We start from the raw sequence: 57,007 nt of genomic DNA on the forward strand, positions 1-57,007 counted from the left end.
ATCCGTGTTTCCAGTGGGATGTAACTGTACATTTCTATTTGGGTTTTGTTATCTGTTCCTCTCATGATTGCTTTATTATTTGCCTTGACTGTTTTGGCAATTATTTTCTATACTTTAATTGAGTTTTTCAGGAAACTGTTAAACAGCAGAACCGCTGCAAAGCTCCGCCGGGAGGCGTGCTCCGCACCCGTATGGCCGACGATGTCCGGTGGATGGCCGGTGGATGGCCATCGGTTGTTTCCATTTCCACCGCCGAAGTGAGCTCCTCCACCGATGCCGCCTGGTTCTGTGAATTGTCGGAGAAATAGACCTGTTGAAAATTTCAGTGATCCGGGGTTTCCCCCCGCCAAAGCGAAACAGTCAGTCCGGCGGATGATTTTACGGTCCACCCGCTATTCGTCGATTTCCTCAACCACCGCATCAGGCGCGTTCCTCTTGACCGACTCCACACCGTTCAGGCAGGCCTGTTTGGAATAATACGCCTCCCCCGTCGCGATAATCTCACCGTTCGAGGCCTTCAGCCTGAAACGATACTTCTCGCTGGCGTCCCTGTACACTTCGAATTTTCCCGCCATGGCTCCCTCCGGTTAAAGGATTATGACAGTCAATGCGCCACGGGATTCTCTACGTGGTTTCATATCCGATCCCGTCCGTATGCGTATACCGCCCGGATAAACGCGCGTCGGTATGTCCTCATATTTCTTCCCATGGCCGCAATAGCCGTCATGCGCCAAGTTAATTAAAAAACACCGGTAAAGTCAATAAAATGGGCAGCCGCGGGATTACAAACCCGCTGGTGCGCATGGCGCGATTGCTCCCCCAATCATGATTTTAAATATTGTTCAGGAAAATCCTTGAAATGACTTGATTTTATGCCGATTTTTACTAAAATCGCTCATTATACAGGAATCATATGGATTTTGATTCCCTTCGGCGGCAAAGGGCAAAGAGGAAGAATGGCACCCACGCAATTTAAAGTAGAAAACTACATGGCAAAGTCCTTTATCACCGTAGAGGGAAAAAAAGATTCGGGAAATTTTTACATCATCAGGGAGGGCAAAGTCCGGGTGATGCGGGAAAATCCGGTCGCCGGCATTGAGCCTTTCTCGGTCCTCGGCCCCGGTGATTTCTTCGGCGTTGTGTCCTGCATGAGCGGCCATGCGCGCACGGAGACCTCGGTCAGCCTTTCAGGCGTATCGCTCATTTCCGTCGAGCGCGACCAGTTCGGAATCCTCATTCAGAAAAACCCTGCAATCGCGATGAAAATCATCCGGTTTTTCAGCAAGCAGCTCAGGGAGTTCGACCAGGCGATTACCCATCTCACTTTCAAGGGAACGGCCGAGGAAGACCCCGAACACCTGTACAATATCGGCGAATATTATCTCAAAAAACGCGCCCTGAACCACGCCGCATACGCATTTCAGCGTTATGTTCAATACTGTCCCGCCGGGCCCAACCGGGATAAAACCATCGAGCGCCTGAAAACGCTCAAGGCGCCCCTCAAGGTGCCCGACAATCCGCAGGGCGGCACCATGACCCGCAATTACCGCGACAGTACCATGATTTTCTGCGAAAACGAGCCCGGCAACGAGCTCTATATCATACAGACGGGCAAGGTCAAGATCACCAAGATCGTCGACGAGGAGGTGCTTCTTGCCGTGCTCAAGTCCGGTGACATTTTCGGCGAAATGGCTCTCCTCGAGAACCGTCCGCGCAGCGCGTCGGCGATTACCTTCGGGGACGTTACCCTTCTTGCCATCAACAAGTCCAACTTCGAAAACATGGTGCAGGCCCAGCCCCAGCTTGCGACGCGGCTCATCCAACTGTTGAGCGAACGAATATGGACCGCGTATCGCCAGCTTGAAAACCTCATGATACGCGACCATCTCGGAAGAATCTACGATACGCTGCTTATCCAGATTGAAAAACAAAAAATAAAGATCGCCCCTAAGCAGTCGCATAATTTCGAATTCGGCTTCCGCGAGCTTTTCAACATGGTCGGACTCCCCGCCGAGAAAACCGATATGCTCTCCGTTCAGGTCCTCGAAGACAAACATTTCAAGCTTGAGGAAGGAAAGCTGATCTGCACAGACCTCGATGAACTCGAGAAGAACGTGCATTTCTATCGGAAGAAGTCCATCATGGAAAGAAAACGTGAAGCGCAAAAAAGTTCTTAAAATCACGATCGTCATACTCCTGCTGCTTATGCTCGCACTCGCCGGTGGCGTGGTGCTTCTGTACAATTTTTACCCTAAAGACAGCGTACTGACCATTCTCTCCGCACAGGCGGGCAAGGAGCTTAAACGCACTATCGTCATCGAAACCCTCGATTACAGCCTGCGGGGCATTGTGCTGCATAAGCTCAAGCTGCACAACGGGGCCAAAGACTGCCCCGGAGTGTTTGCGTCCGCGGATGACGCCATAGTCAGGTTTTCCCTCCTCAAGCTCATTTTCAAGAGGGAGTTCGATATCAATTTCGTCAACATCGTCGGCCTGAATTTAAATATCTGCTACAGGGACGGCGCGTCAAACCTTGAAAATCTTATAGCCGACCTCAGTACCGACGATTCAACTTCCTTTGCCGCCCGGCTCGACACCATCAGGCTTTCCCGGGCCAGGATAAGCCTGCGCAACCCCCCATCGTATCTTAAACCGCTCGAGGGCGAATATCTGGTGGACGGCATCATCGACTTCACCGGGGAAAAATCCCTGACGTTTTCAGACGCCGCCATCACTCTTCCCGAGAAACGGGGCACCCTTTTCCCCGATCTGCGCATTATTCTACTGAAAAACGATTTCGAGATATCCGGGACTGTTTCGCTCGAACGGTGCGCGCTTGGATGGGTTTACCGTTGGGGGACCGATCTCACACTGCCCTATCAGGATTTTTCCGGGAAGGTTACGAACCTTAAAATAAGCCGAAGATCCGTGGAGGGCTCGCCCAGGGGAACATCCATTCTGCCGGGCAACAGACCGCTTATGGTCAACGGTTTCTGTCGTGTAAATATCGATGGTGAACGTGTTTTCATTTCCAATACCCAGGGATCGGTGCTGTCATCCTCCTTTCTCATCGAGGATTTCCTCTTTGACTTCCACGGAAATATCAGAAAGTTCTCTATCAAAAACATCGACGCTCGAATCGACGACATTCGTCCCGTACTCCCATTCCTTCCGGAAGAGCTTAACGGAACGGCCAAAGGCTCCCTGGCGCTCACGGAATCGGGTTACAACGGAACGCTGCAGATAAACGCCGGTTACGGACAGGGTGACGCTATCGTCAAAAACGCCCACGCCACCGTTACGATCAGCGCCAATCGGATCCAATGGACCCCGGCCAAAGCCTTGCTTTTCAACCAGCCTTTCGACATTACCTTCAGTTCCACGGATGGTGCATTCCGCAAGTTCCAGATAAACGCATCGGGTGCCGAATTCATACTGCCGCAAAACCTGAAAAAAACCATCACCCAAAAGCCGCCCGATACGCAAAAAACAATGACGGAATTACCCTTCGACGTATCCGGCACCGTTTCGGTCGGGACGCTTACGATCGACCAGTTTTCGTTCGGACGCACCTCCGCCGTCTATTCGCTCTCGCGCAAGCGTCTTAGCTTTGGACCGGTGCAATCCGAATTCATGGGGGGCGAAGTACGCGTTAAAGGCTCGGTCGATCTCGCCCATCCCAATACAATGGTGGATTGTTCGGTCAACTTCGACCGTCTGCGGGTGCAGAATTTAAGCCGGTTGAGTGAACGTTTTAAGGACCGTATATTCGGGCTCGCGAGCGGTAATGCGGAATTGAATTTTTCGCTTTCCGAAAACATCGAATTTCATAAATCGCTTCGTGGAAAGATGGAATTCACCATCGACCGGGGCAAACTGGTGGATACCGGCATTCAGAACGGTCTCGGGATACTGCTTTCCGATTTAAAATACAAGCTCAAAGACCTGGAGTTCAGTAAGATATATGGCAATTTCACGATTTCTGGAAACGAGTATCAGATCAATTCGTTCCTGTTTTCCGCGCCGGACGTACGGCTTAAGCTCGACGGATACATCAACACCGAGCTCGAAGGCGATCTAAAAATCGATCTGGAGTTCACCCGCCAGTTCATCCAGGACCTGCCGAACCCTGTGCTTCTCCAGTTAAACAAGTATAAAAGAGACCGCTGGTTCGTTATTCCATTTCAGTCCAAAGGAAAGGACGTTTCCGACAGCAAAAATATCATACGCCTTCAGTGATTACCGCCGGCCAGTTCGCTTTTCACCTTGTTCATCAGACCTCCCTTCGCGATAAGATCCTGCATAAATGGAGGAAACGGCTTCGCCGTGTACTCGCGGTTCTGCGTGTGGTTTATAATTTTACCCGTATCGAAATCCACCTCTACGATATCCCCCTGCGCAATTCCCTTCGCCGCCTCCGCCGACTCGACAATGGGCAGACCGATGTTGATGCTGTTGCGGTAAAAAATACGGGCGAATGAATCCGCAATTACGCATGAGATGCGCGCCGCCTTGATAGCGATTGGAGCGTGCTCGCGCGAAGACCCGCAGCCGAAATTCTTTCCGGCCACGATGATGTCCCCCGGCGCGATCTTCATCATGAATTCGGGATCGGCGTCCTCCATGCAGTGTTTTGCCAGCTCGTCCGCATCGAATGTGTTGAGGTATCGGGCGGGGATTATCTCGTCAGTATTGACATCATCGCCGAAGCGCCACGCCTTGCCCTTTGCCTTCACTTTGTCCTCCTGGAACCATTATTATTTCAATTCGTCGGGATGGGCGATCCTGCCCAGTACCGCCGAGGCTGCGGCGACCGCCGGTCCGGCGAGATAAACCTCGCTTTTCGGGTGCCCCATCCTGCCGACGAAGTTCCTGTTGGTCGTGGCGAGGCAGCGTTCTCCCTCCGCGAGGATGCCCATGTGCCCGCCGAGGCAGGGGCCGCAGGTCGGGGCGGATACGGCAGCTTCGGCCTGAACAAAAATATCGAGCAGCCCCTCGGACATGGCCCGGCGGTATATTTCCTGCGTCGCTGGAATTATAATCAGCCGTATGTTTTTGTGGACCTTTCGATTTTTGAGCAGTGCGGCCGCCTCGCGAAGGTCCTCGATCCTGCCGTTGGTGCACGAACCTATCACCACCTGGTCTAACCCGACACCCGACTCCCGGGCAGGCCTGACGTTTTCGGGAAGATGCGGGTACGCAACGAGCGGTTCAATACGGGAAACGTCATACTCCCGCACAGCGGCATAACGCGCGTCAAAATCGCTTTTATAAACGGTGTACGGACGCGAGCTTCTCTTTTTCACGTATTCAATGGTCTTAGTGTCCGGCGCGAATATCCCGTTTTTAGCGCCGGCCTCGACGGCCATGTTGGCCATGGTGAGCCTTCCCTCCAGGGAGAGCCCGTCGATCGCTTCGCCTGTGAATTCCATCGCCATATAAAGCGCGCCGTCAACGCCGATATCGCCTATTGTATGAAGAATGAGGTCTTTGCCGTTCACATATGGATTGAGTCTACCCCTGTAGACGAATTTCATCGATTCCGGGATTTTAAACCATGCCTTGCCGGTTGCCATCGCGGCGGCCATGTCCGTTGACCCCACGCCTGTGGAGAAGGCCCCCATCGCCCCGTAGGTACAGGTATGCGAGTCGGCCCCGATGATGAGCATACCCGGGCGCGTAAGCCCGAGCTCCGGGAGGAGCGCGTGCTCCACGCCGACTCTTCCCACATCATAAAAGTGGACGATTCCGTATTCCCGCGCGAAATCCCTGAGTATCTTGACCTGCTCGGCCGATTTAATATCCTTATTCGGGGTGAAATGATCGGGGATGAGCGCGATGCACTCCCGGTCAAAAACATCCTTAATTCCCAGATCTCGAAATTCCTTGATCGCAATCGGCGCGGTAATATCATTACCCAGCACCAGGTCAACGCGCGCCTCGATCAGATCACCCGGCTCGACCGACTCCCTGCCGGAATGTGCCGCGAGTATTTTTTCCGAAATAGTCATTCCCATTGAAAACTCCCGTACGCAGTCTCACTTTAATCTTGTTTCACCGTTTAACGAAGCGAAAAAAATCGGAGAACAAAAGTAGCCATGAGGGTTTCAAATTGCAAGCGCCTTTTGAGGTTTATTCTCCGGTCGCAAGCACTTCATTGACAGCCTGAAAGAGCTCCTGAAGATCGAAGGGTTTAATGAGTACCTTTTCCACAAAACGTGTCTCCGATGCGTCCATCACGAGGAAGTTGCCCGATATTATAATTATCCTGGGGCGGTTTTTCCTCGTCTTGAAATGCTTGACGACGTCCCATCCGTTGAGATCGGGCATCTGTATATCGAGGAGCATGAGGTCAACAGGTTCTTTTTCAACGTAGTCGATCGCGCGGACACCGGAATATTCCGATCTCGCGTCCGCGTTTTTTGACGCGAGCGCCCGGACCAGCAGATTGTTCAGCTCGACCTCGTCGTCGACAACCAGTATTTTTTTCCCGTTGAAATCGAACTCGGTGTAATTCTGAGAGACCTCCCTGTCAAGGGCCTCCACGGTGCTTATGGGGATTTTGATGAGGAAAGTCGAGCCTTTCCCGGATTCGCTTTCGACTTCGATCGTGCCGCTGTGTTCCTTTACTACTCCGGCCGCAACGGAAAGCCCGAGCCCGGTTCCTGGAATAGAGCTGGACCCCAGCGGGCCCTTGGTCGTGAAAAAGGGGTCGAATATTCTGTCCTGCATCTCGTGAGGTATGCCGGCCCCCCTGTCCTGGATTCGGATAAAACCATGGCCGTCGTCTTTGCCCGTCTCGATGGTTATCTTTTTATCCTCGCTGTCGATCATCGCGTCACGGGCATTTATCATAATATTCATTATGGCCAGGCTTATCTTGGTCGCGTCCAGAAACATATCATCGAGTATGCTCTTGTGCATGATTTCGATGCTGATCCCCTGGCTCGAAAAGTCCGGACGCAGTATCTTCACACAGCCGTCCACTATATTCTCGAGATTGACCAGCACTCGTTTGGACGGTTTCTTGTTCGCGAAAATTAAAAGCTGGTCTATCAGGTGGCTGGCGCGCCGTATTATTTTAAGGATGGTGCTCATATCCTGCGCGGTCTCGCCCGACAGATTGCTCTGCGACAGCACCAGTTCCACCAGGCCGTAAATGCCGGCGTTCATGTTGTTGAATTCGTGGGCAATCCCAGCGGTCAGCGTAGTTATTGTAAGGTTTTTTTCGAGCTCCACGAGCTTCTCGCGGGCCATAAGGTCCCTGTCAAGGATAATATGAAGGAATACATGTCCCTTTTCGCCGTTTTCAATCTCCGCCGGGATGATCCGGCATCGAACATCCTCCTCGTACTCTCTTATCCGTATCTTCTGGCGTACTTTCAGCATCCCCGTGGGAATGACGAAGTCCATGTGGTCGATTGGGCATGCCGTACCGCGCCGGGCGCATGCGCTGAAGACTTGCGAACAGTTTTTACCCAGCAAGTCCGTGTTTCTGTACAGACGCCTCGCGAAATTATTCACCCCGACGACCGCCCTGTTCCTGTCGATTACAATGACGGCGTTCGGAATGGCGTTTATGACGCTCTGATAATCGAATTTTATCTTTGTGGACATTAGTGGTTAGTTCGGTCGCACTTATCACCTATATGTAACATATACTCCACAATCAAGGCGGCATCCAATATTTTATTTCATAATTCTTGTTATTATTGCGTCCGCTGCGATCTCGATGAATTATTGCCCGGCAAACAATAAATCGGCATCTCCGCGCACATGATTCCCCCGGTATCACGGGAAAAACCACCGATTTTTTGGATATTCGTATGTCTTATAACATCAGGCTCGAATGCGCAAGTATAAATGGCAGGCTGTTTGAATTACGATCCGTTTCATTTACGGCCAGGGTTCCCAGTCACCCCAGTTCGCAAGGTATTTGGCGAACGCCGGTGTCCGGGCTACATTGTCCTTAAGGAATTCCTTCGTCTTCCGTACGATCTCCTGCTCCCTGTCACGCGAAATTTCCCCCGTCATGACCCGGCTTCTCAGGAAAACAAAATAGGTATCGAGCACATCATGCGTGCAGTAATCATTGATCTGCCCCGATTTCCCCTCAAGAAACAATGAATAAACCTCGTCTCCTGTCGTACCTATTTTACCCGGCTTTCCGAGCACCTTGGCCAGCAGGTTCAATCCGCCCTGCATCTTTATCGCATTGAAATTGGAAAGCCAGTCGTGAAGATCGATGTGGCGTGTGCCGAACCGATATCGTGCACCGAACTTGTCTTTAAGGTGTCGCTTGAGTGGAACCGCGTATCTGTATGCCATCAGTTCGAGTAGAGGTATATCGAAACCCCGTCCGTTGAAGCTTACAAGCGATGCCTCTGAATAATTATTTTCCACCCCGTCCCAGAAAAGCCGTGTCATCTCGGCCGGCCTGAATTTTGGAAAATCGAGCGAAACCATTTCGCCCATCGTGAAATCCTCGGCGATCTTCGCCACGCATATCGAGACGGGGTACTGAAAGGTGACCGGGATAAATGACGAGACACCCTGGGAATTTACCAGCATTTCGTCCTGGAAATTCTTGATCACCCGAGCATCGTCTATGTCCTGTCCGGGATACTTGACCATGCGTATCAGCCGCGCGTCGGGAACGGACTCTATGTCGAACACGAGGTATTTAACGGCCTTTTTATCCAATTTCCGGCTCCTGTCATGACTTTGAAAAGGCATGCGGCTTATCCTGTCGCCGCATGCCCCTGCAGGATGCGCATGGTGCGGGTATATGGCGTTTTAGACCTCTGACGCTACTTCTTTTTCATCTTCGCTTCCATTTTATCAATATAATCTCTGATGTACGGATCTGTTTCTTTTTCCCTGGCGGCCCTAAGGGCATCGATGGATTTCGTTGAGCCTATCCTCGATATCGCAAGAATTGCGGCGTATCGAACATCGGCGCTAGAGTCGTTAAGCAACGCCTCGTTGAGCGCATGAATACCACTCTCATCCCCTATCAGTCCAAGCGCCACGCAGGCGTGCATCCTGGCTTTTGCGCTCGAGTTATTTTTAATAACCAGAGCGATGGACGGAACGGCCTGCTTTTCTCCGTCATCTCCAAGCTTATCCGCGGCGGCCACTACGGCGGCCTCATCTTTACTCGACAGATCTGCGATATACTCCTGCGTTGATTTTTGTTTGGCCTTTCCGGAGTCCTGCGCGAACGACACCGACGCCATAAGCGCCACGGCAAGCCCAGCGATAAGATATTTATTCATTTTAAGCTCCCCTTTTGTATAGTAAAACAGCGTTATAACCGTCTGGATTCTTCATAAATTCTACACCCGTAATTTCACACTTCCATTTAAGAATGTCAATTATTTTATACCGCCAACTTCATGTTTTCACCGGCACCGAATAAACCATGATCAAATCGAGAAACACCATATGGAGTTGCAGACTGCCATGATTATTCAAACAACAAACATCATTGATACTCCTGGAAAAATTAGGGCATAATAGCAAAATTATGATTTGACAGGAACAAGGGGACATAAAGCATACAGGCATTAAAACAGCACCGGGAAAGGCCATGGACGACGACAGGATGGAACAGGAAAGCTTCTCCGCGCTTCTCGAGGAATCACTCAAAGGCAACGACAATTTTTTGATCGGTGACGAAGTTACGGGCAGAGTTGTATTCATCACCGCAGACAGCGTTTTCATCGACATGGCGGGCAAGAGCGAAGCTATAATCGACAGAAAAGAGTTCCTCGACTCCCGGGGAAACCTCGGCGTCAAGATCGGTGATATAATACGCGCGTACGTCGTTTCTCTCAGTCGCGGGGAAATATCCCTTTCGACAAGGATCGGAAGTGGTCCCGTATCGCCCGAGCTTATCGAGATAGCGCGCAGCCACGGCATACCCGTTGAAGGCACTGTTGCTTCGACCACCAACGGCGGCTACCGTATATCGATCTCCGGCATCGAATGCTTCTGCCCGTTTTCCCAGATCGACATCAGGTCTCCCGCAAAACCAGAAAGCCTTATCGGCAAAACCATGTCGTTTAAAGTCACCCAGGTGACCGAAAAAGGACGCAACATTGTCCTGTCCAGGCGTTCACTTCTGGAGGAGGTGCGCCAGATCAGGGAGGGCGAGCTTCGTAAAACATTGAAAGTCGGCGACCTGGTTACCGGCATAATTTCGTCCCGGCAGGATTTCGGGCTTTTCGTCGATCTCGGCGGTGTCGAGGCGCTGGTACCGAGGGTGGAGGTTTCGTGGAGTCGTTCCAGCGGCATGGACGGTTTCGCCGTCGGCGACGAGGTCAGGGCGGTTGTCCTCTCAATCGACTGGGACAATCGCCGGCACAGCCTGAGCATCAGGCAGGCACTGCCGCACCCCTGGGGCAATATCGGCAAATACTCTCCCGGCTCGGATATTAACGGCACGGTCACCAACATCATTAAAAGTGGGGCCTTCGTGGAACTGGAGCCGGGCATAGAGGGCTTTTTGCCCATCTCGAAGATGAGCCATACCCGCCGTGTCGACAGGCCCGAGGACGCCGTTTCGATCGGATCCCCGGTCAACGTGAGGATCATCGATATCGATACCAACGAAAAAAAGATATCGCTCGAGCTTCTCACCGGCGAAGCCGATCCCTGGCAGGCCGACGCGGCATCGCTCATGGATTCCTTTTTCGACGCGAGCGTCGAGTCCGTTCGCTCCAACGGCGTTACCGCCCGGCTCTCCAACGGCATGCTCGGGTTTATTCCCCGTGAAGAATGCGCACAGCCTCGCGGGACCGATCTTCAGAACGCATATCCCGCCGGAAAAGACGTTAAAGTGGTCATCAAATCTCTCGATAAAACCGGCAGAAGACTTACGTTGAGCGAATCGGGCGCCATTAAAAAAGAAGAGCGCCAGGAATATGAAAAGTTCATGAAGAGTTCTGCTTCGACTGATGAGAGCTCTTCATTCGGACGCCTTTTCAAACAGAAATTCGATGAAATCCAAAAAAAGGGGGATTGATCCGCATCGATAATGATCAAACTCAAGAACGGTTTCGAAGTGCCCTACAACCGTGACATCGACGCGTTTCTGAACTTCCTGGCCCGGTCTATAATCCGCGAATCGATCCATTCATCGTTGATACCCCGGGATACCTCCGAGGATATCAGGAATGAAGCGGTGCTCAGGGAGATTATGGATAACTGCATTTATGTAACACACCAGGTATTCGAACTCTTCAAAACAGATGAAACCGCCGGAAAGCTGCTCGCCACCGGCTTCTTATTCAACTTCGTTATTCTTTTATTTCAAACCATGGAAGGCTCCGGAACATCCTCATCCGGGCCCCCGGCATCTGACTCAGAATATCCCGAAACGACTCATTGAACGGCGGCATCCCCTATTGAAATGCAGAACCTTCCCATTCGCGATGAGAATACCAGCCTGTTTGCAAAGGGGCTTTCTGTGTCGACGTTCGCTTTTTCAGGGGGATGGATGCGTGTCGTTTCACCGCAACCCGTTAGCGCGTTCCCCGCGATTATGTTCGCCATTTCGCCCATGAAATCGTAGTCTAATTCCCCCTGTTCCCCTGAAACCGCGCCCATGCGCTCCTTGAGGGAATCGAGCATCCGTCTCTCCATATAAAAAGAGAATATTTTGTCCCCGTGATACGACATTCGCATGTCAACTCCCACCAGGTCGTCCGCGATGATGTCGCTCTCCTTTTTCAAATAGAGCCTGCTTCCGAAGAAGAGTTTGAACACCTTCCTTGCGGAACGTACTATTTCGTGGTCCAGTTTTTCCATTGACACTCCCCCGCATTTGAATAATCTGACTTTTCGTAAAATACGGAATCTTTGCGAAATTGCCGGCCATGGCCGGAGTAACCCGTTTCCACTTTTTCCGCGAAGAATCCGTCGATACATATGCTATATTAATCGGTGATATCGTCCCTACTTGATAAGCTTTTTACATCACGCGATATTCAATATGGGTTTATAGTATGGTTATTGTATATTAGGGTAATACTGCGGGAATCCGCCAGCCTGCGGCGGGAAAAATTCAATATTTTCTAACTTGCGGCAATTTTTCTGTTATAAACGATATATCCTTGGACGCGGGAGAGAATGAATGATTAAAGCCGTGCTGTTTGATATCGACGGAACCATACTCAACTGCCACGGGGCCGGGCGCCTTTCGCTCGAACGGGCCTGTGCTGATGTATTCGAGACCATCGGCCGTATGGCCGATATCAATTTCCAGGGCAAGACCGATCCTCTGATAATTTATGAATCTCTTATACCCGTCGGATTTTCGCGCGAAAATATCGACGCCCGCCTTGGCGAGCTCAGGGCGCGCTATACCGGATATCTTTCATCCCTGATAAACGAGCACGAGGTCGTACTCCTTCCGGGGATCGTTCCGCTGCTCATGGAGCTCACTTCAATCGAGAACGTTATTATCGGCCTGTTGACGGGTAATTTTGAGAAGGGGGCGTCGATAAAGCTTTCGCGGGTTGATCTCGGCGGGTATTTTTCTTTCGGCGTGTTCGGTGACGATACCGCCGACCGCAATGAAATGCCGCCCATCGCGCGCGAAAAGATCCACCTGCTTTATGATCACATCATCGAGTTCAGCGACATGGTTGTCATCGGCGACACGGTCCACGACGTGGAATGCGGCAAGAGGTCCGGGACCCGCACCATTGCCGTGGGTACCGGATGGGCCTCGCGCGAGGAACTGCTGCTCCGTGGCCCGGATTACTACTTCGCAGACCTTGGAGATACGCGCGACGTGCTCGCCGCGCTCACGGACGCGCTCGGCCTCGAGACCGTTAACTGAACATGCCGGAGAAGTGACGATAAATCTCACCGGCGTGGTTCTCGTCCCTGCCCTCAACGATAATTCTGAAAATCGGCTCGGTGTTTGATGAGCGCAGGTGTACCCACCCCCCCCGAAAAGGTCCGTCTTTTACGAAATCTATCCGCAGTCCGTCTATATTGCTGATGCGCTCTTTCCCGAACTTATTCCTGATGCCCGAAAGGATCGAAGGGGTATCGGCGCCGGGCGGAAGGGCGACCTTCCCCTTCTTCATGATATAGCGCGGGAGGTCCGCGACGATCCTCGACACGTTCTCGCCACGTTCGGCCATCATCTCGAGCACGTACGAGATGCCGGCCAGGCTGTCCCTGCCAAGATGAACGTCCGGAGCGATCACCCCACCGTTACCTTCGCCCCCTATCCGGGCCCCCAACTTGCGCATCCGTTCGACCACGTTTATCTCGCCCACCCTGGTACGTGTGAAGGGCGATCCATGGCGTTTTGCTATGTCCTCGATCGCGCGCGTCGTCGAAAGGTTGACTACAACCCTGCCAGGCTTCTTCGAAAGCAAATGTTCCGCTACAAGGGCCAAAGTGTATTCCTCGCCGATCGGGATTCCCCGTTCGTCAACGATCGCGAGCCTGTCGGCATCCGGGTCCTGCGCGAAACCTATGTCCGCGCCGGATTCCTTCACGATCGCGCAGAGATCCTTGAGGTTTTCGGCGACCGGTTCCGCGCCGCGCGGAAACGTGCCTGTTATTTCGCAATGCACCGGTATGATATCGCACCCCAGGCGCGAGAGGAGGTCTTGTGTAATTAGTGAACCGGCACCGTTTACTGAATCCAGCGCCACCCCGAAACGTCGTCGTGCGATTTTTTCGACATCAACGGTTTTAAGCACTCGTTCTATATGAATGTTCGCGGTATCGGTGAGCGATAATATCCTGCCCGTTGAATTCCATTTTTTAGACGGGTGATTGCGCTCCATAAGCGCGAAAAATTTGTCCATTTCCCTCTGCCCCAGGAAGGTACCGGATTTACCGATCAGCTTGAACGCGTTCCATTCGATCGGGTTGTGTGACGCCGAGACGACAATGCCTCCGGACGCACCAAGATGTTCCACCATCACCTGAACCGTCGGAGTGGGAACTATTCCAAGGTCCACCACATCGCATCCGTAGAGCGCGAGCGCCGATTCGGTCATGCCGGCTATCGCCTCGCCGGTTATCCTGCTGTCACGCCCCACAACGACAGTTCCGTAGCGGCAATAACGCGCGAAGGCCGCGGCCACTTTAAGTATAAGCTCCGGCGTGAGGCTTTCTCCGACGATTCCGCGAATCCCGGAGACGCTCTTCATCAGTCCGTCCTGCATGATCAGTTCCGTCGGCTCCGGCGCGTCTTCTTGCGTTTCACTCCGCCCGTAACCGGAGCCATGTCGGCGTCGTCTTTCCGCCTCGGCTGCGCCGGCTGCGGCGCAAGCGGGATGCCACCTTCGCCGAACTGGCCTATCTCGTGACGAAATTCCTCCCCTATTTTTTTGAATTCGACCTCTTCCTCTATTTTCTCTCTTATTTGCACCTTCATGAGAAACTCGACGATATCCTGTCGCATACGCTCGAGCATCATGTTGAAGGACTCGAAAGCGCGAAGTTTATATTCTACCAGCGGATTACGCTCGCTATAGCCTACCGCCCATATCCCGTCACGCAGTTCGTCCATCGCGAGAAGGTGCTCACGCCATTTCGTGTCTATTACCTGCAGCGATATCATCCTTTCAACGGCCCGCATGGGACCGGGCCCGACTTCTTCTTCTTTCTTACGGTATTCACCGAGCATCTTCTCCTGGAGCGCAGCTACGAAGTCCTTGTACGAAAGCTTGTGCGGATCCACCTCGTTATAATCAAGACCAACCAGAAAGGTGCTCTTTAGCCATAACTTAAAAGCGTCGAGGTCCCAGTCTTCAGGGTGCTTTTTACCATCTGAATAAATTTCCACCCCGATCTCGCATGCACTCCGTATATAATTTCGTATGTTTTCCGATATATCCTCTCCCTCAAGGAGATCGGCGCGCTCGCGATAGATGTATTCGCGCTGGGAGTTCATCACGTCATCGTACTCGAGCAGGTGTTTTCGTATTTCGAAATTGCGGCCCTCAACGCGTTTCTGAGCGTTTGCAATCGCCTTGGAGACCATGGTGCTTTCAATTTCCTGGCCTTCCTCCATGCCCAGCCGCTGCATAACAGCGGATATGCGCTCAGAACCAAAAATACGCATCAGGTCGTCTTCGAGCGATAGATAGAACCTCGAGGAGCCCGGGTCACCCTGACGACCGGACCGCCCGCGGAGCTGGTTGTCGATGCGGCGAGATTCATGCCGCTCGGTGCCGAGTATATGAAGTCCACCCGCATCGACCACTTTATTGTGGTTGTCTATCCATTCACCCGCTGAACGAATAACATGCTCGGCCTTGTTTTTATCCTGCCCTATCATTCCGTTGACAAGAGAACGCATTTTGTCAATCCTTCCGGCGAGAGTATCGAGTTTGAACTCGCTCCAGACCGTCGCGTCGTGCACGGGGACATGGCTTTCCAGCTCATCCATATAAGAGCGCCTGCCGCCCAGCACTATATCCGTGCCGCGGCCGGCCATGTTGGTTGCGATCGTCACGGCCGCGGGCCTTCCGGCCTCCGCCACAATCCGGGCCTCGTGCTCGTGATATTTCGCGTTGAGAACATTATGCGGTATGCCCCGCTGGCGAAGCATATTGGAGAGCTTCTCCGATTTTTCGATGGAGATGGTTCCCACCAGAACGGGCTGTGACTTTGCCCTGAGTTCATCTATTTCAACGACGATCGCGTTGAATTTTTCACGTTCGGTACGGTATACGCGGTCGGGATAATCCCTGCGAATCATCGGCTCGTTGGTTGGTACGACCACCACGTCCAGTCCGTATATCTTTCTGAACTCCACCGCCTCGGTATCGGCCGTACCGGTCATGCCGGCCAGTTTCTTGTACATCCTGAAAAAGTTCTGGAACGTGACCGTGGCGAGCGTCTGGCTTTCGCGGGCGATCGTGACGTTTTCCTTCGCCTCCAGCGCCTGGTGAAGGCCGTCGGAGTAGCGCCGCCCCGGCATCAGCCGTCCGGTGAACTCGTCCACGATGACAACCTGCCCTTCCTTGACGATATAATCGACGTCCCTCTGGAACAGGGTATGGGCTTTTAACGCCTGATTGACATGGTGCACCAGCTCAATGTTTACGTTGTCGTAGAGGTTGTCGATTTTCAGCAGACGCTCAACGTGTTTTACCCCCTGCTCGGTAAGGAGCGCGTTACGGTCCTTCTCGTTTACCTCGTAATCTTCGCCTTCGATCAGGCTGGGAATGATTCTGTTTACCAGATAATACTTTTTGGTCGATTCGTCAGTCGAGCCCGAAATGATAAGCGGCGTACGCGCCTCGTCGATAAGAATCGAGTCAACCTCGTCCACGATACAGTAATTAAGCACGCGCTGCACCTTGAGACTTTGATGCTCAACCATGTTGTCCCGCAGGTAATCGAAGCCGAATTCGTTGTTGGTGCCGTAGGTTATATCGCAGCCATAGGAACGCTGGCGCTCCCCGTGATCCATATCGTGTTGAATAACACCGACGCTAAGCCCGAGGAATCGGTAGATCGGACCCATCCATTCGGCGTCGCGACGAGCAAGGTAATCATTGACGGTTACAATATGGGCCCCCAGGCCCCCGAGGGCATTTAGGTAAACTGGAAGTGTCGCCACGAGCGTTTTCCCCTCGCCCGTCTTCATTTCCGAGATTTTACCCTGGTGCAGGACGGCGCCGCCCATCATCTGAACGTCGAAATGGCGCATGCCCAGCGTACGGATCGAGGCTTCTCGGACAAGCGCGAAGGCTTCCGGTAGAATTTCGTCAAGGGATTCGCCCTTTTCAATCCGCCCTCTGAACTCCGTGGTCTTTGCCCTCATCTCGTCGGCAGTGAGCGCTTTAATCCCCGGCTCGAGGTCGTTGATGCGGGCAATCAGCGGTCGGAGCTTTTTAATATCCCGCTCATGCTTCGTTCCGAAAAATATACTGAGAATCTTATCAACCATTAGGACGCTCCTGGAAATGTTCGGTTCGGCGACTTTAAACTGCCGCCTGTAAATCGCCATGACGCAAACGCCCGACCTCAGGCATGAATGCCGGAGTCCAGCGGACGTTTTTCAGCTTGATAGCGGCGTCTTTTCAATTCGCGACGGCTTTACCAACTATAGGGTCGTGCTCGATCGCGAAGTTACATGGCGATTAACAGCTTGACGCTATTATTGCAACCATAATCCCTATATCACATCGTAGATTATCATATCATCACGGTTGATGACTTCCTTGTAATAGGTCCCGCTCAATATTCCGCGAATTTCTCGGGTCTTTTTCCCCTTGATCAGGCCCAACTCGGCCGCGCTGTAATTGCTTATCCCCTTGCCGATAGCGGTCCCGTTTGCGTCCATAACGTCGACCGCGTCTCCCTGATTGAACTTTCCGGTAACGTCGATGACCCCCGAGGCAAGGAGCGATTTATTACTTCCAACGAGGGCGCTGACCGCTCCACCATCGATGGTTATAACCCCGGAAGATTTCATATTGAAGGCAATCCATCGCTTGCGGCTCCGCATGTGGTTTTTACCACCCGTGAAGAGGGTCCCGATTCGCTCCCCTCGCAAAAGCGCCGGGAGCACACCGGGTCTTCTACCGTTTGCGATAAGCATAAGCTCCCCGGATTTCATGATTATTTCGGCCGCCTTTATTTTAGTCGCCATGCCCCCCGTGCCGTGCGCGCTCCCCGTTCCTCCGGCACGACGCCGGACATCCTCGTCAATTATTCGAACCTCCTCGAGTGGAATTTCATCGGTCAATTCCCTGTAAAAGCCCTCAACGTCGGACAGGATGATCAGAAGACCGGCCTCGACTATGTTCGCAACATGCGCCGAAAGCGTGTCATTATCGCCGAACCTGATCTCCTTGACCGCGACCGAATCGTTTTCGTTTACTACCGGCACAACTCCCATTTCAATGAGCGCGTTGAAGGTGTGACGCGCGTTAAGAAAACGCCGCCGGTGCTTTACATCGTCCTCGGTCAAAAGAATCTGCCCAATCGTACGGCCATGCTTATGGAAACATTTGCGGTACTCGTCCATAAGGATACTCTGGCCTACGGCGGCCATTGCCTGCTTTTCCGGGATACTGAGGTTTTCGCGCTTTTTCTCAAGGGCTCCGGCACCCGCGCTTATGGCCCCGGAGGTTACCACCACCACCTGGTATTTTTGCTCGATCAGTGCCGCGATATCGCCGACAAGACGTTCGATGCATCGCCGGGATATCTTTCCTTCTTCGGTTATCAGGGACGTGCCGATCTTGACGACTATCCGCTTGACGCCTTTGAGTATCCCCTTGCGCGGCATACGCTACTCCATAAGTTCTTCTATAACGTTGATCAGCCTGTCGAGATTCAGCCCGCTTATCGACGAAACCGGAATAACCCTTTCGTCTTTAAACAGTGACTCCATCCGCAGTACATCACTCTCATCCGCCAGGTCGACCTTGCTCAGGAGGACCGCGGAGGGACGAGACAGCATTTCCGGATTATAGGTTTCAAGCTCCGATCGCAGTAATTGCAGCGCATATACGGGATCTTCGGCGGTGATGTCGATCAGAAACAGTATGACCCTGACGCGCTCGATATGCCGCAGGAAAGAAAGGCCGAGCCCCAGACCCCTGTGAGCGCCCTCTATTATTCCCGGAATATCGGCAAGCCGTATACTTGTGCCGTCGGCTCTTTGCACGACCCCCAGGTTTGGGATAAGGGTTGTAAACGGATAATCCGCGATTTTTGGTTTGGCGTTTGTGAGTTTTGACAGCAGCGTGGATTTTCCCGCATTGGGCAGCCCGACAAGGCCGACATCGGCTATGAGCTTGAGGTTAAGCCGTACGCGTTTCTCTTCTCCAGGCATACCAGGCTGCGCGAAACGCGGCGTTTGGTTTGTGGGAGATTTAAAAAAGGCGTTCCCCTTGCCGCCGATTCCTCCCGCCGCAAGCAGCATCGCGGGCCCTTCCTCCGTAAGGTCGAAGAGTATCTCCCCCGATTCATCGTCGAATACTTCCGTACCGGGCGGAACTTTAATCACAAGATCGGCACCGCGCCTGCCGCTCTTGTTGTTTCCCATTCCAGGCTGTCCGTTTTCGGCTTTGTAAATCCTGTCCTTGAAAAAGTGGGATAGATTGTAATATGAATTCCGGGTCTCAATGTATACGTCACCGCCTTTGCCGCCATCGCCTCCGTCCGGTCCGCCTTTTGGAACGCATTTTTCCCTGAAAAATGATACCGCTCCCGCACCGCCTTTACCGGCGCGAACATTTATAGAGATAGAATCGGTGAATTTGGCCACATTATTTCCCGCTGTCGATAAAATGATAAATCGCGTGCCGCGGGGACGCTCAATACTGCGTCTCTACGACACGCGATCCTTCCCTGTGTTATGATCGGGCAAACTCACGCCCTGAGCGGCCCCGTGCGTCCGGAACTCCGTCAGGAAGCCGGATATACGGAAACCCTTTTCCTCGTTTTGTTGACAAACTCGAACTTTATTACCCCGTCGATTGTCGCGAAGAGCGTATCATCGCCGCCTTTGCCGACATTATTGCCCGGATGTATTTTCGTACCGCGCTGTCGCACGATTATCGTTCCGCTTTTCACGAGCTGACCGCCGAATCTTTTGACACCCAGCCGCTTCGACTGCGAGTCTCTTCCGTTTCTTGTCGAACCGCCGCCTTTCTTATGAGCCATCTCGTACCTCTTTCACTGTTGTATAAAACCACCGCTTTAAGTCGCGGCATCATGTCTATCGTATACTTATTTCGAGACTTCCGGGGTATTCTCTTTCAATCTCCCTCAATCCCGCAAACATCGTTTCGACAATAATTACAAGCGCCTTCTTTCGGGACTCGGGAACGCCAACAAGCGCTATCCTCGTTTCAAGTAAACCCTCATCCTGTACGACGTCCTGTTGTATCCCGGCAACCTTCGTTATTCCTACAACCGCGGCCTGCACAATCGCCGAAATACCCGCGCAAACAACGTCCGTTCCCTTCGAGCCAAGCCCCGCGTGTCCTTCTATTCTGATTCCCAGCTCATCGATGCCAGCCGCGTCGTGCCATGAAACGGCGCCGCGGCTATCCAGAATAACCCGAACCACATCCTTACTTGATAACGAGGTCCTGTATCTTTACCTGAAGATAACGCGGGCGAAAACCAAGGGTGCGGGTATAATTCTTTCTTCTTTTAAACTTGATCCCGCGGACCTTTTTCCCGTTTATCTCTTTAAGAATCGCGGCCGAAACCTTCACATTGCTCAGATACGGCCGACCGACCATGATTCTCTCTCCATCTACGATCATGAGCACCTTCTCGATGGCGAGCTTGTCGGTTTTGCCCTGGAGCGTCCGGTCGACATTTAAAACCATGTCTTTTTCGACCTTGTATTGCTTTCCGCCTATTTCAACTATCGCATACATTGTTTTCTAACCCTGTTATCCTTAAAATCGCGTTTGCTGTGCCCGCATAACAACAAGGGGAGCTCCACTCCCCCATACGTGGGCCCACAAGGATTCGAACCTTGGACCCCCTGATTATGAGTCAGATGCTCTAACCGACTGAGCTATGGGCCCCGAAGAGGTGACACGGTACAACAATACGGCATTTTTCGTCAACCAAATAATTATGTCCTTTCACGCATTCCAAGGCGGTCAGCATCAGGGATTGTGTAAATCTCACCGTTTTCGTCACATGAGAAGGTCTAACTGCGCCAGGCCAGCGTAAAAACGCGATAATCAGTCGCCGCGCCGGTTCTCCACCACTGCAACATATGGAGAATGGGACCGCCCGAAACCGTAGTAAAACCGTTTTTCGTTGATTTCGATGGCGTCATTGTATGCCTCGACCATCCCGACTACATGTATTATGGCCGCGACGACAAAGAGCAGACCCGATACAATCAACATGGATTTCCTTTCCGTACCCGATGAATCTCCAAGGAGCGCCGCGTATAAATAATAGCCCGACGCGGAATAGCCGACCACCGAAAGCAGGCAGAATGATATGCCTTTGAGATCTTCTTTTAGATAAATATGACCGCCTCCCGGTATTATCAGGGAAAGCATGCAGGCCAGTCGCGGATCCTTCTCCTGATAAACAGCCTTAGCGTCTCTGCGCTCCTGCGCCTTGGTCCCCAGTTCATCATAATACTGGGGGGCCGGGCGCTCCCGCTTTCCGGCCGCTTCCTCTACCGTAACTGCGTACAGTGAAGGAACAAGGTGAAAGTGCGCCATAAACATCCCCATGACGAAGAGGGTGATTCCTCGTTTCCATCCCCCGCGCGGGAAGGTGGAAAAGCCGGCGTTTGTGTGTTCTGCCTTCATTGCCCGCTCCAGTATATCGTATAAACGGCCCCTCGGTACGTTAATATCCTTTGCAGGCGAATCCTACATCCTTTACCGGAGTAATTGCAAGTACTTTTCCACACCCTCTATAAAAACGAGACCCTGTTCCTTCCGGTTGCCTTCGATAGATACAACGCCTTATCCGCCCGTTCGATGAAGCTTTTATTATCTTTATCGACGGAAGGCTTGAATTCTGCAATGCCGAGCGAAATCGTAACACCCAGTGTTTCGCCATCGCATTGCACCTCTGACTTCTCCACATTTATGCGTATTCGCTCCGCGACTATTATGGCGACGTCACGCGTTGTGCCGGGAAGCACCACCGAGAATTCCTCGCCGCCGTAGCGGGCGGCAAGGTCTATTTGCCGCACGTTCTGCATGACTATATTCGCTACATTTTTAAGGACCTCGTCACCGCAGGTATGACCGTGCTCGTCGTTGAATTTTTTAAAATGGTCTATATCTATCATAATTAGCGACAGCGGCGTCTTCTGGCGGACCGCCCGCTCCCGCTCCTCTATGAGCGCGGCCTGGAAATAATGGTGTATCTTCAGCCTGGTCATCATATCCGTGGTAGCCATTTCATACAGGTATGAGTTTTGTATGGCGATCCCCGCAAGGGTGGATATATTGAGCATGTATTCCTTTTCAGATTCCGTAAACGTTTGTTCGTTGATCCTCTCACCGAGAACGATGATACCATTCAGCTTTCCTTTGGACTGCAGCGGCACGACCAGTATGGGCATGATCACGTTCATGGTGTCCATGACCGGATCATCGCCGAAAATCGCGGCAAGTTCGTTCATCGTGAAGCAGCGGAGCTTCTGTTCAAGAAACGCTATGAGTTTTGAATCGACAGGTATTTCATATTCGACGGTGTGGTCGAGTTCAAAACCTTTATAATTCCGGTGGAGGACGTACGCGTCGGAGCCGATGGTCTTTTTTAGAAAAATGCCGGCCTTGAACAGCTGCATCTGCCCCATGCAGGTAAGCAGGATCGATTCGATGAGCTTGTTGTAGTCCAGGGTCGAGTTGAGGCCTTTCCCTATTTCTATGAGCTGCTTGAGATCATAAATTTTCCGCTCGTACTGTTCTATTTCGATCGGCAGCTTGATTTCAACGTCATACTTTTTTTCATCGTTCATCAAAGCGGCACCAGGCACATCTTGATCGGTCCGGACAGGTCCGGTCCGTTGCGCAGGGCGCGCGCATCAACCCATCGCCAGCGCTTCCGCGGCGTTAACGCGCCCGTCGTAAATCGCCTTACCTACAATGCAGCCCTTCAGTCCACGCGGGACAAGGGCCGCAAGACGCTCTATATCCTCTATCGACGATACACCGCCCGACGCGATCAGCGAAATACGGCCCACCTCATCGAGTATGTTTTCCATCGCCTGTATGTTCGGTCCGCCAAGCATCCCGTCGGTGGAAATATCCGTATAAATGAACTCCACAAGGCCCATTTTTTTCAACTCTTTAATCAGGTCAACCGCCGCCACGCTGGTAATGTTTTTCCAGCCCCGGGTCGCCACCATGGAGTTTTTCGCATCAACTCCGGCGACGATAAAACTTCCATACCGCTCTACGATCGCCTTCGGGTCTCCCTCCAGCACGGCCGTCCCGAGTATGATTCGCGTAATTCCGGCGTTGAGGTATGTCCGCACCGCCTCTAAATCGCGAATCCCCCCGCCGATTTCGATTGGAATGGTGAGCGATTTTTGAATCGACATAACAATATCGATGTTGACCGGCCTACCCTCGAAGGCGCCGTCCAGGTCTACGACATGAATAAGCTTGGCCCCCATTCGCTGGAATTCAAGCGCCATCGCGACGGGATCGTTCGAATATATCGTTTCTTTTTCCGGATCACCCTGTTCAAGGCGGACGCATTTGCCGTTTTTAATATCGATTGCGGGTATTACGAGCATACCGCCCTCACAAAATTTTCGACTATCCTCAGGCCTGTCCGGTGACTTTTCTCGGGATGAAACTGCGTTGCGACCAGGTTTCCCCTCCCGACGATGCAGGGGAAACGTACGCCATATTCCACCTCGCCGAGAATCCACTCGGTGTCATCGACGGTCGGATAATAGCTGTGAATAAAATAAAAGTAACTGCCCTGGTCTATCCCCGCCAGAAATTGAGAGCTTCCGCTCAACTCGACGCTGTTCCAGCCCATGTGGGGCACCTTCAGCCGGGTGGATTCAAATCGTACCACCCTGCCTGGAATGACACCAAGACCGCGATTATGACCGAATTCCGCGCTCGATTCGAACAGAAGCTGGTATCCCAAACATATTCCCAAGAAGTATCCACCGGCTGCAATAAACTCTCTGAGCGGCGAAACCCACCCCTTCTCCACAAGGTGCTGCATCGCCATTCCGAACGCCCCGTCACCGGGCATAACGAGCCCGTCCGACGAGCGTATCGATTCAGGATCGCTTGAAACACGCACGTCCGTGGTGTACTTTTCGACGGCTTTTACCACGGAGCGTAGATTTCCCATCCCATAATCAACGACCGTGATCATGAAATGGTCCCCTTTGTCGAGGGGACGACATCCCCATAGTCCGGCTGGATGGTACATGCCCGCCGCAACGCCACGCCCAGCGATTTGAAGACCGCCTCGTGGATGTGGTGACGATTGTCGCCGTAATACAGCAAAACGTGCAGGTTGATCTCCGCGTTCGCCGAGAATGACCTGAGAAATTCCATCGTCAGTTCTTCACTGTACCGGTTGATGTATCCGCTCAGTTCAGGACCCGTGTATTTAAAATAAGAGCGCCCCGACAGATCCACTACACTCATCGCCAGCGCATCATCCATGGGAATCACGGCCTGCCCGAAGCGTTCGATTCCGGCCTTTTCGCCGAGTGCCTTCCTGAGCGCCTTGCCGAAGCATATCCCCGTATCCTCGACGGTGTGATGATCGTCCAGCTTATAATCCCCGGTGCAGGCTATTTCGAGAAAGATATGGCCGTGACGCGCCGTGGCATCGAGCATATGATCGAAAAAGGGCACGCCCGTACTGATACTCGATTTTTCAGCGGAGTCGAGCACCAGCCGTATGGCTACATCGGTCTCCGACGTCTTCCGTTTTATTTCCGCTTTTCTCATAATGTTATCATTCCACCCGGTGCGCGCGGGGTTATTTCGCTTCCGGTCCTGTGCGGTATATCCGGTATTCGAAGCCGTGGTTGAAGGTTATCTGCCAGTCGCCGAGGGTCTTATAATAATACGGCCATGCATAGTCAAGCTTTAAAATGATGATCCGATAAATCGTAAACCCGGATCTGTATCCAAATCATCGAACTCCCCTGTCTCGGGGTCGATACCATTGAAAGAGTCATCCCCGGTAAAGCCGAAATCGAAAAAAAAACGTCTTTATCGACCTTAGTCCACCGAAAAGGGTAGAGCCGGCAGGCAACGATAGCCGTTATGAAAAAAGTCCCCGGCGGCAGGCATATCGGGTTAAATCGCTCAATCGCAATGCACCTGTAAAAGGTACACTCCCCAATAAAAAACCTAAAGATTTCGTTTTTTGGTTGCTTATTGAGACACTGTACCCTATCAAGTAACAAGTGCCTGCGGTGCCCGTGATAGGAACCTTATATTTTTGAACCAACACCAAGCGAAAGGGGTCCCCACATCCGCAGGTGGAAATCAGGCTGCCCGAAAGGGGAGTAGGTTGAAGCAGGCGTGCGGGAACCCACCTGTGATAACAGGTTCAAAATTTCGCTTCCTACACGGCATTCGCGGGTGTTATAAAAAGAGAACCGCCCATGGACACCATATTCGGAATCAGATGGAGAATCGCGGACTACACCGAGATTCTGCTGGCATTCATCATTATACTCGTGATACTTACGTTTTTCGGTTTGCTTCGCTACAACCAGCGCCTTAAAAACGAAAAGATCCAGGCCGAGCAGCTCTTTCTATTCAAAATCAAACAGCTCGGCCTCAGCAATTTTCAGGTGAAAATTCTGGACGGGCTGGTGCACACGCTCCGCCTGCCCGACGCGAGCATGATTCTCGAAAACCAGGGCCTTTTCGAATCCGCCATCGGAAGTTTCCTGGCATACCTCAAATCGCGCGGTGAAAAAGAGGATTCTCTCACATCCATTTGCCGCGATCTTATCATCACCTACGAGAAACTCTACAACCAGTCCACCTTTAGAACGCCTCTCCAGATGATAACCGAAATGGAAATCGGCCTGCTTCTTTTCATCACGACGAAAAGCGGGACCATCTTCATCGGCAAAATCACTCAAATCGAACCCGGACAACTTACGCTCGCCACATTCCGAAGCACTCGCGAAATCAACATCCTGGAGGGAACCGATGCGGACGCGTTTGTCTGGAGAGCGGGAGACGCTGAATATTCTTTTAAAACCAGGACTCTTTCCATCGCCGACAAATCCGTCTCGATACTGCTGCCGGAAGAATTCAACAGGGGAAAGGAAGTTCGACATCCCTTCATCGACACCATCATCCCCTGCACCATCACCAAGATCGCCGCGGCCCAGCTGGATTCCATAAAAAACGATACCGCTCCACTCAGTGCCGTCATCCATAAGATCCACCAGGACGAGCTTATCGTACGCACATCCAGAAAACTCGATTACCGCCAGTCATACACCATAGACTTCATACTTTCCGATTTCAAGATGCGCATTACCGCCATCGTCATCGCCGACAGGACCATCCAGGAGGAAAATGTCTTTTACCTCACGTTCAGATATACCGAAATATCCGAAGCCGCCAGGAGCCTTTTAAAGAAATACATCCAGGAACACCTGTAAGGACTGAGATCGATACAAATAAACAGGGAGGGTGTCCAAAAGGGTATCCTCATTTCATATTGTTAGGTGGGATAATTCTTCAAGAGGACCATCCGTCCCGGTTGAATAAATGCGAGGAGCTGGAGCGGATATGCAATGATGCGATGGGGGTTGATTTCCCCGGCCTGCAATTTCCTGAAAATGAATAGAGCACCGGCCTGAAAAAGGCCAAAGAACGCAACCAGGGCCGACCCTGTTTTGAGTCGGCCCCCGGTATCACAGAGTACCTTTACCCGGATCAGATCCTGATCTCGTCAAGCCAGCCAAATTTGTCCTCGGCCTCGCCGGTGCGTATTTTCGAAAGGCGGTCGTAGAGCTTCGTGAGCACCGGTCCCGGCTGGTCGCCGTTTCCGAAGGTCAAGTCCTTGCCACGGAAATGGATCGTGTTGACGGGAGTAATGACCGCCGCCGTACCCACCGCTCCGACCTCGTCGAAGCTCTCGACTTCCGCGATGTCTACCGGGCGGCGCTCCACCTTCATTCCCATGTCCTCGGCTATCTGCGCAAGGCTCTTGTTCGTAATGCTTGGGAGGATGGATTCCGAATCCGGTGTTATATAGCTGTTCCCCTTGATCGCGATGAAGTTCGATGTGCTGAACTCGTCGACAAAGCGCTTTTCCTTTGGATCGAGGTAGAGCACCACCGGATACCCTTTATTCTTTCCGTATGTCTCCCCGCGCAGACCGGCCGCATAGTTGCCGCCGACCTTGCAGTCACCGACCCCCTGGGGGGCCGCACGGTCATATTCCTCCACGACCAGCGCCTTAACCGCCTTGAAGCCTCCCTTGTAATAGGGACCGACGGGCGTAACGAAGACCAGGAAGATGTATTCCTCCGCGGGTCCGAGGCCCACCCGGGCGCCGGTGCCGATGATGAGCGGCCGCGCGTACATGCTGGCCCCCTTGCCATAGGGCGGAACGAAGCGGGCGTTGGCCTTCACCACCTTGTGTACGGCTTCCCGGAACATCTCGATGGGAACGATAGGCGTGAAAATGCGTTCGGAGCTTTTCTGTAGACGTTTGGCGTTTTCCTCTGTACGGAAGGCTACGATACGTCCGTCAACCATCTCGAATATCTTGAGTCCTTCGAACGCTTCCTGGCCGTAGTGCAGGCAGGGGGCCGCCATATGCATTGGAATAAACTCATCGGCGGTCACATCCGCTTCCGACCATTTTCCTTCTCTGAAATAATACCGAACATTGTAATCCGTTTTGACATACCCGAAGGGCAGCTCACCCCAGTCCAGATCCGCTTTTTGAATCTTCATTGATTTATCCGCTTTCATCGTCTTCACCCGTGCCTTTCAACACTTTGCCTAAACCCCGGCTTCTGGCGCAATCCGCAAGATCTCATTCCATATTTCGGGAAAATCCGTGCGCCCAAACCGCGCCATGCGTCCGGATGCAAAGTGTGCACGCTACAGCGGAGAAATAAAATTGTCAACAAGAAACCGCCGCGGCGCGGCTTTTCATTTGTTTTCTTTAGCGTGCGAGGAAAATGAAGCGCGGAAAGCGCCCGCGTGCATTCAGGGTGTCCGCCTGTTGTTGATAATGCGGCTTATGGTTTCGAATTCTTCGCCGGTTTCGAGCAGGAATTCGACACCGTACTCGCCGGAGACCTTCCAGACCACCCTCGATTTAAGGGCCCGGCCCGCGCCGCTTTCGAGATAGAGTGAGATGATATCGCCCGTCCCGAGACTTCCGCCGGATACAATGCAGGCCCCCGTGACGGATACGTTTTTGAGCGTACACATCACCCTTCGCGACATCTGCTCCGAAAGACAGTAGAAGTCTCGGCCCGCTTCCATCCTCCGGCTTTTTCTTCTTTCTCCGGGCATCTCATTTCCCCACGATGATTAAACCCTGACACAGCATGTCACAATCCGGGCAGAGGAGCAAGCGGGAAACCGTGGGTGGGGCGAAAGGAATTTTATCCGCGCGAATGACGGCCGGGCATTCCATACCGGCGTCAATAGATGTCGATCGGACCCTCGATTTGGCCCTCGATAAACTGGCGGGCGAACAGGTCTTCTTTCGAGAAAAAGCTTTCGGTATCGCCGTGGTACACGATCCGGCCGCCGTATAAGAGCGCCACCTCGCGTGCCACCTTCTCGACCAGTTTCAGGTCGTGGGTTACGACGACCGATGTTGCCGAGGAACCTTCCGATATGTCGAGGATGAGGTTGGCGATCGAATCCGAGAGAATTGGGTCGAGCCCTGCAGTGGGATCGTCGTACAGGATTATCTCCGGATCGAGACAAATAGCGCGCGCGAGCCCCACCCTCTTCTGCATGCCGCCCGAGAGCTCCGAGGGGAGCTTCAGCTCGCTGCCCGCGAGCCCGACCCTGGCGAGCGCCCCGGTAACGAGTTCTTCGACCCGATCCTCGTGCACACCCCTTCGCCTGAGTCCAAAGGCGACATTATCGAACACGTTCATCGAATCGAAAAGACCGCCCTTCTGGAAAACGTACGCTATCGACACACCAGAACCCGTCGCGCCCGCCATTCCGCGCGGATCCCGGCCATCTATGGTAATACCCCCCTCGTATCCGGCTATAAGTCCGGCAAAACATTTAAGAAGCACCGATTTGCCGCAGCCGTTCTTTCCCATAAGGGCCGTGCGTCCGCCCGTGGGGACATGCATGTCGATGCCCTCGAGAACCATCCGGTCGCCGAAACCAAGGCGCACGCCCGTCGCGTTGATCACTGGTATTTCCTCTCGTGTGACTCCCTGAGCGACTGGAGTATGTTAAGGTACGAAATGTACCGGTCTTCGTGTATCCGGCCCGCATCCACCATCCGCTTCACCCCGCAGTCCGGTTCGTGATCGTGGCTGCACGGACGAAAGGCGCATTCCTCCGCGAAATCGCCGAACTCGTAAAAATAATCCCCCGCCGTCTCCGGCTCGATGTCGACCAGCCCGAACTCACGCAGTCCCGGAGTATCAATAATCCTGGTCCCATCAACGGAATAAATCATCTCGACATTGGTCGTTGTATGCCGGCCCTTTCCTGTGCTTTCGGATATCTCCGAAACGCGCAGATCGAGGTCGGGGTGCAGCCGGTTCAGTATGCTGGTCTTGCCGACTCCTGAATACCCCACGAAAAGCGATGCGTTCTGCGCAATAAACCGGCCGAAATCTTCAATTCCCTCTCCAGTTTTGGCGCTGACCAGCGCAAGATCGATGGGCGCATTATCGTAGTACTCCATTATATGGGTCACGTCGCCCTTTTCGGCAAGATCGCGCTTGTTTATGCAAAGCAGCATCGGAATGCCGTCCTTGCACGCCCGTACCGACAGGCGGTCGACGAAACGAAGGTTGAGCCTGGGATTGTCGAATGATTGCATGATAACGATGCGATCGAGGTTGCTTGCGATAACGTCTTCTTTCCTGTTGCGCCCCTTTTCCTTGCGGGAAAACGCGTTTTTCCGCGGGAGAATCTCCGAGATGACCCCTGTCCCCTCTCGGTCAAGCTCGATCCGGGCAAGGTCGCCGACCGCCACGGGATCGGAGTATTTTCGCACACTCTTTTCCCGGCGCATCCTTCCGCGCAAAACACAGTTTATCCTTCGACCTTCATAGAGAACGGTAGAATACATGCCGAAGACCTTTACGACCGTACCGATTCCCTTCTCCATGACTCAGGCCGCATCGTGCGGTATTCCGCAGCGAAAGACGTAAATCAAAGAGGCGGGGCCGCTACACCCCGCCTCCTGTAGTAAACATGTAGTTATGCTCATAAGAACGACAGAGCGCTTATTTTTTGGGAACGACCTTAAAGGTTACGCGTCGCTGCTGCGCGTCCTTGGGATCAACGCCGGGAAGCAGTTCCGACGATCCGACGCCCGTGTAGGTCATCTTGGGAGAGGTCACCCCTTTCGCCTTTAGCGCGTCGAAAACGGCCTTCGCGCGGTCAGCGGAAATTTTGATATTTCCGGGCTTCGCGCCCACGGGGCCTTCGGGTCCGCGTGCGTCGGTGTGTCCGGTTACCTGAAGCACATAGCCCTCGGGAAGCTTGTCGATGACGCCCCTTACAACCGGGGCCGCGGCAGTCGCCCATTTGTCCCATTTCTGGGCCGGAACTTTCGAGCTCTTGTAGTCGAAGCCCTCTACGGGTATGCGTGCGAGCTGTTCGTTCTGGGCCCCGACGATGGTGCCCGACGGTGACGCGTCCTGTTTGACTTCAGGCGTCGTTTTGCATGCGAACGCGAACGCTATTAGGCTGATGAAAGCGACAATAGTTAATTTCTTCATTCCGTTTATACCCCTTACCTGTACCTGATTTTAAGGCCATTGGCCCTGCCCCGAACCTATCAGAATATAAAGGACTGTCAAGACAAAAAGTAAAAAATTCAGGAGTCCCGCCGAAACGCTCAAGTTTTTGGAGTTACATGCCGATATTGTCATAACAGGGTTCAATATGGCAATTCCCTCCCGATTATTGTTATATTGAGGCTCCTGGCACTGCGCGTAAAAGTCGTTTATGAAAGGCAGAATAGCCGCCCAGCTATTCTGCCTTTTGTTTTTTTCATTTGCCCTCGGGGAGCCGCAACAGCGCCAGCGGGACGAAATTCTTGAGGTCCCCGATCATGATCCCCATTTCCCCGACGTCGTTTACCGTGAAGGTCACCAGGTACTCCATTCCATTATGAAGGTTATGAAATGCGCTCCGTTTCTTTTTATCTTTTATCAAGGCCTCCACGTCAAACTCGATATCGATGTTTTTGCTGTCGTAAAACACAAGCTTATTGAATACGGTATCGAGGTATTTCAACCGGAGGCGGAGCGTAAGCGTTTTACCCTTGTATGAAGAAATATTTTCCTCGATATCAGCTAAATTAATATCTTCATATTCCTGCGCCGGAAGCGCGCCGGATATCGTTAGCACCACGCATAACGTAAAAAAAATCCCGGCGCGAATCATGCAGGCTCCCTCCTGAATGGATGATTTTCAGTTTAACCCCGGACTTTAAAGCGCGGCAGTAAAGATGGCAAGCAATTAACCGCTGTCTTTAGGAGAATGTGCGCGCGTCGTCAGGGGAAAATGTTGTTACAATGCCACGGGCTTTCAGCGCGCTAAAAATGCAAACGTCCATTTCGAAGCGCTGCATGAAAACTCATTATGAATCTTTATATACTGCTGCAGACCACCCTTGTCTGAAACCCGGCATTTAATAGCGTTAATTGCCGATAAAAAGACCAATAGAAACTGTCCGCCGCCGGGGAATAAAAATCCCCGGCAGGCGACCGGATGTTCAGATTTTTAACGCCCTCTTTATGGTGGAAATCAGATGAGATGGCGAGACCGGTTTCTGGAAAACGCCGTCAAAACCGAGCCTGTCGATTTCGATATTTGACGCCGTCGCCAAACCTATGCTGCTGAGGAGGTATACGGGAGCGCCCTTCCCCTGTTTTTTAATCTCCTCGGCCACTTTGGCGCCCGTGTCGATTCGCTCCATCATCATGTCACACAGTATCAGCGCGGGGTTAGACCTCGAGCTTTTTTCGACACCTTCGTCCCCGCTCATCGCCGTCTCGACCGCAAAGCCTTCCGTGGCAAGGATCGCGGAAATCGATTCGAGGATATCGGGATCGTCATCGATTATCAGTATGAGTTTCCTGTCGTCCATGGTATGTCTCCTGACTAATGTTGAACATCACGCTTACCGGCATTCCCGGTGGTTTGCAACCTTTCCATCGCCTCAACGGATGATTCACCGATAACGCGCACAATAAAGGACAACGCCCTCTCCAGGCCTCTACTCGCTTCAATCGAGAGCCCCTCGCGAAGGTCCCATTCGTACCCGCGGATCGCCAGCATAAACGCCACCGGGGAACGTCCGTTTATCTCCTCGCACAGCGCGAGAACCGATTCCGCATCCAGGGAGTGCGTGGTGAAGCTTATATTCCGCGAAGGCAGAATCCGGGTGAATTCAAAAGGGGGATTCGATTTCATGGACGCGTCAACGAATACGACCACATCCGCACCGGCTATATCGTACGCGTCCTCAATATTGAGCTGGTAGTTCGCCTCGCAGCGGACAACATCCGGCTTTTCGCACTCCACGCGGCGTACCAGTTCTATGCCAAGACCGTCGTCGCTGCGCCCGGGATTTCCGATCCCCCATACGAACACCCTGAGCCGATCTCCAACGGTCATTTTCTCAAGACGTCGAGGGTCACGCCCTGTTCGTCGACGAGCTTCACCTCCAGCGGCATCCTCCCCAGCGCATGGGTCGCACAGCTAAGACACGGGTCATAGCACCGGATGGCCACTTCGACGGCGTTGAGCATGCCCTCGGTTATCTCTTTCTGTCCGTTGAGTTTTTCCTTCGCGACGTAATTGACGGCCCTGTTCATGGGCTCGTTGTTGTTCGTCGTCGAAACGATGAGGTTCGCCATGGCGATCTGATCGTTTTCGTCGACCCTGTAGTGATGGAACAGGGTTCCCCGCGGCGCTTCGATGAGGCCCACGCCCTCGCTCTTTCTGGCTCCCTTCACGACGAGGTCGTTTTTTAGCAGATCCTTATCGTTAAGAAGTTCCTGAATAACCTCGCCCGCGTGCAAAAGCTCGATCAAGCGCGCCCAGTGCATATGCATGGACATGTGATTCGGCTTGCCCTTGGTGTAGGCCTTGTATATCTCGAACTCTTTCTGTGCGAGCGGAGAAGGAATGAAGTCGCAGGTGTTCAGTCGGCCAAGCGGGCCGACGGTGTACCACCCGTCCGATTTCCCGATCGACCTGAGGTACGGGAACTTCATATAGCTCCACGAGCGCACCTCTTCCCCGATGTACTTGAGGTAATCCTGGTAGTCGACATCATCGAGGATCTTTTTCCCGTCTTTGTCGACCGCCCGCAGCACTCCGTGGTAAAAGTCGAGCGCTCCGTCCCTGCGGACGAGGCTCAGGTGGCTCGACGGGAATACCGCGAAATTGTCGATGAACGCCGCGTTCTTTTTATGGTATCCTATAAAGAAATCGATTGCTCCCTGTGCCCACTCGATCATTTTCCTGATATTGAGCGGATCAGCCCCTTTAATAAATTCATCTCTCTCTTCAGGGCTGAGGCACTTGTTGATGCCGCCCGGTATCGCCCCGGTACCGTGAATTTTCTTGCCGGCGGTCGCGCGGATGATCTCCTGCCCGAACTTGCGCATCATGACGCCCTGCACCGCGAGGTCCTTGTGGTGGATGGCGACCCCGATTACGTTGCGGATCGCCGGATCCGCGTCAATCCCGAAGAGCAGATCGGGCGATACAAGATGGAAGAAGTGTAGCGCGTGCGACTGAAACATCTGCCCATAGTGCATGAGCCTGCGCATCTTCTCCGCTGTCGGGGTAAGCCCGTCTCCAGTACCGGCCCCTACGATGACGTCCATCGCCTTCGCCGCGGCGAGGTGATGGCTGACCGGGCAGATACCGCACAGGCGCTGTACCAGCACGGGCGCCTCCCAGTACGGCCGTCCCTGTACAAAACGTTCAAAACCCCTGAATTCCACTATATGGAACCGGGTGTCCGTCACCCGGCCCTGCGGGTCGAGCTGAATGGTCACCTTGCCGTGCCCCTCGACGCGTGTTACCGGTTCTATCGTGATTTTTCTTCCCATTGTCTCTCTCCGTATCAGTCAAACTTCACGACTTCATAAGGCAGGTCTAAGGGCTTGCCCTCCAGAAGCGCCACGAGCGCGTTCCAGATGAGGTCCGCCATCGGCGGGCACCCCGGCAGGTAGTAGTCGATCTTCACGATCTCGTGCAGGGGATACACCCGGTCCAGGATCATCGGAAGCTCGTCGTCGTTGGGTATGATCCCGTCGTCCACGGTGGGACAGTTCAAATATGCCTCCTCCAGGCATTCCTTTACCGGGATGCCGTTGCGCATGGCCGGCAACCCTCCCATGATCGCACATTCCCCGAGTGCAATCAGTATTTTACAGTGTTTGCGGAAAAGCCGCAGGTTCTCGACGTTCTCGCTGTTGCAGCATCCTCCCTCGATGATGCCGATATCGCACTGTTTCGTGAAGGTCTTTATATCGTCGATAGGCGACTTGTTGAACTCCACGAGGTCTATGAGGGTAAGTATACGCTCGTCGATGTCGAGCACCGACATGTGGCATCCAAAACATCCGGCAAGCGACGCCGTCGCGACAACCGGCTTGCTCATATCGTTTCCTCCATTATTGTCTCGAATTGTCTAGGCGCGTTCGAGCTCGCCGCCGATCGGCGTGCCGTCGTATTTACGCTTTCCGATGGGCACCGCGTACCCCACCCCCTTCCTGATCAGAGATCCCACCGGACACAGTTCCATGGCTCGCTTCGCCTGTTCTTCGCCAAGCGATGCCGCGAGCTCGGGATCGTGGCCGATGCGCACCCTGCCGCCGCGATCGACAAGGCCGAAGACCTTTCTTCCATCGGCGGCGGTAATGCCCCTGACGCACCGCAGACACTGGATACAGCGGTTGCCGTCCTTGTATAGCTTCGGAATCGACGCGTCAACACTCCGCCTGGGCCATAGATACGGGAAGCGCGGGGCGAGCATGAGATACCGATAGGCGAGCGCCTGCAATTCGCAGTTGCCGCTCTTTTCGCACACCGGGCACATGTGATTGCCCTCGACGAACAGCATTTCGATGATTGATTTGCGCATGTCGTTGATCTCGGGAGTATTGTTTTCCACCATCATCCCGCTGGCGACCGGAGTGGTACAGGCCGCCATGTTCCTCCCGGCGACACTCACCGTGCATATTCTACAGGCGCCCGCGGGTTTGAGCCCGTCGTAATTGCAGAGCGTCGGAATATATACACCGCTGGAACTCGCGGCCTCGACGATGGTCTGCCCGGCCCTGGCCGTGCATTCTTTTCCGTCTATGGTGAATTTAATCTCGCTCATCTCAGTGCTCCTCGTGGACGTTTGGTATTCTTCCGGCCGCTTCACAGGAGGCCTTCACGGCCCGGGAGAGATCGAACTCGGTCGCATAGTCTACGTCCTTACGGACTTTCGCCTCGTATATCTCCCTGAAATTCTTGAGCGTCGTTTGGATGGGATTGGGTGATGTCTGGCCCAGGCCGCACCTGCTCATGGACTTGACCGTCAGACACCACGACTCGAGCTCTTTTATATCGGCCATCGTGCCGTGGCCGTCCATTACCTTTTCCAGCTTGTTGAGCAGCAGGACGTTGCCCGCCCGACAGGGCACGCACCATCCGCACGACTCCTCGACGAAGAATTCCATGAAGTTCTTCACGATTTGAAGCAGGTCCCTGTCGGGGCCGATAACGATCACCGACCCGCCGGTGGAGAGATCCTCGTACCCGATCCTGTGCCCAAAATCCTTCTTGCCCACGCAGGCCCCGGATGGACCGCCGATCTGAACCGCCTTCGCCGTCCTGCCCTCCACCATCTCGAGCAGCGTCTGGACGGTCGTTCCGAACTCGATCTCGTATATCCCGGGCTTTTTACAGTCGCCGGAAACGCTCAGCAGCTTGGTGCCGGCGGACTGGTTGGTGCCGAACTTGCGGAACCATTCCCCGCCCTCGATGATGATGCGCGCGGCCGCGCAGTAGGTCTCCACGTTGTTCACCGTGGTGGGTTGATTGAGATACCCGGCCTCGACGGGAAATGGCGGCCTGTTTCGGGGCTCGCCTCGCCTGCCTTCCGCGGACTCAATAAGCGCGGATTCCTCGCCGCATATATAGGCCCCGGCACCTATTTTTATCGTAATGTCGAAATTGAAGCCGCTTTTCCCGCCGGCGTTCTTTCCCAGAACATTCTTCTCCCTGAGTTTCCCGAGCACGTCCTGGAGGTACTCTCTAAGGTAGAGATACTCAGCGCGAAGATAGAGAATTCCTTCTTCCGCCCCGACGGCATATCCTCCGACGGCCATGCCTTCGAACAGCAGGTGCGGCAGCTCGGTAAGAATCACCCTGTCCTTGAAGGTCCCGGGCTCTCCCTCATCGGCATTGCATACCACGTAGCGTTTGCCGGCCTTCGCCTTGCCGCAAAACTCCCACTTCATCCCTGTCGGGAAACCGGCGCCGCCGCGTCCCCGGATATTGGATATCTTCATCTGTTCGATTACGTCCACCGGCTTCATCGCAACCGCTTTTTTGATCGAATCGCCGGAGGTAAAATCCCCGAACAGCACGGGACCCTTTCTCCGGATATTGTTGCGGACCATTGACCTGATGAGATCCGACTGGTTCGCACCGTCGCCGAACTCTTCAACCAGTTCCGCGACCTTTTTGCCTGCCTTCATCCCGGCGACGAGCGATTTCGCCCTGTCCGGCGTCAACCGGGTAAACACGATACCGTTGATCAGCGCCGCAGGTTCCTGGTCGTTCATTCCGATACAGGAGGTATCGAAAAGGCCTATCGACCCATCGGCGGTCGTGCCGCCAAAGGCCGTCCCGGCCGCCTCCGCGAATGCCTTCGCTACCGCTGCGCGGCCATTCATAACGGCCGTCACACCGTTGTTGAGATAAACTGAATACTTGCCGACTGGAGTCTTTGAAAAGAAATGGTAAAACGTCACCACCCCGTCCACATCGACCCGCGAAAGATTCATCATGCCGGCGATTTCGGACACGGACTCGTCGGAGACGCATCTCAGCTCTTCCTGGACATCCCTGATGATGTCGAGCATTCGGCCCCTGTCGCCGCCATATTTATCGACGATGCTTTTGATCTTTGATGAGACATTGTTTCCCATGACACCTCTTCATCATAGTTTTCAATATTCAGGGTTGCCGCATAAACGGACATCCAGCTTTTAAAAATATACAGGAATTCCGCGTCCGTTAAAAACAGGCACCCCAGTATACACCTATATTAGGGAGGTCGCAGGAGAAACCATCACCGAAATTTTGTCAATATCATTCTTTTTTATTTTTAACTGGACTGACCGGAGCGCACCCCTGAAACTGGAGTGATAAAACTTTGTTTTCGGGGGAAACAGACGCATGATACGGAGACGACATTACACGGAAGAATTCAAGCGAAAAATATCGTTAGAGATGATTCCTGGAACAACAGATACAGGCGGTGCGCGATTCCGGTATAAAGGGGTTTCCGCTTGGGAATGCAAGGCAGGAGTATTGCGAACCTCTTAGGGCTGTCACCGGTTACTTCGCCGAAAAAACCGCCGAAAGGTGATTTCGGATTCATCGACCGGGAAGGGTTTTTAACTATCCACGTGCGTTCATCCGATAACTATAAAGCAAATATTTCATCTCACAGGTCGGCATAATCACAGGCCATGATAAACACGATGAATTATCTCGGTTCACGACGAATTCCCTTCCTGTTTATCGTCGATTATGAATGCGCCGACCCGGTGGTAATTCCCCTGGCGGAAATTGATGAGAGCGGCATTATTTTCGATATCAACGGTTTCTCCAATTCACCGGAGATATACCTGCCGAACAGACGCATCACTCTCGTCAGGCACCCCGTACATGAGAGCGAATACAGAAAAGCCTTCGATCGTGTCATCGATCATGAAAAAAACGGAGACACATATCTTCTCAATCTGACGTTCCCTACCAGAATTGAAATCAATATCTCCCTCCGGGAGATATTCCATCGGTCGGTAGCGAAATACCGGCTTCTGTTCCGAGATCGTTTCGTCGTTTTCTCTCCGGAGACCTTCGTGCGAATTGAGGGAACATTTATATCCACCCATCCCATGAAGGGGACGATCGACGCGTCGATACCGGACGCAGAGTCCGTCATCATGAGCGATGAAAAGGAGACCGCCGAACACCTCACCATAGTGGACATGCTTCGAAACGATCTTTCAGCGGTTTCCAGAAACGTCACGGTTCGTCGTTTCCGTTATATCGACAGGATAATGGCCGGCGACTCCGAGCTGCTCCAGGTGAGCTCTGAGATAACGGGCGAGCTCGAACCCGACTTCAACAGGCGCATAGGAAACATTATCCACTCCATGCTGCCCGCCGGTTCGGTGACCGGCGCTCCTAAAAAAATCACCGTCGACATCATTAAGTCTATTGAAAACGGCCCGCGCGGATTTTACACAGGGGTGTTCGGCATATTCGACGGATACCGGCTTGACAGCGGTGTCATGATACGCTTTATCGAAAATAGAGACGGGACATACTTTTTCAGAAGTGGCGGGGGCATAACCGTTTACAGTAACCCCGAAAGCGAATACGCTGAACTTATACGGAAGGTCTATGTGCCGGTTGTTTGAAACGATCCGGATTGAACACGGGATTATAAAAAACATTGTCTTCCACAATGCCCGAATGAACGCGTCGCGGCTCGCCCTTTTCGGGACGCACAATCCCATCGATCTCGAATCGGTCGTCACGCCCCGCATTCCGCCAAAAGCCGGAATATTCAAATGTCGCGTTGTTTACTCGGAAAGAATCGAGTCCGTGGAAATCATTCCGTATGTCAGAAAAGCCGTGTCGAGCCTGAAAATCGTGCACGCCGATGATCTCGATTATTCTCACAAATACAGCGACAGGAATCCCCTGAATCTCCTCTTTGAAAGGCGCGGCGATTGCGACGATATTTTAATCATCAAAAACGGGTTCGTTACTGACACATCGTTCAGCAACGTTGCGTTCCTCGATCGTGGGCGATGGGTCACCCCCTGTTCGTACATTCTGGCCGGGACCAGACGTGCCGGACTGCTGGCCGCCGGCGGTTTATTTCGCGGACCTGTCCGTATCGGCGACATCCATCGTTTTTCGACGGTCTGCCTGATAAACGCCATGCTGGAGCCCGGAGAAGTATCAATAGACACCCGCGATATCATTGCCTGACAACCACCATAAAAAACCTTGACAGCCCTTCATAATGTGACCCATCCTCAAACCCACGCACGCTCACGGAAGCCGCCGCGTAAAGCTCCCGTCACGCTCGAGCGCGCCATTAATTGTTGAATCAACCACGGAGAAACGCCATGAGAAGCGATTTAATGAAAAAGGGAATCGAAAAGGCGCCGCACCGCTCTCTCTTTCGCGCGGCCGGGCTCACCGACGAGGAGCTCGCGCGCCCCATCATAGGCATAGCCAATTCGGCCAACGAGATCATACCCGGCCACATTCACCTCAATACGATCGTCACCGCCGTCAAAAAGGGCATCCTCGCCGCCGGCGGCACGCCGCTCGAGTTCTCGACCATCGGCGTGTGCGACGGCATCGCGATGAACCACAAGGGTATGAAATACTCGCTGGGTTCGCGCGAACTCATCGCCGATTCAATCGAAATAATGGCCATGGGCCATCCCTTCGACGGGCTGGTGCTGGTGCCCAACTGCGACAAGATCATCCCCGGAATGCTGATCGCGGCAGTGCGCCTCGATATCCCCTCCATCGTCATAAGCGGCGGCCCCATGTTCGCCGGCAGGTACAAGGGACGGAAGATCACGCTCTCCAACGTCTTCGAGGCGGTGGGAAAGGCCGCAAAGAAGTCAATAACCCTGGAGGAGCTCCATGATATCGAATGCGCCGCCTGTCCGGGCGCGGGCTCGTGCGCGGGGCTCTTTACCGCGAATTCCATGAATTGCCTTACCGAAGCGCTTGGACTCGCTCTTCCCTATAATGGCACCATCCCGGCCGTTATGGCCGATCGCCTGAGGCTCGCCAAGGAGAGCGGTAAGCTCATCCTCGAACTCGTCAAGAAGAACATCACCCCGCGCAAAATCGTTACACGCAAGGCTATAGAAAACGCGCTTGCGGTGGACATGGCGATCGGCGGCTCGTCGAACACGGCCCTGCACATCCCGGCCATCTCGCACTATGCCGGCATTCCCATCACCCTTAAAGACATAAATCCGGTGTCGGAGCGCACGCCGCATCTGTGCACAATCGCACCCACGGGGACGCATGTCATGGAAGACCTCCACGAGGCCGGCGGCATCCCCGCTGTGATGAGCGAGCTGTTGAAACACCGTCTTCTGCACGGAGACTGTCTCACGGTGTCTGGAAAAACTGTCGCGAAAAACCTTCGCGGCCGCGATATTCTCGACGAGTCGGTGATACGCCGCGTCAAGGCCCCGGTACACGCCGATGGCGGGCTCGCCGTGCTCACCGGCAACATCGCTCCCGACGGCTGCGTCGTCAAGCAGGGCGCGGTCGACCCGTCCATGCTCAGACACACCGGGCCCGCGAGGGTCTTCACCTCCGAGGAGGCGGCGATGAAGGGCATCATGGGCGGCATAATCAAAAAAGGTGACGTGGTGGTCATCATCTATGAGGGGCCCAGGGGCGGCCCCGGCATGCGCGAGATGCTCACGCCCACCTCGGTGATAGCGGGAATGGGCCTCGACAAGGACGTGGCGCTCGTCACCGACGGACGCTTCTCGGGCGCGACGCGCGGCTCGTCCATCGGGCACGTTTCGCCCGAGGCGGCTGCCGGTGGACCGATAGCGATCGTGCGGGACGGCGACATCGTGGAGATCGACATCCCGGCCAAGCGGCTCAACGTGAAGCTTTCCGACACGGAGATCCAAAAGCGCCTCGCCGCGTGGAAGGCGCCCGCGCCGAACATCACCACCGGTTACATGAGCCGGTACGCGAAACTGGTATCCTCGGCGGACAGGGGAGCGGTGTTTGAGAGTTGATTCCATGAAGGCGGGCATTGTCGGCGGCGGGGCGGTCGGTTCGCTCTTTGCAGCGTTCTTTCATTCCGCTGAAGTCGAGTTTACACTTTACGAAAAGGACCCGGTCCTTGCGCGCGCCATGGCCGGAGGCCTTACCGTAAACATGCCCGATGGTGAAATATCATTCCGCCCCGATATCGCATCAATCCCGGCAATCGTCGCCGGGTGCGACATCGTCTTCATCTTCGTGAAGAGCTACTCGACGGACGACGCGATGCGGGATATCACTCCCGTGCTTAAAGACTCAACACTGGTCGTTACCCTGCAGAACGGTATAGGCAACCGCGAGATTGTCGAACGCCATCTCCCGGCTGAACGCGTCGTCTGCGGATCGTTGACCATCGGCGCCACGCGCATCGACGCCACCACGGTGTCCTACGGCGGGACCGGCAGCGTCGTAATCGGCGGATCGGACCCCGGCGCCGTCGGGGCCGTCCAAGCGCTTCTTGAGCTCGCCGGCGTCCCCGTTGAAACGCAGGGCCGTCCCGATGAGGTAATCTGGCGCAAGGCCGTAATCAACGCGGCTATCAACCCCATCGGCGCGCTTCTGGAAATCCCCAACGGCGGGATACTCGAAAGCCCCGACGCGTTGGTTTTACAGGAGGCCGTGGTGGACGAATGCGCGGCCGTAGCCGCGTCCAGGGGGATCGCGATCGACGCGCGCGAGTTGAACGAAGCGACGCGCGACGTATGCCGGAAGACCGCGGCGAACCTGTGCTCGATGCTGCAGGACCTCCGCGCCGGAAGGCGCACCGAGATCGACAGCATCAACGGCGCCATGGCGCGCTTCGGCCGCGAGGCGGGGATCGCGGCGCCGTATAACGAAGCGCTCTTCCGGCTTGTCAGGGCGAGGGAGCGCCTGGGCCGCCCCTGACGCTGGTTTCGGTTCGGCCTGCTCGAGAGGAGGAAGGCTGAAGCCGGTCGCACCGGCAACGCATGCTTTGGTATCAAGTTCTACACGCTTTTACCCGTAATCTCGCGAAAGGCCAACAGCACCGATTCGTTCCCCACATCGCCGCCGGCACCGGGCGCCGCGACCGAATCCCCCACCAGGAACACTCCCTCAAGGCCCGGAACACGCACGCCGGGTCGTTTGTCCTCGGTCTGGTCCACGTTGACCTGCACGCCGTCGATCATGGCGAGCGCGCACTCGCGCTTCCAGAGCAGGTGTTTCTCGATTCCCGGCAGGCAGCGGCGCACCGCCGCCCACAGCTCCTTTTTTCGTTTTGCGATGACGGCCCTGTCGCGCATGTCCCCGAGCGAAGTCGGATAGAACATGGTGAGAAGCTGTTTTCCTTCCGGGGCTATCCCCGGTGAAAGATTGGACGTGATGCATCCGTACGCAGCGGGCTTTATGGTGTAAAAGAGGCCGGAGAGTTGCGAAACGACCGAATCCAGCGCCGCGTCCACGAACACGCCCGAGGTGGGAACGAGCTTTTTGCATAGCGCGGCGTATCCCGGAGCGAGCAGTTTTGCCGGGAATAGGGGAATCGCCTGCTGGACAGGCGCGTTGATGACGACACGATCGGCGCGATGGATCTTTCCGCCAACCTTCACGCCGACCGCTTTCCTCCCGGAGAACACCACTGCCTCCACCTTCGCTCCCGTGACAATCCCGCCGCTGCGCCCGATGGTTTCCAGAAGCGCGTCGTGAATCGGTTCCCAGCCGCCGATCGGGTATTCCGCCGAATGGCCGGTGGAAAGTACCTTGCGCAGGTTTCTGAACATCTCGCCCGCCGAGGTCTTCTCGACAAACGGACACACCATCACCGATGCGCTGACAAGCTCGAAGTAGGTGCGTATGCCGCCGCCTACCCCGTTCGCCTTCATCCATTCGCCGAGCGAGACGCCCATAAGTTCATCGTAGCGTCCGCGCTTGATTGCGACGAGAAGCCCCAGTATTTGCAGCTTCTCCCGGAAGGTGAAAAGATCGCTTTTGAATATGCCGCCGGGACTGGTCGGAAAGAGCTTCATCATCCCCCCGTCGTGAACGTATGAAGCGCCGAGCTTCCTGAAGCGTACAACGTGCCCTATCCGACGCAGTATCGCCGCCACGGCGCTTTTCGGGCCGAAGCGCGTGAGGTGAATGCCGTAATCGACGGAGAATCCGCCCTTTTTGAGCAGAAAGGCCCGTCCTCCCACGCGACGGCTTTTTTCGAAGACGACCACCTCGTCGCCATCGTGCGCAAGGAGCGCCCCCAGTAAAAGGCCGTTGATCCCCGCGCCCACGATGATCGTTTTAGCCATGACACCCTCCGAACGTGATTCTTATCACCGGAACCATATCATTGGCCGCGGGCCCTGTCAAATCTTTGCCGCGTTCGCGTGGGATAAAACATTTGACATTACGATCCAGGAGTAACCATATAACCCATTCACCCAAATAATCACCCCGCACCGTGACACGGCCGGGGGCACTACGACCACAGGAGAAGATCGAGCAATGAGCACGGACAAAAAATACTGCTCGTATACAGTCGACGAGCGCGGCGTTGCGCTGATGGTGGTGGACAACCCGCCCATGAATACGCTTTCACAGAGCGTGCTTACCGATATAAAAGACGCCGTTACCCGCGCTAACGCGGACCCGGCGGTCCGCGCGGTCGTCTTCACCGGCGAAGGCAGGGCCTTCATCGCCGGTGCCGACATTAACGAATTCGTCCCCAAAAATACGAAGAAGGACGGTGCCGGCCATCTCGAGAACGGCCAGGAAATGACCAGCCTCATCGAGAACTCCGACAAGCCCTACATAGCGGCCATCAACGGCTACTGCCTCGGGGGCGGGATGGAAACGGCGCTCGCCTGCCACATACGCCTGACCGACGAGACGGCGCAGATCGGCCTGCCCGAAATAAAGCTCGGCATCATCCCCGGCTATGGGGGCACACAGCGATCGGCCAGGCTGATCGGCCGTGGTCGCGCGCTCGAGCTCATCCTGTCGGGAAACTTCATCTCGGGCAGGCAGGCCGAGCTTTACGGCATCGTGAACCGGGCCGTGCCGCAGGGACAGGTTGTGGAGGAGGCGAAGAAACTGGCCGCGGCGATCGCCGCGAGGAGCCGCTGCGCGGTTAAAAACGCCATGCGCGCGGTAAGCGAAGGACCGGGGATGGAGTTTGCCGGGGCCATGACATTGGAGCGCGAGCTCTTCGGCGAACTCTGCGAAACGGCGGACAAGAAGGAAGGCATCGCCGCGTTCCTGGAAAAGCGCGAGGCGAAATTCACGGACCGCTGAAGCGTGCCGCATGAAACACAAAGGGGCCAAACGGCAATGCCGGACGGCCCCTCTTCACTTTCGACAGCGGGATGCTCTCAGGACTTGTATATCTCGGCGCCGAAGGTCTTGACCCAGTGCTTCTTTAATACTTCCTTGGCCTCGTTGATCTTGTCGACCTCGATGATTATGATGGCCTCCTCGCCCCGCAGGTTAATGAAAGGATAGAGGGTCTCCACGTTCACGCTGGACTCAATGAGCGACCGTAAAACGGCGTTCAGCCCCCCGGGATGGTCGGGAGTCGCCACGGCGATTACCTCGCGCGTGCTGACGTTGAGCCCGCTCGAGCGGAGCACGGTTTCGGCCTTTGCCGGATCGCTTACAATCATATGCACCTGCACCGGGTTCATGACGGAGGACGCCATGATGGCTTTTATATTGATCTGCTCTTTCTCGAGGATATCGCAGATCTCGTTGAGTTTTCCCGGCCTATTCGCGACCGAAACGCTCACCTGGGTAATGGGCATCGACGCTCACCTCGCGGAATTAGAGTGAACCGTTGCCGAAGGGAAAGCCGTTGTAACCCTCCTCGACGGCGCGGTTGGTGATCTCCACCAGTTTTTTCCTCTCGCCCAGCATATACTCGACGCTTTTATAAATAGAATCCACTTTCAGGGCGTTTGTCAACTTTATAAAGGCGCCCAGCATCACCATGTTGGCCGAGCGATCGCTGCCGATTTTCCTTGCAATCTCGTTTGCGGGCACGGGAAACATGGTTACATCGCCGCGTCCGGTCAGCTCGCCCGCGAGATCCGAGTTGTAGAGCATCTGCCCGCCCGGCTCGAGCCTGGCGCTGAAGGCCGCCGCCGAGGGATGGTTGAGCGCCACGACGAAATCGGGAGCCGAGGCCACAGGCGAGGCGATCTCCGCGTCGGAGATGCTGACGGTGCAGTTCGCCGTCCCGCCGCGCATGGCGGCGCCGTAGGCGGGAAGGAAGGTTACATAAAAGTCTTCGAGCATCGCGGCGTTGCCGAGGATGTTGCCCATGGTGAGAACGCCCTGCCCGCCGCTGCCCGCGAATAATATTTTTACCAGCATCTCAGGCAGCCCCTCCCCTCTTGTCGGTAAGCACGCCGGGAACAAACTCCTTAACCATCACTTCGTTGATCCATTTGAACGAGTCCTCCGTACTCATCTTCCAGTTGGTGGGGCACGCTGAAAGCACTTCGATGATTGAATAGCCGAGACCGTCCACCTGCACCTGGAAGGCCGTCCGTATGGCCTTTTTCGTCCTTTGTATGCCGGCCGGGCCGTTTATCGCGGTGCGCTCGGCGTAGATTACACCGGGAAACTGCGCTATCATGTCTGTTATATGGAGAGGATATCCGTCGAACTTCGGGTCGCGGCCCCCCGGGGTCGTCGTGGTCTTCTGGCCAAGCAGCGTTGTGGGAGCCATCTGGCCGCCGGTCATGCCGTAGACGGCGTTGTTGATGAAGACGACCGTTATCTGCTCGCCGCGGTTGGCCGAGTGGATCGTCTCGGCGGTGCCTATCGCCGAGAGGTCGCCGTCGCCCTGGTAGGTAAACACGAAGAGCTCGGGCTTGACGCGCTTTATTCCGGTGGCGATGGCCGTGCCCCTGCCGTGCGCCGACTCGATCATATCGATGTCGAAGTACTTGTAAGCGAGCACCGCGCACCCGGCCGGGTTGACGCAGACTGCCCGCTTGCCCAGGTCCATCTCTTCTAAAAGCTCCGCAATGATGCGATGCACGACGCCGTGCCCGCAACCGGAACAGTAATGGGTAACCACGTCCCTTTTATAGTAAATCGGCCATTTGTTCAGCAGTTTCATTTTTCACTCTTCACTTGCCGCTGGTACTCGCGGTACAGTATGCGGGAGAATTCCACCGGTGTCGGCACCACGCCGCCCGGCCTGCCGTGGAAGACCACGCGCCCCCTGCCCTCCAGCGAGAGCAGCACATCCTCGACCATCTGTCCCGTGCTCATCTCGAAGACTACGAAGTCCTCGATGCGGAGGGCGAGATCCTGCAACGGTACTTTCGGGAACGGCCACAGGGTGATGGGCCGTAGCAACCCCGCGGGGACCCCCTCCTTTCGAACGCGCTTGATGGCCGCCTTCGCGATGCGCGCCGTGGTGCCGTAGGCGACGGCGACGATTTTGGCGTCGTCGAGCATATATCCTTCGTACAGCGTTTCATTCTTCGTAATGACCTGGTACTTGCGCTCCAGCTCCCAGTTGTGTCGCTCCATCTCCATCACGTCGAGAATGAGCGAGGCCATGTAGCGGCTGGGGCCCTCGCCGCGCCCCTTGAGCGCCCATTCCTTTTCGGGAAGACCCACGAGAGGCTCGGGGAACTCCACCGGCTCTTTCATCTGTCCGAGCATGCCGTCGCCCAGAATCATTACGGGCGTGCGATACCGGTCGGCGACGTCAAACGCGACCCTGGTGAGATCCGCAACCTCCTGCAACGAGCCGGGCGCGAAAACTGGCGTGCGGTAATCGCCGTGCCCGCCGCCGCGAGTGGCCTGAAAATAGTCTCCCTGGGCCGGCGCGATATTGCCCAGACCCGGCCCGCCGCGCATCACGTTGACGATGACCGCCGGAAGCTGAAACCCGGCCAGGAAGGATATGCCCTCCTGCTTGAGGCTGATGCCGGGGCTTGATGATGAGGTCATTACCCTCACCCCGGTCGCCGCGGCGCCGATGACCATGTTGATTGCCGCCGTCTCGCTCTCCGACTGTAAAAACACCCCGCCATTGCGCGGCAGGTGCTCGGCCATATACTCGCCAATCTCATTCTGCGGCGTGATTGGATAGCCGAAATAGCTGCGGCATCCCGCGCGTATGGCGGCCTCGCCGAAAGCATGGTTTCCGCTCATGAATACCTTACTCACCATATACCTCTATCGCGACCTCGGGGCACACGAGCACGCACACTTCACACCCGGTGCATTCCTTTTCATCGTCGGGGCTGGCGTAATAATAACCGGCCTTGTTGAGGCCGGCGGAGGGGCCGAGGACCCCTTTCTTGCAATAGATGATGCACAGATTGCATCCCTTGCAAAACTCCGATCGTACGACAACCCGGCACTTTGTCTTGGCCATTGATGATACACCCGTATTTTCGCCGGGCCGCGCCTAACCGTCCCCGGCAGGCGGTCTCCGGATATGATTGATAGAACCAAGTATTCATGCGCCTTTTTTGTCAAAGACTTTTTGCCCATAATTTTTCTTTGACACGTATGCCGGCAAAGGGATAGTGGGAGGGTGGCTGTGAAGATACGAAACGCTCTGGACTCCGATCTGGACACCGTCTACTCCCTCGAAAACGAGTGGATGCAGTCACCGTGGACCCGCATGGGATTTGAGAACGAGCTTTCCAACACCTTCTCGCATTTCGTGGTCGTCGAAAATGAAGACGGGATAGCCGGGTATGCGGTGGCCTGGGAGGTCAGCGGCGAGATACAACTAAACCGCATCGTGGTGCGCGGCGACCTGAGGCGCAGGGGTTTCGGGCGAGCCCTCCTCGGCCATCTCCTCCGGGAGATGCGCCCGCCGGACGCCGGCAGGGTCCTGCTGGAGGTGCGCGCGCGAAACGACGCCGCCCGTTGCTTTTACCGCGCGGCTGGATTCATCGAAACGGGACTCAGGAAGCGATACTACGGAGACGACGACGCCGTATTAATGGAGCGGACGATCTGATGAAGGTAAAAGACGTGAGCTTTTTAAAAAGCGTTTTTTCCGCCTCGGCGTTTCCGGCTCTGCCTTATCCTGAATTCGCCTTTATGGGCCGCTCGAACGTGGGAAAATCGTCCCTTATCAATATGCTCACCGGCAAGAGGGACCTCGTCAAAACCGGTTCTCGGCCTGGAGTCACGAAGAGCGTCAATTTTTTCATACTGAACGGCGGGATTACCCTGGCCGACCTTCCCGGCTTCGGATACGCCAGACTCCCGGCGTCGGTCCGAAGCGGCTTCCTCCCGCTAATTCACAGCTACATCCGGAACCGCGATAATCTCAGGCTCGTGTTTCTGCTGATCGACATCCGCCGTCTTCCGGGTGATTTCGAGCTGGAGATGATCACCCTCCTTGCCGAAAGGGGCGTTCCGGTCGCGGTGGTGGCGACTAAATGCGACAAGTTTACGCGCGGCAAGCGGTCGGCCTCCGCACGGGCTATCGCGGACGCGCTTTCCGTGGGCGTCGATTCCGTCTTTTTTTCCTCGGCAAAAACAAACGACGGCAGGAAAGAGATGCTGGGGCTTATCGACGAATACAGCAGGGCCAAGGCGGTGGAATAATCAACACAGGGCCGGACGAACGCCTGACCCCGCCACACCCTGCGGTCCGGGGTAACGGAAATCACCGCACCCCGTCTGGAAGCACGGCGATTCAGTAACTGGTCGACTCCTTGAGGAACTCGAACATCTGGCTGTCCGAATCCTTTATACCCTTTGCGTACGTTTCGGCGATGGAAAGGAGTACCTGGTAGAAGTATTCAAGATGCGGCACCATGAACTCCCGCTTCAGGCTGTTCCGCACCGGGAAGGCCGTGGAGTTCTTCACCTCGCCGAGGCGTCGACCGTCGAGGAGCTTTCTCCCGTTGATGGTATGAGTGAACACGATATCATCGGTTCCCGCCGCCGAAGGCGCGGTATCCATGATCGTCACCTGTGTGGAAAGAGCGCCATTATAATCGCGATCGATGATTTCCGACTCGATCTTCGAAACACCCGAACCCGTCGAGTATATCTTTATGATCTTTTTCCTCAAACGCGTGACCTGCTTGGTCAACTCGTCCCTCTCGAAGCTGTGCCGCTGGATTTCGATATGGCCGTCGCCAAGGATGTAGCTTACCTGAAAGGGCAGCAGCCGTATGTCTTTGACCGTCATGAGCTTGTACCGGCTTATCACATCCTCGATCTTTTTGCTGATCGAAACGATCTGCTCATCGAGCGCCCTGCCATCGTTCTCGAGTTTTTCGGAAATTAGCGTACTTCCACGCTCTCCTTCCTTCTTCTCCTGAGACCAGACCGCCGGGGCCGTCAGCATCACCGCCGTCACCAGGCATACAACAGCCATTAAAACTCTTTTCATCGTGATATCCTCCGCGAAAATGCCCCTGATGCCATTACTGGGGTCACTGCATTGCTTCCCACCGCCGGAAACCCCATCCCCGCAAGCCATTAAGAATCACCGGGCGACAACGGTTATACAACACGTCTGATAATAGCACAGGGAAACGAACCGGCCCAGTTATATTTTCGCAAAAATACGCGTCTAATTCAAGGACATTTTAAGACCGATCGCGCCGACATAGCATATAATTCTTTTTACCGGTATTACCGATAATACACCATAAGCCCTGGAGACGGGAATCCCATCGTGGATAGTCACCGCGTCAACCGGGTATTCAAGCCATTGAGACGGTGCTCCAATGTACAACATCCTGGTCGTCGACTTTTCCCCGGATCGCGAAACCATCGCGCGGATATTCCGCGAGGCCGGATACGCGGTCATCGCCTGCGAGTCCGCCTTCGACGCCATGGCAAAGCTCAAATCGAACGATTTCGACCTCATAGTTTCCGAGGTGGAGCTTCCCGGCGACAACGCCTTCGACCTGTACAACTATATCAACACCTACTACCCCTTCATCCCCGCCATCATGATAACCGAGAAGGACATCGATACGTTCTTCGAGCACATATTCCGCGAGGGGATAGGCAATGTTTTACGCAAGCCGCTGCGGGAAAAGGAACTTGTGAGCCTGGCCCGGAAACTCATCACCCGGAAAAACATCTTCGGGCTGGACAATTACATGGACGCCCCCGCGGAGGGAATCCGAAAGATCCGTATTAACGCCTCGGACCAGATACGTCCAGCGATAACGGCCCTCTTACAGCAGTTCGAGGAGTGGAGCGTCAAAGTGAAAAACAAATCGGTGCTCAACCTCATCCTCAACGAACTCATCATCAACTCGGTCTATCACTCGCACGGCCACACGAAGGAGAAAGAGGAGCGATTGCCGGTGAAGCTTAAAAAGGGCGAATTCGTGGACCTTTTTTTCTCTCAAAACGAGCAGGGTTATGGAATCTCGATCACCGATTACAAGGGCAACCTGACCAAGCAGAAGATACTGGAGAGCATCAGGAGAGCGGTCGAGGAGTCCCAGATGATTCTGCGCGCTTTCGAGACGGGAGAGGAGATATCGGACAAGGTCTCCGAAACCGGCCGGGGCATCGACCTGGTTCGAAAGCTCACGACCGAGTATTACTTCGTCATCCGTAACAAGGTCCGCACCGAGATCATCCTGCTCTTCGACCGCGAGCCGCCTGCCGGATACGAAACGCACTCCTCGCTCAAAATCATCGAAGACCCAAACTGAACGCCCGGCCGGCCGCGAATGCCACCGCCAGGCAGACGAAAAAACCCACGGCGACGTACCACAGCCAGAACAGACCGGTGAACGCCATCACCGCCGTCACCGTCGCCACGCCCGCGAAAACACCGCAAAGGGCCGCGCGGTCATCGACGCCTGAAGTGAACCGCCCCAGTACAAATATCCCCAGCATGCCGCCATACGTGACCGATGCTATCGAGAGTCCCACCTCGACCAGCGGGTTTTTGGAGTCGTGAAAGAGCATTGAGACGCCTATGATCGCGAGCGTCCAGAAAAGGGCGATTCCCCGCGCAACGGCCACCTTTTTTCGCTCCGGGATGGAGCGTTCATCCAGCCGCAGAAGGTCCAGCGCGGTTGACGACGAAAGCGAGTTGATCGACGAGCTGAGCGTGGACATCGCCGCGGCGAAGATTCCGGCGAGCATGAGGCCGCGCAGCCCTACGGGGAGATGGTTCACGATGAAATACGGAACCACGGAATCGCTCGATGCGAAGGGCCGCGCGTCAAGAAGCACCTTAATGAATAGTCCGAACAGAAGAAAGAGCGCTATCTGGGCTATGACAACCAGGCCGCTTCCAATCATCGCCTTCCGCGCCGACTCCATGTCGCGGCAGGCCAGCACGCGCTGCACCAGCAGGTGATCGGTGCCGTGCGAGGCGAACGAGAGAAATGCGCCACCGATGATGCCGGTAAAAAGGTTATAGGAGCCGAACAGCTTCCCCGCCACTCCTCCGAGTCCCGTCGAGATGAATGACAGGTCAGCGGCCGGAATGAGGGCGAAGATTCCTCCAAACGAAAGTGCAAGTTCCTCCATTACACACCAGAGCCCCAGCCCCACGCAGAACAGGTACAACGCGAGCTGCAACGCGTCGGTCACGATGACGGCCCGTATTCCTCCATAGAACGTGTATATGAACGTGGCGGCTCCTATGACCGCGAGGGACAGCCGGTAGTCCCATCCGATCATCACCGTGAGCGGTATGGCGGTGGCGAAGAGGCGCACGCTGTCGGCGAAAAGACGCGTTACGTGAAATATCACCGATACCGTTTTGCGCGATGCCTGACCGAACCGGCGCTGGAGGAACTCGTAGACGGTCTCGTACTCGCCCTGAAAATATTTCGGCAGCAGAAAAGCGGCGACCAGTACGCGGCCAAGAAGGTAGCCGAAGGTTACCTGTATAAATCCCGTCCCGCTTGCGTAGGCGAGGCCGGGAATCGAGATGAAGCTTAGGCTCGATGTCTCCGTCGCGACTATCGAGAGGCACACCAGGCCCCAGTGTACCGAGCGATTGCCGAGGAAATAGTCGCGCACGCTCGTCCCGCCGGAAAACCGAAGTCCGATTATATTGATGATTACGATGTATAGTACAATGACGGCGATGTCGATGGTCATCGGGCTTTTTTCAGCATCATCTCCATTACCTGGGCCTTGATTCTGCCGGTGTATTCGGCATAGTTGAACGCGGCCCTGTCGAGCACGTACTGGATGATGGCCCCCTGGATGAGCGAAACGATCACCATGGCGATGTAGGGGACATCCACCCTGCGGAAGATGCCGTCCCGTATCCCCTCGTTGAGAATCGCGCCCACCTCTATCCGGAAGCTCTCGAAAAGCTTGACGTTGGCCCGGCGTATGCGTTCGTTGTGATTGATCTGCGTCCAGAAATCGATGAGCACGTGGAAGTAGTCCTTCTCCCGCTCGACCAGGTTGAAGGCCTGGTCGAGGAATATCGAGAGCTTCTCGCGGGGATCATCGGATTTCGCGAGCGCCCTGTTGAGGTAGACACGCAGGTTGGTGTTCATCTCCTTGAGCAGTGTGAAGAGGAGCTCCTGCTTGTCCTTGAAGTAGTAGTGTACAAGCCCGGTCGAGAGACCGGCCTCGCGCGCGATGTCCTTGATGGTGAAGTTGTAATACCCCTTGCGGCTGACCACACGGTAGGCCGCCGCCGTTAGCTGGGTGCGGCGAAGGTTGATAATGTCTTTGTTGTTACGCTGCGCCGGCGCCTTCGTCCTGGCGGCGCCTTTTTCCTGTTTCTCCATTATCACTTCCGCACTCCGATCGCCCTGCGTATGAAATCCACCATTCCCTTGATAACGCGCTCGTCGTCCTCGAGAGCGTCCTCTCCGATGAAGGTGAGGAGGCGCTCCTTGTAATACTCGGACGTGTATGAGAACTGCATAAGGACGATGATGTTGTCTATGCAATACGAGGCCACGCGAACGTCGATTGCGGGATCGACCAGTCCCTGAGCCTTGGCCTCCATCAGATAATTGCGGTAAAAGACCGCCGATATGTTCTCGATTTTACGGGAAAGCCTGGCAGAGAGATGAGCGAGGCTCTCGGTGGTGATGTCCTGGTAGAGCTGCACGAACTGGGGGTGCGAGCGCGAGTGCCTCTGGGCCACCCTGATGATCGTTTCGAGTTTTTGAAAGATGTCGCCGTTTGCCAGGTCGGCGCCGGCGAACGCCTCCTCGAGCAGCTTGTAGCCCTCGTCGACAATGGTTAAAAAAAGATGCTCCTTGCTTGAAAAGTAATTGTACATTGAGCCGATGCTTATTCCGGCCTTGTTCGCGATGACGTTTACGTTCGCGCCGTTGAATCCCTTTTCTGCGAATTCCACGGTTGAGATTTTAATGATCTTCTCACGCTTCTTGTCCGATATTTTATCGAAGGTGTCCTTATGATATTTGCCCGATGCTTCTTCAGGGATACGCCTTTTCCTTGCTGCGCTCATTTCCGCTCCTTTTGTATCCGTCCCCGGTTCGTTTATTGGTTTATTCCGGCGACAGTTGTTGGTTTCCGTTTCATTTCGTCATTTCAGCGCGCCGATCGCCTCACACAATCCCAGGAGGACGTCCCTTCCCTCTCCGTCCATTCCCAGCGAGGGAACGGCCCCTACGGCCTCGCGGACCAGACTCCGGTGCATCTCTTCGGAGGCGGCCAGCGCACCGCTTTCCCGCATGATGGTCCGAATACGCGAAATGTCGGTCTTCGTCTTTCCGGGCCTGGTAAAGAGCGTCTCGAAGTGCTTTCTTCCACCGGCATCGAGGCGCTCCATCGTATTCTGCACCAGCACGGTCTTCTTTCCCTCAATAATATCGGAGTCCGCAGATTTCCCCATCTCGATTTTATCGCCGAAGACGCCCAGTATGTCGTCGCGCACCTGAAACGCGTGGCCCAGCGGCAGGGCAAAGCGCTTGATGGCGCGCCTCCGGCGGGCGGTGGCCGCTCCCGCCAGCGCGCAACCCATAAGCAGCGGATAATACGCGGTGTAATAAGCGGTCTTCATCATCCCTATCTCCCAGGCTGACGTATCGCCGGTGCGGAGGGCAAGCGGCATGGTATTGATGATATCGAGAATCTGTCCCCAGGCCGTGCGCTCGTAGGTGCGCGCGAAAAGCCCGAGGAAGCTCTCTCTCGCCGCGCCGTCGATCTTCGCTCCGAGAATGAGCTGAAGCGCATCACAGAAAAGCACATCGGCGGCGACCAGGGCGACGTCGCTCCCAATGCACGAATTTCGCGTAAGGCCTGCGAACCGCCGCTGCATGACCAAATGAAAGGCCTCGCCGCCGCGCCGCACCGCGGATCGGTCGATAATATCGTCCTGTATGAGAAGGAAGGAATGCATTATCTCGAGCGAAGAGGCGATCGCCACGATTTCCTTCAGGATTGACGCTTCGCCGCCGTACCCGCGGAACGCCGCGATGAGCACCAGCGGCCTGATGCGTTTACCCGGCCTCAGGCAGTATTCCGCAAGGTCGCTCCAGATGCCGGCCATGAATTCGTGTTCGGCGCCCTTTTTTTTGCCTGCGAAGTATTTCTCTATTGACAGGTCGATTCGCGGGGAATACTTTTCAGCGAACCGGTTAAAGTGCCGCGCCTGCGGTGTCGGATTTTCTTTCGTCTCTTTCATCGTCTGTAGGGCGGCGGACCTCTTGCCGAGCGTGATTACGAAGTGAGGAGCTTAAAGCGGGCGCATGATCGTGTCAATAGATTTTCTCCGCGCGGCGGCCGCATGAGAAACGCCGCATACATAACGCTGGCACTCGCCATCCTCGTTTGGCTGCTTTTTGTAAACGATTACCGTTACGGCCGTTTTTCGCCGCCGCTCGATCCGGCCGCGCTAAATGACCGTGAAATTACCCCGAACGCTCCGGCGCGCCGTACACCGCAGTATCCGGCCGTTCTCCTGTTCATCCTCGACGGCGCCACGCGCGACGCGCTCTACAACCCGTCCCTCTGCCCCGAGATTACGTCCCGATGGTTGAAGTTCGGACTGCGCTACGAGGACGCGAGGGCGATGCCCCCGTCGGTGTCCGCGCCGAACTACTTTTCCATCTTGTCAGGTGCTCCCCCTTCGGTTCATGGCATCGTCAACAACGAGGTCCGGTCCCGGCGGGACCTGCACGCACCCACGGTTTTTCAGTCAATCTCGGATGCCGGTCTTGACTCGCGCCTTGTGGGCTTCAACTGGTATAAAGATTTGTTCGGCCACCTGGCGTCGTATACACCGGCGGAATGCTGCGAAAAGGACGACCCCGCGGAGGTCGCCGGCGCCGTTTCGGACATGATTCGACATGCCGACCTTCCCTTCTTCACGGTCGCGCATTTTCTCTCGCCGGACAACGCGGCGCACGCCACGGGGTCCAATAAAAGCGAGCGCTATCTCGGTTCCATTAAAACGATCGACAGCCTTCTCGGCGGCATCTTCCGCCTGCTCGACCGCGTATATCCAGGGGCGCTGGTCATCATAACGTCGGACCACGGTATGAACGTGGACGGAAACCACGGCGGGCTGGACATGAACTCCATTCGGGTGCCGCTGTACCTGCTCTCGCCGTCGCTTCCGCACGCCGGCGTCTCCCGCACGGTTTATCACGCCGCCATCGCGCCCACCGTCGCCGCGGCGGCCGGAGCGGCCCTTCCTGTGCTCTCCGCGGTTCCTCCGCTTGCCGAAGCGCTCGATGCACGCGCAAAGGAATACCTGAGGGATTCAATCCGGCTGCGCGAGCGCATGATTGCCGCCTTCCGCTTCATGTATCCGATCATCCCCGCGCCGAAGTTCGTCGCGCACGAGGACGACGCACAGCGTGACGCGCGCCTCACCGCCGCCATAATGGAAAGACCCGCGCGCGACAAGGAAACGCTTTTGCTTTACCAGCGGCTTGCGTTTTCACTCGCGCTTCTTTTTCTCGCGGCCATGGCCATGCGTCGCATGCCGGCGGGCACAACCACCGTCCTGCTCGTTAACGGAACCGTGGTGGCGGCCGCGGGGGTCGCCATGCGCGTTGTTTTTTCGGCGCATGCGTATGCCGCCGCGGCATCGATTTACACTATCGTTATTGTTATCATCACGGGGCTGAGTATTGCACTGCTGCGACGAAGCCCGCTGTATCTGCAACTGCGCGTCCCCGGATCGTTCATTGATCTGGCGGCGCTCCTGTTGCTTGAAACCGCGATCATCGGCGCCTGCTTCCTTCCGCTTTACACGTTCGCGCCCGATGAAAATATATTCGGCGTGCGCTTCCTCGCCCTCGCGCTGTGGTCTCCGGCCATCATGATGCTTCTTATAAAACTGATAATGGCGGTGGAATCCCGCGTATTCCTGCTGGCCGGCGCAACCGCAGGGGCGCCTGTCGGCGGCGATCATCACCCCGCCTGAACCGCGCCACGCCATAATTATTTTAATCGTTTCATTGACATTTCGGCCGCTTTGTCGTACATTGAGTCCTTGCGGCGATCCTAAAATCCGGAACAGTTTTAACGAAAGTATGTTCCGTTATCGCTGAAGCGATACGGGAAAGCCGGTTTTCCTTTCCGTTGCATGCGTCACGTTTATAAATCTGGAGGAACGACATGAGGAGAATCTCTGGCAATCTGGCGAAGCGCCTTGCGGTTTTGGTCTTCGTCGCGGCGTTCGGAACGCAGGCGTTCGCGGACGAGGTTAACAGCACAAACGGCGGACTCATGCTGCACGGCGGTATCGGCGCGGGGAGCGCGATATTCGGATTCGTCCAGAACACGGACAGCAGCTCCGAGCTCGGGACGGGCAGCAGCACCGGATTCGACTTGGGCATGCTCCTGAACTACCACATGTTCGCGGCGGGCCTTGGATTCACGCGCGTATCCTTCGATACGCTGGAGTGGAAAGAAGAATCTGGAGGTACTGAATATGAGCTTGAATCCGAGGGCTCAGGCTATTTCTGGACTTTAGATGCCACCTTCGGCATTAAGGCTTTTACTGAAGCCGGCGACATGGGATTCACTCACTTCTTCGTCGGTTTGCGTGCGTGGAAGGCATTTCGCGAACAGGATAGTGTCAGTTCTGATCTTGGACCGCTCCCCCCTGGAGTCAGTACGGGCAAATACGAAATGTACGGAAGCGGATGGATCGCCGGCTTCCGCGATTTCAGCACGCTCCCGCTGGGAATTTTTTCACTTGCCCTGCAGTCCGGTCTGTGGGTATATCATGCTCCAATACGCGATTTGAAGGTAAACGATAGCGGAATAAAAATAAAGGATGATCAAAGCGTCGGATTCGGGCTGGAACTTGGAATCGGCGCGGCGTTCGAAGAAATGGGCCT

58 protein-coding genes, 1 tRNA gene and 1 other RNA gene (1 of these 60 cut by a window edge) are annotated in these 57,007 nt (G+C 54.8%); 17 read left to right on the plus strand and 43 right to left on the minus strand.

Translation table 11 applies throughout. From position 1 onward, the window contains the following. Window positions 1–392: 392 nt before the first annotated feature. Complete coding sequence (locus VLM75_04565; GenBank protein HSV96192.1) at window positions 393–575, minus strand: DUF1508 domain-containing protein; 183 nt, start codon at window positions 573–575, stop codon at window positions 393–395. Window positions 576–956: 381 nt separating this feature from the next. Here VLM75_04565 and VLM75_04570 point away from each other — a divergent pair, with 381 nt between their 5' ends. Both VLM75_04570 and VLM75_04575 read left to right on the plus strand, forming a co-directional pair. Beyond that, window positions 957–2,177, plus strand: coding sequence for a cyclic nucleotide-binding domain-containing protein (locus tag VLM75_04570; protein HSV96193.1), 1,221 nt, complete (start codon window positions 957–959; stop codon window positions 2,175–2,177). Further along, entirely contained in the window at window positions 2,155–4,239 is a 2,085-nt protein-coding gene (locus VLM75_04575) for an AsmA-like C-terminal region-containing protein (protein HSV96194.1), read from the plus strand. The genes VLM75_04570 and VLM75_04575 overlap by 23 nt, the downstream gene beginning before the upstream one ends. Here VLM75_04575 and leuD read toward each other — a convergent pair. The 5 genes from leuD to VLM75_04600 all read right to left on the minus strand — a co-directional run bounded on the left by leuD (window position 4,233) and on the right by VLM75_04600 (window position 9,278). Beyond that, the gene (leuD, locus tag VLM75_04580; protein HSV96195.1) at window positions 4,233–4,736 is read right to left on the minus strand and encodes a 3-isopropylmalate dehydratase small subunit; all 504 of its coding nucleotides are present in this window, start codon (window positions 4,734–4,736) and stop codon (window positions 4,233–4,235) included. The genes VLM75_04575 and leuD overlap by 7 nt on opposite strands. Window positions 4,737–4,757: 21 nt before the next feature. After that, window positions 4,758–6,017: a 3-isopropylmalate dehydratase large subunit gene (gene leuC, locus VLM75_04585; protein ID HSV96196.1), complete on the minus strand. Its 1,260-nt coding sequence runs from the start codon at window positions 6,015–6,017 to the stop codon at window positions 4,758–4,760. Between the two features lie 115 nt (window positions 6,018–6,132). Next, window positions 6,133–7,617 (minus strand): ATP-binding protein, encoded by a 1,485-nt coding sequence (locus VLM75_04590; protein ID HSV96197.1) that lies wholly within the window; start codon window positions 7,615–7,617, stop codon window positions 6,133–6,135. A gap of 279 nt (window positions 7,618–7,896) precedes the next feature. Next, complete coding sequence (locus tag VLM75_04595) at window positions 7,897–8,703, minus strand: 3'-5' exonuclease (protein ID HSV96198.1); 807 nt, start codon at window positions 8,701–8,703, stop codon at window positions 7,897–7,899. A gap of 107 nt (window positions 8,704–8,810) precedes the next feature. Further along, the gene (locus VLM75_04600) at window positions 8,811–9,278 is read right to left on the minus strand and encodes a HEAT repeat domain-containing protein (GenBank protein HSV96199.1); all 468 of its coding nucleotides are present in this window, start codon (window positions 9,276–9,278) and stop codon (window positions 8,811–8,813) included. A gap of 314 nt (window positions 9,279–9,592) precedes the next feature. Here VLM75_04600 and VLM75_04605 point away from each other — a divergent pair, with 314 nt between their 5' ends. Together VLM75_04605 and VLM75_04610 are read left to right on the plus strand one after the other, a co-directional pair. Next, on the plus strand, window positions 9,593–11,029 hold the full coding sequence (locus VLM75_04605) for a S1 RNA-binding domain-containing protein (GenBank protein ID HSV96200.1): 1,437 nt from the start codon (window positions 9,593–9,595) through the stop codon (window positions 11,027–11,029). Window positions 11,030–11,041: 12 nt separating this feature from the next. Continuing rightward, on the plus strand, window positions 11,042–11,395 hold the full coding sequence (locus VLM75_04610; protein ID HSV96201.1) for a hypothetical protein: 354 nt from the start codon (window positions 11,042–11,044) through the stop codon (window positions 11,393–11,395). Here VLM75_04610 and VLM75_04615 read toward each other — a convergent pair. Then, the gene (locus VLM75_04615) at window positions 11,389–11,814 is read right to left on the minus strand and encodes a chemotaxis protein CheX (GenBank protein HSV96202.1); all 426 of its coding nucleotides are present in this window, start codon (window positions 11,812–11,814) and stop codon (window positions 11,389–11,391) included. The two genes, VLM75_04610 and VLM75_04615, sit on opposite strands and share 7 nt — an antisense overlap. A 325-nt stretch (window positions 11,815–12,139) precedes the next feature. Between VLM75_04615 and VLM75_04620 the strand changes: the two genes are divergently transcribed. Further along, window positions 12,140–12,850: an HAD family hydrolase gene (locus VLM75_04620; GenBank protein ID HSV96203.1), complete on the plus strand. Its 711-nt coding sequence runs from the start codon at window positions 12,140–12,142 to the stop codon at window positions 12,848–12,850. Here the strand turns inward: VLM75_04620 and glmM are convergent. The 13 genes from glmM to hisB form a co-directional block, all read right to left on the minus strand. Continuing rightward, window positions 12,843–14,201 carry a phosphoglucosamine mutase gene (gene glmM, locus VLM75_04625; protein HSV96204.1) on the minus strand — a complete coding sequence of 453 codons (1,359 nt, stop codon included), beginning with the start codon at window positions 14,199–14,201 and terminating at the stop codon, window positions 12,843–12,845. The genes VLM75_04620 and glmM overlap by 8 nt on opposite strands. Before the next feature lie 2 nt (window positions 14,202–14,203). After that, window positions 14,204–16,939 carry a preprotein translocase subunit SecA gene (secA, locus tag VLM75_04630; protein HSV96205.1) on the minus strand — a complete coding sequence of 912 codons (2,736 nt, stop codon included), beginning with the start codon at window positions 16,937–16,939 and terminating at the stop codon, window positions 14,204–14,206. 228 nt (window positions 16,940–17,167) lie between these two features. After that, window positions 17,168–18,286 (minus strand): glutamate 5-kinase, encoded by a 1,119-nt coding sequence (gene proB, locus VLM75_04635; GenBank protein ID HSV96206.1) that lies wholly within the window; start codon window positions 18,284–18,286, stop codon window positions 17,168–17,170. A 3-nt stretch (window positions 18,287–18,289) separates the two neighbouring features. Continuing rightward, entirely contained in the window at window positions 18,290–19,270 is a 981-nt protein-coding gene (obgE, locus tag VLM75_04640; GenBank protein ID HSV96207.1) for a GTPase ObgE, read from the minus strand. Between the two features lie 140 nt (window positions 19,271–19,410). Then, window positions 19,411–19,668 carry a 50S ribosomal protein L27 gene (gene rpmA / locus VLM75_04645; GenBank protein HSV96208.1) on the minus strand — a complete coding sequence of 86 codons (258 nt, stop codon included), beginning with the start codon at window positions 19,666–19,668 and terminating at the stop codon, window positions 19,411–19,413. 55 nt (window positions 19,669–19,723) lie between these two features. After that, a complete protein-coding gene (locus tag VLM75_04650) occupies window positions 19,724–20,077 on the minus strand; it encodes a ribosomal-processing cysteine protease Prp (protein HSV96209.1) in 354 nt (117 codons plus the stop codon). 4 nt (window positions 20,078–20,081) lie between these two features. Continuing rightward, entirely contained in the window at window positions 20,082–20,396 is a 315-nt protein-coding gene (gene rplU, locus VLM75_04655; GenBank protein HSV96210.1) for a 50S ribosomal protein L21, read from the minus strand. A 79-nt stretch (window positions 20,397–20,475) separates the two neighbouring features. Next, window positions 20,476–20,549: transfer RNA gene (locus VLM75_04660), tRNA-Ile, on the minus strand. A gap of 162 nt (window positions 20,550–20,711) precedes the next feature. Continuing rightward, window positions 20,712–21,299 (minus strand): hypothetical protein, encoded by a 588-nt coding sequence (locus tag VLM75_04665; protein ID HSV96211.1) that lies wholly within the window; start codon window positions 21,297–21,299, stop codon window positions 20,712–20,714. A 107-nt stretch (window positions 21,300–21,406) separates the two neighbouring features. Next, window positions 21,407–22,465 carry a diguanylate cyclase DgcA gene (gene dgcA / locus VLM75_04670; protein ID HSV96212.1) on the minus strand — a complete coding sequence of 353 codons (1,059 nt, stop codon included), beginning with the start codon at window positions 22,463–22,465 and terminating at the stop codon, window positions 21,407–21,409. Window positions 22,466–22,531: 66 nt separating this feature from the next. Next, window positions 22,532–23,248, minus strand: coding sequence for a 1-(5-phosphoribosyl)-5-[(5-phosphoribosylamino)methylideneamino]imidazole-4-carboxamide isomerase (gene hisA / locus VLM75_04675; protein HSV96213.1), 717 nt, complete (start codon window positions 23,246–23,248; stop codon window positions 22,532–22,534). Beyond that, complete coding sequence (gene hisH / locus VLM75_04680; protein ID HSV96214.1) at window positions 23,239–23,850, minus strand: imidazole glycerol phosphate synthase subunit HisH; 612 nt, start codon at window positions 23,848–23,850, stop codon at window positions 23,239–23,241. The genes hisA and hisH overlap by 10 nt, the downstream gene beginning before the upstream one ends. After that, on the minus strand, window positions 23,847–24,437 hold the full coding sequence (hisB, locus tag VLM75_04685) for an imidazoleglycerol-phosphate dehydratase HisB (GenBank protein HSV96215.1): 591 nt from the start codon (window positions 24,435–24,437) through the stop codon (window positions 23,847–23,849). Before hisB ends, hisH begins: the two co-directional genes overlap by 4 nt. Window positions 24,438–24,899: 462 nt before the next feature. Here hisB and ssrS point away from each other — a divergent pair. Together ssrS and VLM75_04695 are read left to right on the plus strand one after the other, a co-directional pair. Then, window positions 24,900–25,086, plus strand: a non-coding RNA gene (ssrS, locus tag VLM75_04690) — 6S RNA. 16 nt (window positions 25,087–25,102) lie between these two features. Further along, window positions 25,103–26,122, plus strand: coding sequence for a hypothetical protein (locus VLM75_04695; GenBank protein HSV96216.1), 1,020 nt, complete (start codon window positions 25,103–25,105; stop codon window positions 26,120–26,122). 277 nt (window positions 26,123–26,399) lie between these two features. Here VLM75_04695 and VLM75_04700 read toward each other — a convergent pair whose 3' ends face one another. The 12 genes from VLM75_04700 to VLM75_04755 form a co-directional block, all read right to left on the minus strand. After that, the gene (locus VLM75_04700) at window positions 26,400–27,446 is read right to left on the minus strand and encodes a branched-chain amino acid aminotransferase (protein ID HSV96217.1); all 1,047 of its coding nucleotides are present in this window, start codon (window positions 27,444–27,446) and stop codon (window positions 26,400–26,402) included. A gap of 240 nt (window positions 27,447–27,686) precedes the next feature. After that, entirely contained in the window at window positions 27,687–27,998 is a 312-nt protein-coding gene (locus tag VLM75_04705; GenBank protein ID HSV96218.1) for a PilZ domain-containing protein, read from the minus strand. 131 nt (window positions 27,999–28,129) lie between these two features. Further along, window positions 28,130–28,867, minus strand: a complete 738-nt coding sequence (locus VLM75_04710) for an ATP-binding cassette domain-containing protein (GenBank protein HSV96219.1) — start codon at window positions 28,865–28,867, stop codon at window positions 28,130–28,132. Then, window positions 28,864–29,799, minus strand: a complete 936-nt coding sequence (gene rsgA / locus VLM75_04715; GenBank protein HSV96220.1) for a ribosome small subunit-dependent GTPase A — start codon at window positions 29,797–29,799, stop codon at window positions 28,864–28,866. Before rsgA ends, VLM75_04710 begins: the two co-directional genes overlap by 4 nt. A gap of 118 nt (window positions 29,800–29,917) precedes the next feature. Then, a complete protein-coding gene (locus VLM75_04720; GenBank protein ID HSV96221.1) occupies window positions 29,918–30,415 on the minus strand; it encodes an OmpA family protein in 498 nt (165 codons plus the stop codon). Between the two features lie 274 nt (window positions 30,416–30,689). Next, complete coding sequence (locus VLM75_04725; protein HSV96222.1) at window positions 30,690–31,085, minus strand: hypothetical protein; 396 nt, start codon at window positions 31,083–31,085, stop codon at window positions 30,690–30,692. A gap of 331 nt (window positions 31,086–31,416) precedes the next feature. Next, window positions 31,417–31,791: a response regulator gene (locus VLM75_04730; protein HSV96223.1), complete on the minus strand. Its 375-nt coding sequence runs from the start codon at window positions 31,789–31,791 to the stop codon at window positions 31,417–31,419. A gap of 14 nt (window positions 31,792–31,805) precedes the next feature. After that, the gene (locus VLM75_04735; protein ID HSV96224.1) at window positions 31,806–32,321 is read right to left on the minus strand and encodes a hydrogenase maturation protease; all 516 of its coding nucleotides are present in this window, start codon (window positions 32,319–32,321) and stop codon (window positions 31,806–31,808) included. Beyond that, window positions 32,318–33,769, minus strand: a complete 1,452-nt coding sequence (locus tag VLM75_04740; protein ID HSV96225.1) for a Ni/Fe hydrogenase subunit alpha — start codon at window positions 33,767–33,769, stop codon at window positions 32,318–32,320. Before VLM75_04740 ends, VLM75_04735 begins: the two co-directional genes overlap by 4 nt. A 14-nt stretch (window positions 33,770–33,783) precedes the next feature. Beyond that, window positions 33,784–34,323: an NADP oxidoreductase gene (locus VLM75_04745; protein ID HSV96226.1), complete on the minus strand. Its 540-nt coding sequence runs from the start codon at window positions 34,321–34,323 to the stop codon at window positions 33,784–33,786. A gap of 30 nt (window positions 34,324–34,353) precedes the next feature. Then, window positions 34,354–35,049 carry a 2Fe-2S iron-sulfur cluster-binding protein gene (locus VLM75_04750; GenBank protein HSV96227.1) on the minus strand — a complete coding sequence of 232 codons (696 nt, stop codon included), beginning with the start codon at window positions 35,047–35,049 and terminating at the stop codon, window positions 34,354–34,356. A 1-nt stretch (window position 35,050) separates the two neighbouring features. Next, window positions 35,051–36,868: an NAD(P)H-dependent oxidoreductase subunit E gene (locus VLM75_04755; GenBank protein HSV96228.1), complete on the minus strand. Its 1,818-nt coding sequence runs from the start codon at window positions 36,866–36,868 to the stop codon at window positions 35,051–35,053. 546 nt (window positions 36,869–37,414) lie between these two features. Here VLM75_04755 and VLM75_04760 point away from each other — a divergent pair. The 4 genes from VLM75_04760 (at window position 37,415) to VLM75_04775 (ending at window position 41,666) form a co-directional block, all read left to right on the plus strand. Next, window positions 37,415–38,371 carry an aminodeoxychorismate synthase component I gene (locus tag VLM75_04760; protein ID HSV96229.1) on the plus strand — a complete coding sequence of 319 codons (957 nt, stop codon included), beginning with the start codon at window positions 37,415–37,417 and terminating at the stop codon, window positions 38,369–38,371. Window positions 38,372–38,426: 55 nt separating this feature from the next. Further along, on the plus strand, window positions 38,427–38,951 hold the full coding sequence (locus VLM75_04765; GenBank protein HSV96230.1) for an aminotransferase class IV: 525 nt from the start codon (window positions 38,427–38,429) through the stop codon (window positions 38,949–38,951). 140 nt (window positions 38,952–39,091) lie between these two features. After that, on the plus strand, window positions 39,092–40,753 hold the full coding sequence (gene ilvD, locus VLM75_04770; protein HSV96231.1) for a dihydroxy-acid dehydratase: 1,662 nt from the start codon (window positions 39,092–39,094) through the stop codon (window positions 40,751–40,753). 4 nt (window positions 40,754–40,757) lie between these two features. Then, window positions 40,758–41,666, plus strand: a complete 909-nt coding sequence (locus VLM75_04775) for a 2-dehydropantoate 2-reductase (protein HSV96232.1) — start codon at window positions 40,758–40,760, stop codon at window positions 41,664–41,666. Window positions 41,667–41,746: 80 nt separating this feature from the next. Here the strand turns inward: VLM75_04775 and VLM75_04780 are convergent, their stop codons facing one another. Further along, on the minus strand, window positions 41,747–43,039 hold the full coding sequence (locus VLM75_04780; protein ID HSV96233.1) for an FAD-dependent oxidoreductase: 1,293 nt from the start codon (window positions 43,037–43,039) through the stop codon (window positions 41,747–41,749). Window positions 43,040–43,235: 196 nt separating this feature from the next. Here VLM75_04780 and VLM75_04785 point away from each other — a divergent pair, with 196 nt between their 5' ends. Next, window positions 43,236–44,024: an enoyl-CoA hydratase-related protein gene (locus tag VLM75_04785; protein ID HSV96234.1), complete on the plus strand. Its 789-nt coding sequence runs from the start codon at window positions 43,236–43,238 to the stop codon at window positions 44,022–44,024. 77 nt (window positions 44,025–44,101) lie between these two features. On the opposite strand, the gene VLM75_04790 is transcribed toward VLM75_04785, so the two are convergent. Genes VLM75_04790 through VLM75_04810 form a run of 5 tightly spaced genes read right to left on the minus strand, consistent with a single transcriptional unit; the run spans window position 44,102 to window position 47,130 of the window. Continuing rightward, complete coding sequence (locus VLM75_04790; protein HSV96235.1) at window positions 44,102–44,530, minus strand: amino acid-binding protein; 429 nt, start codon at window positions 44,528–44,530, stop codon at window positions 44,102–44,104. 19 nt (window positions 44,531–44,549) lie between these two features. Beyond that, a complete protein-coding gene (locus VLM75_04795) occupies window positions 44,550–45,101 on the minus strand; it encodes a 2-oxoacid:acceptor oxidoreductase family protein (protein HSV96236.1) in 552 nt (183 codons plus the stop codon). Between the two features lies 1 nt (window position 45,102). Next, on the minus strand, window positions 45,103–45,855 hold the full coding sequence (locus VLM75_04800) for a thiamine pyrophosphate-dependent enzyme (protein ID HSV96237.1): 753 nt from the start codon (window positions 45,853–45,855) through the stop codon (window positions 45,103–45,105). Continuing rightward, window positions 45,852–46,922 (minus strand): 3-methyl-2-oxobutanoate dehydrogenase subunit VorB, encoded by a 1,071-nt coding sequence (locus VLM75_04805; GenBank protein ID HSV96238.1) that lies wholly within the window; start codon window positions 46,920–46,922, stop codon window positions 45,852–45,854. Before VLM75_04805 ends, VLM75_04800 begins: the two co-directional genes overlap by 4 nt. Continuing rightward, complete coding sequence (locus VLM75_04810) at window positions 46,912–47,130, minus strand: ferredoxin family protein (protein HSV96239.1); 219 nt, start codon at window positions 47,128–47,130, stop codon at window positions 46,912–46,914. The genes VLM75_04805 and VLM75_04810 overlap by 11 nt, the downstream gene beginning before the upstream one ends. 168 nt (window positions 47,131–47,298) lie before the next feature. On the opposite strand from VLM75_04810, the gene rimI reads away from it, so the two are divergent. Then, a complete protein-coding gene (rimI, locus tag VLM75_04815) occupies window positions 47,299–47,727 on the plus strand; it encodes a ribosomal protein S18-alanine N-acetyltransferase (protein HSV96240.1) in 429 nt (142 codons plus the stop codon). Continuing rightward, a complete protein-coding gene (gene yihA / locus VLM75_04820; protein ID HSV96241.1) occupies window positions 47,727–48,323 on the plus strand; it encodes a ribosome biogenesis GTP-binding protein YihA/YsxC in 597 nt (198 codons plus the stop codon). Before rimI ends, yihA begins: the two co-directional genes overlap by 1 nt. Before the next feature lie 91 nt (window positions 48,324–48,414). Here the strand turns inward: yihA and VLM75_04825 are convergent, their stop codons facing one another. Beyond that, window positions 48,415–49,119: a hypothetical protein gene (locus tag VLM75_04825; GenBank protein ID HSV96242.1), complete on the minus strand. Its 705-nt coding sequence runs from the start codon at window positions 49,117–49,119 to the stop codon at window positions 48,415–48,417. A gap of 340 nt (window positions 49,120–49,459) precedes the next feature. Here VLM75_04825 and VLM75_04830 point away from each other — a divergent pair, with 340 nt between their 5' ends. Then, a complete protein-coding gene (locus VLM75_04830) occupies window positions 49,460–50,407 on the plus strand; it encodes a response regulator (GenBank protein ID HSV96243.1) in 948 nt (315 codons plus the stop codon). Here VLM75_04830 and VLM75_04835 read toward each other — a convergent pair. The 4 genes from VLM75_04835 to VLM75_04850 all read right to left on the minus strand — a co-directional run bounded on the left by VLM75_04835 (window position 50,388) and on the right by VLM75_04850 (window position 54,336). Then, window positions 50,388–51,815: a sodium:solute symporter gene (locus VLM75_04835; GenBank protein HSV96244.1), complete on the minus strand. Its 1,428-nt coding sequence runs from the start codon at window positions 51,813–51,815 to the stop codon at window positions 50,388–50,390. The two genes, VLM75_04830 and VLM75_04835, sit on opposite strands and share 20 nt — an antisense overlap. Continuing rightward, on the minus strand, window positions 51,812–52,462 hold the full coding sequence (locus VLM75_04840; protein HSV96245.1) for a TetR/AcrR family transcriptional regulator: 651 nt from the start codon (window positions 52,460–52,462) through the stop codon (window positions 51,812–51,814). The genes VLM75_04835 and VLM75_04840 overlap by 4 nt, the downstream gene beginning before the upstream one ends. 2 nt (window positions 52,463–52,464) lie before the next feature. Then, window positions 52,465–53,157, minus strand: a complete 693-nt coding sequence (locus VLM75_04845; GenBank protein HSV96246.1) for a TetR/AcrR family transcriptional regulator — start codon at window positions 53,155–53,157, stop codon at window positions 52,465–52,467. 78 nt (window positions 53,158–53,235) lie between these two features. After that, window positions 53,236–54,336, minus strand: coding sequence for a polyprenyl synthetase family protein (locus VLM75_04850; protein ID HSV96247.1), 1,101 nt, complete (start codon window positions 54,334–54,336; stop codon window positions 53,236–53,238). A 102-nt stretch (window positions 54,337–54,438) separates the two neighbouring features. On the opposite strand from VLM75_04850, the gene VLM75_04855 reads away from it, so the two are divergent. Continuing rightward, the gene (locus VLM75_04855) at window positions 54,439–56,085 is read left to right on the plus strand and encodes an alkaline phosphatase family protein (GenBank protein ID HSV96248.1); all 1,647 of its coding nucleotides are present in this window, start codon (window positions 54,439–54,441) and stop codon (window positions 56,083–56,085) included. A gap of 194 nt (window positions 56,086–56,279) precedes the next feature. After that, window positions 56,280–57,007 carry the 5' portion of a hypothetical protein gene (locus VLM75_04860; GenBank protein HSV96249.1) on the plus strand. It continues 127 nt past the right edge of the window, so the window shows 728 of its 855 coding nt (coding positions 1–728); it begins with the start codon at window positions 56,280–56,282; its stop codon lies beyond the right edge, outside the window.

Source organism: Spirochaetota bacterium (genome assembly GCA_035477215.1).
In the GTDB taxonomy this organism is placed as follows: domain Bacteria; phylum Spirochaetota; class UBA4802; order UBA4802; family UBA5368; genus MVZN01.

Coding starts and splice junctions, on each gene's coding strand:
- rplU (HSV96210.1), bottom strand. CDS start 20,396: ATGTATGCGATAGTTGAAATAGGCGGAAAGCAATACAAGGTCGAAAAA.
- VLM75_04845 (HSV96246.1), bottom strand. CDS start 53,157: ATGAGCGCAGCAAGGAAAAGGCGTATCCCTGAAGAAGCATCGGGCAAA.
- hisH (HSV96214.1), bottom strand. CDS start 23,850: ATGATCACGGTCGTTGATTATGGGATGGGAAATCTACGCTCCGTGGTA.
- VLM75_04800 (HSV96237.1), bottom strand. CDS start 45,855: ATGAAACTGCTGAACAAATGGCCGATTTACTATAAAAGGGACGTGGTT.
- VLM75_04775 (HSV96232.1), top strand. CDS start 40,758: ATGAAGGCGGGCATTGTCGGCGGCGGGGCGGTCGGTTCGCTCTTTGCA.
- VLM75_04810 (HSV96239.1), bottom strand. CDS start 47,130: ATGGCCAAGACAAAGTGCCGGGTTGTCGTACGATCGGAGTTTTGCAAG.
- VLM75_04700 (HSV96217.1), bottom strand. CDS start 27,446: ATGAAAGCGGATAAATCAATGAAGATTCAAAAAGCGGATCTGGACTGG.
- VLM75_04605 (HSV96200.1), top strand. CDS start 9,593: ATGGACGACGACAGGATGGAACAGGAAAGCTTCTCCGCGCTTCTCGAG.
- VLM75_04830 (HSV96243.1), top strand. CDS start 49,460: ATGTACAACATCCTGGTCGTCGACTTTTCCCCGGATCGCGAAACCATC.
- secA (HSV96205.1), bottom strand. CDS start 16,939: ATGGTTGATAAGATTCTCAGTATATTTTTCGGAACGAAGCATGAGCGG.
- VLM75_04790 (HSV96235.1), bottom strand. CDS start 44,530: ATGCCCATTACCCAGGTGAGCGTTTCGGTCGCGAATAGGCCGGGAAAA.
- VLM75_04735 (HSV96224.1), bottom strand. CDS start 32,321: ATGACCGTTGGAGATCGGCTCAGGGTGTTCGTATGGGGGATCGGAAAT.
- VLM75_04590 (HSV96197.1), bottom strand. CDS start 7,617: ATGTCCACAAAGATAAAATTCGATTATCAGAGCGTCATAAACGCCATT.
- VLM75_04755 (HSV96228.1), bottom strand. CDS start 36,868: ATGGGAAACAATGTCTCATCAAAGATCAAAAGCATCGTCGATAAATAT.
- VLM75_04695 (HSV96216.1), top strand. CDS start 25,103: ATGGACACCATATTCGGAATCAGATGGAGAATCGCGGACTACACCGAG.
- leuC (HSV96196.1), bottom strand. CDS start 6,017: ATGGGAATGACTATTTCGGAAAAAATACTCGCGGCACATTCCGGCAGG.
- VLM75_04610 (HSV96201.1), top strand. CDS start 11,042: ATGATCAAACTCAAGAACGGTTTCGAAGTGCCCTACAACCGTGACATC.
- VLM75_04795 (HSV96236.1), bottom strand. CDS start 45,101: ATGCTGGTAAAAATATTATTCGCGGGCAGCGGCGGGCAGGGCGTTCTC.
- VLM75_04615 (HSV96202.1), bottom strand. CDS start 11,814: ATGGAAAAACTGGACCACGAAATAGTACGTTCCGCAAGGAAGGTGTTC.
- VLM75_04760 (HSV96229.1), top strand. CDS start 37,415: ATGATAAACACGATGAATTATCTCGGTTCACGACGAATTCCCTTCCTG.
- dgcA (HSV96212.1), bottom strand. CDS start 22,465: ATGAACGATGAAAAAAAGTATGACGTTGAAATCAAGCTGCCGATCGAA.
- VLM75_04750 (HSV96227.1), bottom strand. CDS start 35,049: ATGAGCGAGATTAAATTCACCATAGACGGAAAAGAATGCACGGCCAGG.
- rsgA (HSV96220.1), bottom strand. CDS start 29,799: ATGGAGAAGGGAATCGGTACGGTCGTAAAGGTCTTCGGCATGTATTCT.
- VLM75_04565 (HSV96192.1), bottom strand. CDS start 575: ATGGCGGGAAAATTCGAAGTGTACAGGGACGCCAGCGAGAAGTATCGT.
- VLM75_04600 (HSV96199.1), bottom strand. CDS start 9,278: ATGAATAAATATCTTATCGCTGGGCTTGCCGTGGCGCTTATGGCGTCG.
- glmM (HSV96204.1), bottom strand. CDS start 14,201: ATGCAGGACGGACTGATGAAGAGCGTCTCCGGGATTCGCGGAATCGTC.
- yihA (HSV96241.1), top strand. CDS start 47,727: ATGAAGGTAAAAGACGTGAGCTTTTTAAAAAGCGTTTTTTCCGCCTCG.
- VLM75_04620 (HSV96203.1), top strand. CDS start 12,140: ATGATTAAAGCCGTGCTGTTTGATATCGACGGAACCATACTCAACTGC.
- VLM75_04730 (HSV96223.1), bottom strand. CDS start 31,791: ATGGACGACAGGAAACTCATACTGATAATCGATGACGATCCCGATATC.
- VLM75_04785 (HSV96234.1), top strand. CDS start 43,236: ATGAGCACGGACAAAAAATACTGCTCGTATACAGTCGACGAGCGCGGC.
- proB (HSV96206.1), bottom strand. CDS start 18,286: ATGCCGCGCAAGGGGATACTCAAAGGCGTCAAGCGGATAGTCGTCAAG.
- VLM75_04835 (HSV96244.1), bottom strand. CDS start 51,815: ATGACCATCGACATCGCCGTCATTGTACTATACATCGTAATCATCAAT.
- ilvD (HSV96231.1), top strand. CDS start 39,092: ATGAGAAGCGATTTAATGAAAAAGGGAATCGAAAAGGCGCCGCACCGC.
- hisA (HSV96213.1), bottom strand. CDS start 23,248: ATGCTCGTAATACCCGCAATCGATATTAAAAACGGCAAATGCGTCCGC.
- hisB (HSV96215.1), bottom strand. CDS start 24,437: ATGAGAAAAGCGGAAATAAAACGGAAGACGTCGGAGACCGATGTAGCC.
- VLM75_04745 (HSV96226.1), bottom strand. CDS start 34,323: ATGAGCAAGCCGGTTGTCGCGACGGCGTCGCTTGCCGGATGTTTTGGA.
- rpmA (HSV96208.1), bottom strand. CDS start 19,668: ATGGCTCATAAGAAAGGCGGCGGTTCGACAAGAAACGGAAGAGACTCG.
- VLM75_04850 (HSV96247.1), bottom strand. CDS start 54,336: ATGAAAGAGACGAAAGAAAATCCGACACCGCAGGCGCGGCACTTTAAC.
- VLM75_04805 (HSV96238.1), bottom strand. CDS start 46,922: ATGGTGAGTAAGGTATTCATGAGCGGAAACCATGCTTTCGGCGAGGCC.
- VLM75_04840 (HSV96245.1), bottom strand. CDS start 52,462: ATGGAGAAACAGGAAAAAGGCGCCGCCAGGACGAAGGCGCCGGCGCAG.
- VLM75_04740 (HSV96225.1), bottom strand. CDS start 33,769: ATGGGAAGAAAAATCACGATAGAACCGGTAACACGCGTCGAGGGGCAC.
- VLM75_04825 (HSV96242.1), bottom strand. CDS start 49,119: ATGAAAAGAGTTTTAATGGCTGTTGTATGCCTGGTGACGGCGGTGATG.
- VLM75_04665 (HSV96211.1), bottom strand. CDS start 21,299: ATGAAGGCAGAACACACAAACGCCGGCTTTTCCACCTTCCCGCGCGGG.
- VLM75_04705 (HSV96218.1), bottom strand. CDS start 27,998: ATGCCCGGAGAAAGAAGAAAAAGCCGGAGGATGGAAGCGGGCCGAGAC.
- VLM75_04780 (HSV96233.1), bottom strand. CDS start 43,039: ATGGCTAAAACGATCATCGTGGGCGCGGGGATCAACGGCCTTTTACTG.
- VLM75_04720 (HSV96221.1), bottom strand. CDS start 30,415: ATGAAGAAATTAACTATTGTCGCTTTCATCAGCCTAATAGCGTTCGCG.
- VLM75_04725 (HSV96222.1), bottom strand. CDS start 31,085: ATGATTCGCGCCGGGATTTTTTTTACGTTATGCGTGGTGCTAACGATA.
- VLM75_04765 (HSV96230.1), top strand. CDS start 38,427: ATGAACGCGTCGCGGCTCGCCCTTTTCGGGACGCACAATCCCATCGAT.
- VLM75_04570 (HSV96193.1), top strand. CDS start 957: ATGGCACCCACGCAATTTAAAGTAGAAAACTACATGGCAAAGTCCTTT.
- VLM75_04855 (HSV96248.1), top strand. CDS start 54,439: ATGAGAAACGCCGCATACATAACGCTGGCACTCGCCATCCTCGTTTGG.